At 46.0% G+C, this 57,671-nt stretch carries 51 protein-coding genes and 1 other RNA gene (2 of these 52 running past the window's edge); 6 read left to right on the forward strand and 46 right to left on the reverse strand.

The annotated features are described in order from the left end of the window. The 23 genes from V6668_RS21060 to V6668_RS21170 form a co-directional block, all read right to left on the reverse strand. Window positions 1–481 carry the 5' portion of a cell division protein FtsQ/DivIB gene (locus tag V6668_RS21060; protein WP_036614865.1) on the reverse strand. Its footprint begins 287 nt before the window's first position, so 481 of the gene's 768 nt are visible here — the first part of the coding sequence; it begins with the start codon at window positions 479–481; the stop codon falls past the left edge of the window. Window positions 482–539: 58 nt separating this feature from the next. Next, a complete protein-coding gene (gene murA, locus V6668_RS21065; RefSeq protein ID WP_036614867.1) occupies window positions 540–1,823 on the reverse strand; it encodes a UDP-N-acetylglucosamine 1-carboxyvinyltransferase in 1,284 nt (427 codons plus the stop codon). A gap of 17 nt (window positions 1,824–1,840) precedes the next feature. After that, window positions 1,841–2,746: a UDP-N-acetylmuramate dehydrogenase gene (murB, locus tag V6668_RS21070; protein WP_338706580.1), complete on the reverse strand. Its 906-nt coding sequence runs from the start codon at window positions 2,744–2,746 to the stop codon at window positions 1,841–1,843. Between the two features lie 149 nt (window positions 2,747–2,895). After that, the gene (gene murG, locus V6668_RS21075; protein WP_036614872.1) at window positions 2,896–4,005 is read right to left on the reverse strand and encodes an undecaprenyldiphospho-muramoylpentapeptide beta-N-acetylglucosaminyltransferase; all 1,110 of its coding nucleotides are present in this window, start codon (window positions 4,003–4,005) and stop codon (window positions 2,896–2,898) included. Between the two features lie 7 nt (window positions 4,006–4,012). Beyond that, complete coding sequence (gene spoVE, locus V6668_RS21080; protein WP_338706581.1) at window positions 4,013–5,110, reverse strand: stage V sporulation protein E; 1,098 nt, start codon at window positions 5,108–5,110, stop codon at window positions 4,013–4,015. A 48-nt stretch (window positions 5,111–5,158) separates the two neighbouring features. Beyond that, a complete protein-coding gene (gene murD, locus V6668_RS21085; protein WP_338706582.1) occupies window positions 5,159–6,580 on the reverse strand; it encodes a UDP-N-acetylmuramoyl-L-alanine--D-glutamate ligase in 1,422 nt (473 codons plus the stop codon). A gap of 3 nt (window positions 6,581–6,583) precedes the next feature. Beyond that, window positions 6,584–7,552 carry a phospho-N-acetylmuramoyl-pentapeptide-transferase gene (gene mraY / locus V6668_RS21090; RefSeq protein ID WP_047843751.1) on the reverse strand — a complete coding sequence of 323 codons (969 nt, stop codon included), beginning with the start codon at window positions 7,550–7,552 and terminating at the stop codon, window positions 6,584–6,586. Window positions 7,553–7,564: 12 nt separating this feature from the next. Beyond that, entirely contained in the window at window positions 7,565–8,977 is a 1,413-nt protein-coding gene (locus tag V6668_RS21095; RefSeq protein WP_338708982.1) for a UDP-N-acetylmuramoyl-tripeptide--D-alanyl-D-alanine ligase, read from the reverse strand. Then, window positions 8,977–10,464 carry a UDP-N-acetylmuramoyl-L-alanyl-D-glutamate--2,6-diaminopimelate ligase gene (locus V6668_RS21100; protein ID WP_036614878.1) on the reverse strand — a complete coding sequence of 496 codons (1,488 nt, stop codon included), beginning with the start codon at window positions 10,462–10,464 and terminating at the stop codon, window positions 8,977–8,979. Before V6668_RS21100 ends, V6668_RS21095 begins: the two co-directional genes overlap by 1 nt. Before the next feature lie 140 nt (window positions 10,465–10,604). Further along, the gene (locus tag V6668_RS21105; RefSeq protein ID WP_036614879.1) at window positions 10,605–12,557 is read right to left on the reverse strand and encodes a stage V sporulation protein D; all 1,953 of its coding nucleotides are present in this window, start codon (window positions 12,555–12,557) and stop codon (window positions 10,605–10,607) included. 94 nt (window positions 12,558–12,651) lie between these two features. Beyond that, entirely contained in the window at window positions 12,652–14,985 is a 2,334-nt protein-coding gene (locus V6668_RS21110; RefSeq protein ID WP_338706583.1) for a penicillin-binding transpeptidase domain-containing protein, read from the reverse strand. Between the two features lie 12 nt (window positions 14,986–14,997). After that, window positions 14,998–15,426 (reverse strand): hypothetical protein, encoded by a 429-nt coding sequence (locus V6668_RS21115; protein WP_036674831.1) that lies wholly within the window; start codon window positions 15,424–15,426, stop codon window positions 14,998–15,000. A gap of 27 nt (window positions 15,427–15,453) precedes the next feature. After that, a complete protein-coding gene (rsmH, locus tag V6668_RS21120) occupies window positions 15,454–16,404 on the reverse strand; it encodes a 16S rRNA (cytosine(1402)-N(4))-methyltransferase RsmH (RefSeq protein WP_036674830.1) in 951 nt (316 codons plus the stop codon). Between the two features lie 18 nt (window positions 16,405–16,422). After that, entirely contained in the window at window positions 16,423–16,860 is a 438-nt protein-coding gene (mraZ, locus tag V6668_RS21125; protein WP_017687291.1) for a division/cell wall cluster transcriptional repressor MraZ, read from the reverse strand. 273 nt (window positions 16,861–17,133) lie between these two features. Then, a complete protein-coding gene (locus tag V6668_RS21130) occupies window positions 17,134–18,399 on the reverse strand; it encodes an adenosylhomocysteinase (protein WP_338706584.1) in 1,266 nt (421 codons plus the stop codon). A gap of 44 nt (window positions 18,400–18,443) precedes the next feature. Next, entirely contained in the window at window positions 18,444–20,075 is a 1,632-nt protein-coding gene (bshC, locus tag V6668_RS21135) for a bacillithiol biosynthesis cysteine-adding enzyme BshC (protein ID WP_036674828.1), read from the reverse strand. A gap of 157 nt (window positions 20,076–20,232) precedes the next feature. Then, window positions 20,233–22,002 (reverse strand): ABC transporter ATP-binding protein, encoded by a 1,770-nt coding sequence (locus tag V6668_RS21140; protein WP_338706585.1) that lies wholly within the window; start codon window positions 22,000–22,002, stop codon window positions 20,233–20,235. Between the two features lie 17 nt (window positions 22,003–22,019). Further along, complete coding sequence (locus V6668_RS21145; protein ID WP_370511422.1) at window positions 22,020–22,901, reverse strand: ABC transporter permease; 882 nt, start codon at window positions 22,899–22,901, stop codon at window positions 22,020–22,022. Between the two features lie 47 nt (window positions 22,902–22,948). Continuing rightward, complete coding sequence (locus tag V6668_RS21150) at window positions 22,949–23,881, reverse strand: ABC transporter permease (protein WP_036614893.1); 933 nt, start codon at window positions 23,879–23,881, stop codon at window positions 22,949–22,951. A 189-nt stretch (window positions 23,882–24,070) separates the two neighbouring features. Continuing rightward, the gene (locus V6668_RS21155; RefSeq protein WP_076328093.1) at window positions 24,071–25,768 is read right to left on the reverse strand and encodes a peptide ABC transporter substrate-binding protein; all 1,698 of its coding nucleotides are present in this window, start codon (window positions 25,766–25,768) and stop codon (window positions 24,071–24,073) included. Between the two features lie 153 nt (window positions 25,769–25,921). Continuing rightward, window positions 25,922–26,296 (reverse strand): DUF3397 domain-containing protein, encoded by a 375-nt coding sequence (locus tag V6668_RS21160; RefSeq protein WP_036674826.1) that lies wholly within the window; start codon window positions 26,294–26,296, stop codon window positions 25,922–25,924. Then, window positions 26,296–27,255: a 2-dehydropantoate 2-reductase gene (locus V6668_RS21165; protein ID WP_338706586.1), complete on the reverse strand. Its 960-nt coding sequence runs from the start codon at window positions 27,253–27,255 to the stop codon at window positions 26,296–26,298. Before V6668_RS21165 ends, V6668_RS21160 begins: the two co-directional genes overlap by 1 nt. 151 nt (window positions 27,256–27,406) lie before the next feature. Beyond that, entirely contained in the window at window positions 27,407–28,057 is a 651-nt protein-coding gene (locus tag V6668_RS21170; protein WP_036674824.1) for an RsfA family transcriptional regulator, read from the reverse strand. A 314-nt stretch (window positions 28,058–28,371) separates the two neighbouring features. On the opposite strand from V6668_RS21170, the gene V6668_RS21175 reads away from it, so the two are divergent. Then, window positions 28,372–28,608: a DUF2626 domain-containing protein gene (locus V6668_RS21175; RefSeq protein WP_017687281.1), complete on the forward strand. Its 237-nt coding sequence runs from the start codon at window positions 28,372–28,374 to the stop codon at window positions 28,606–28,608. A 184-nt stretch (window positions 28,609–28,792) separates the two neighbouring features. Further along, a complete protein-coding gene (locus tag V6668_RS21180; RefSeq protein WP_338706587.1) occupies window positions 28,793–29,872 on the forward strand; it encodes a hypothetical protein in 1,080 nt (359 codons plus the stop codon). A 100-nt stretch (window positions 29,873–29,972) separates the two neighbouring features. Here the strand turns inward: V6668_RS21180 and V6668_RS21185 are convergent, their stop codons facing one another. After that, a complete protein-coding gene (locus V6668_RS21185) occupies window positions 29,973–31,244 on the reverse strand; it encodes an ABC transporter substrate-binding protein (protein WP_338706588.1) in 1,272 nt (423 codons plus the stop codon). 221 nt (window positions 31,245–31,465) lie between these two features. Continuing rightward, window positions 31,466–32,800 (reverse strand): PhoH family protein, encoded by a 1,335-nt coding sequence (locus tag V6668_RS21190; protein WP_024628438.1) that lies wholly within the window; start codon window positions 32,798–32,800, stop codon window positions 31,466–31,468. A 152-nt stretch (window positions 32,801–32,952) separates the two neighbouring features. On the opposite strand from V6668_RS21190, the gene V6668_RS21195 reads away from it, so the two are divergent. Then, window positions 32,953–33,648, forward strand: a complete 696-nt coding sequence (locus V6668_RS21195; protein WP_253501970.1) for a YhcN/YlaJ family sporulation lipoprotein — start codon at window positions 32,953–32,955, stop codon at window positions 33,646–33,648. Window positions 33,649–33,655: 7 nt separating this feature from the next. Here V6668_RS21195 and V6668_RS21200 read toward each other — a convergent pair whose 3' ends face one another. The 6 genes from V6668_RS21200 to V6668_RS21225 form a co-directional block, all read right to left on the reverse strand. Next, window positions 33,656–34,108, reverse strand: coding sequence for a pyridoxamine 5'-phosphate oxidase family protein (locus V6668_RS21200; protein WP_076318866.1), 453 nt, complete (start codon window positions 34,106–34,108; stop codon window positions 33,656–33,658). 98 nt (window positions 34,109–34,206) lie between these two features. Next, the gene (locus V6668_RS21205; RefSeq protein ID WP_036614987.1) at window positions 34,207–35,268 is read right to left on the reverse strand and encodes an LCP family protein; all 1,062 of its coding nucleotides are present in this window, start codon (window positions 35,266–35,268) and stop codon (window positions 34,207–34,209) included. A gap of 90 nt (window positions 35,269–35,358) precedes the next feature. Next, a complete protein-coding gene (locus V6668_RS21210) occupies window positions 35,359–35,655 on the reverse strand; it encodes a YlaH-like family protein (protein WP_036614990.1) in 297 nt (98 codons plus the stop codon). A 298-nt stretch (window positions 35,656–35,953) separates the two neighbouring features. Further along, on the reverse strand, window positions 35,954–37,798 hold the full coding sequence (gene typA, locus V6668_RS21215) for a translational GTPase TypA (RefSeq protein WP_036674819.1): 1,845 nt from the start codon (window positions 37,796–37,798) through the stop codon (window positions 35,954–35,956). A 177-nt stretch (window positions 37,799–37,975) separates the two neighbouring features. Continuing rightward, entirely contained in the window at window positions 37,976–38,470 is a 495-nt protein-coding gene (locus V6668_RS21220) for a hypothetical protein (protein WP_338706589.1), read from the reverse strand. 297 nt (window positions 38,471–38,767) lie between these two features. After that, window positions 38,768–39,427, reverse strand: a complete 660-nt coding sequence (locus tag V6668_RS21225; RefSeq protein ID WP_036615000.1) for a TerC family protein — start codon at window positions 39,425–39,427, stop codon at window positions 38,768–38,770. Window positions 39,428–39,514: 87 nt separating this feature from the next. Here V6668_RS21225 and V6668_RS21230 point away from each other — a divergent pair, with 87 nt between their 5' ends. Then, window positions 39,515–40,225, forward strand: a complete 711-nt coding sequence (locus tag V6668_RS21230; protein ID WP_047843768.1) for a TerC family protein — start codon at window positions 39,515–39,517, stop codon at window positions 40,223–40,225. Window positions 40,226–40,351: 126 nt separating this feature from the next. Here the strand turns inward: V6668_RS21230 and thiI are convergent, their stop codons facing one another. From thiI to V6668_RS21260, 6 genes are all read right to left on the reverse strand, one after another. Then, on the reverse strand, window positions 40,352–41,593 hold the full coding sequence (gene thiI, locus V6668_RS21235; RefSeq protein WP_036615288.1) for a tRNA uracil 4-sulfurtransferase ThiI: 1,242 nt from the start codon (window positions 41,591–41,593) through the stop codon (window positions 40,352–40,354). Between the two features lie 5 nt (window positions 41,594–41,598). Continuing rightward, window positions 41,599–42,747, reverse strand: a complete 1,149-nt coding sequence (locus V6668_RS21240; RefSeq protein ID WP_338706590.1) for a cysteine desulfurase family protein — start codon at window positions 42,745–42,747, stop codon at window positions 41,599–41,601. Window positions 42,748–42,919: 172 nt separating this feature from the next. Continuing rightward, window positions 42,920–43,672 (reverse strand): lytic transglycosylase domain-containing protein, encoded by a 753-nt coding sequence (locus tag V6668_RS21245; RefSeq protein WP_036674814.1) that lies wholly within the window; start codon window positions 43,670–43,672, stop codon window positions 42,920–42,922. 190 nt (window positions 43,673–43,862) lie between these two features. Continuing rightward, window positions 43,863–44,276, reverse strand: coding sequence for a hypothetical protein (locus tag V6668_RS21250; RefSeq protein ID WP_422395223.1), 414 nt, complete (start codon window positions 44,274–44,276; stop codon window positions 43,863–43,865). Window positions 44,277–44,311: 35 nt separating this feature from the next. Then, a complete protein-coding gene (locus V6668_RS21255; RefSeq protein WP_074095869.1) occupies window positions 44,312–44,530 on the reverse strand; it encodes a DUF1540 domain-containing protein in 219 nt (72 codons plus the stop codon). A gap of 165 nt (window positions 44,531–44,695) precedes the next feature. Then, entirely contained in the window at window positions 44,696–45,202 is a 507-nt protein-coding gene (locus tag V6668_RS21260; RefSeq protein WP_017687263.1) for a YpuI family protein, read from the reverse strand. Window positions 45,203–45,485: 283 nt separating this feature from the next. Between V6668_RS21260 and V6668_RS21265 the strand changes: the two genes are divergently transcribed. Further along, window positions 45,486–47,360 (forward strand): S8 family peptidase, encoded by a 1,875-nt coding sequence (locus V6668_RS21265; RefSeq protein ID WP_338706591.1) that lies wholly within the window; start codon window positions 45,486–45,488, stop codon window positions 47,358–47,360. A gap of 101 nt (window positions 47,361–47,461) precedes the next feature. Here the strand turns inward: V6668_RS21265 and V6668_RS21270 are convergent, their stop codons facing one another. Together V6668_RS21270 and V6668_RS21275 are read right to left on the reverse strand one after the other, a co-directional pair. Beyond that, window positions 47,462–47,719, reverse strand: coding sequence for a hypothetical protein (locus V6668_RS21270; protein ID WP_036615016.1), 258 nt, complete (start codon window positions 47,717–47,719; stop codon window positions 47,462–47,464). Between the two features lie 86 nt (window positions 47,720–47,805). Beyond that, a complete protein-coding gene (locus V6668_RS21275; RefSeq protein WP_338706592.1) occupies window positions 47,806–49,326 on the reverse strand; it encodes a PLP-dependent aminotransferase family protein in 1,521 nt (506 codons plus the stop codon). Between the two features lie 107 nt (window positions 49,327–49,433). Between V6668_RS21275 and V6668_RS21280 the strand changes: the two genes are divergently transcribed. After that, entirely contained in the window at window positions 49,434–50,663 is a 1,230-nt protein-coding gene (locus tag V6668_RS21280) for a PLP-dependent aminotransferase family protein (protein WP_338706593.1), read from the forward strand. A gap of 257 nt (window positions 50,664–50,920) precedes the next feature. Here the strand turns inward: V6668_RS21280 and rnpB are convergent. The 7 genes from rnpB to glyS all read right to left on the reverse strand — a co-directional run. Next, window positions 50,921–51,330: RNase P RNA component class A (rnpB, locus tag V6668_RS21285), an RNA gene on the reverse strand. 82 nt (window positions 51,331–51,412) lie between these two features. Continuing rightward, a complete protein-coding gene (locus V6668_RS21290; RefSeq protein WP_338706594.1) occupies window positions 51,413–52,528 on the reverse strand; it encodes a Nif3-like dinuclear metal center hexameric protein in 1,116 nt (371 codons plus the stop codon). Further along, a complete protein-coding gene (locus V6668_RS21295) occupies window positions 52,504–53,262 on the reverse strand; it encodes a class I SAM-dependent methyltransferase (protein WP_338706595.1) in 759 nt (252 codons plus the stop codon). Before V6668_RS21295 ends, V6668_RS21290 begins: the two co-directional genes overlap by 25 nt. Window positions 53,263–53,446: 184 nt before the next feature. Further along, window positions 53,447–54,586 (reverse strand): RNA polymerase sigma factor RpoD, encoded by a 1,140-nt coding sequence (gene rpoD, locus V6668_RS21300; protein WP_017687256.1) that lies wholly within the window; start codon window positions 54,584–54,586, stop codon window positions 53,447–53,449. Between the two features lie 43 nt (window positions 54,587–54,629). After that, window positions 54,630–56,450: a DNA primase gene (gene dnaG / locus V6668_RS21305; RefSeq protein ID WP_036615029.1), complete on the reverse strand. Its 1,821-nt coding sequence runs from the start codon at window positions 56,448–56,450 to the stop codon at window positions 54,630–54,632. A 47-nt stretch (window positions 56,451–56,497) separates the two neighbouring features. Beyond that, the gene (locus V6668_RS21310; protein WP_017687254.1) at window positions 56,498–56,965 is read right to left on the reverse strand and encodes a YaiI/YqxD family protein; all 468 of its coding nucleotides are present in this window, start codon (window positions 56,963–56,965) and stop codon (window positions 56,498–56,500) included. A gap of 229 nt (window positions 56,966–57,194) precedes the next feature. After that, window positions 57,195–57,671 carry the 3' portion of a glycine--tRNA ligase subunit beta gene (gene glyS, locus V6668_RS21315; protein ID WP_338706596.1) on the reverse strand. The gene runs 1,599 nt beyond the window's last position, so only the last 477 of its 2,076 coding nucleotides appear in the window; its start codon lies off the right edge, out of view; the stop codon is at window positions 57,195–57,197.

Here is a 57,671-nt window from a genome sequence, read left to right on the forward strand (position 1 = left end):
CTTTGAGTGGATCATCAGCCTTCCATTGGGTCAATATAGGCTTCTCCACAGCAACACCAATTGTTGCCGGAACTGTCAAGCTTGTCCCGCTGGCTAATATCGCTTTTAGCGTACCATCAGAACCAAGCTCATAAGCAACCGTGGCATATTCCTGAACCTTGATATGGATAATCCCCGGAAACTTTTTGTCCACGGTAACGGTGGAAATCGCCTTGATGGTCTTGAGACGCTCAATAACCTCGGCAGTACTTGTCCCAAAAAATTGTTCGCCTTCTTTCAGTCCGCTTTTCTCCAGCAGTTCTGAAGTTGCTGTATATACGTTACCCGTAATTTCAATTGCCGAAATCCGACTCATGGAAGAACGAAAGAATAATACAGCCAGCAATACAATAAATAATAATAAGAGAATAATTACAATTTTGCGGCTTGTGTTTCCTTTTGGCCGATTCTTCTTCAGAACCGGAATTTGACTTTTAGGCATAAGTAGCGCTCCACAAAGCCTCAGGTCCCCTCCCTTCAAGAAGGGGACGCCAAGGACGTTAATTGGCAAAATCCAACTGTTTCGAAACGGGCGACTGTCGCTCAACCGATGCTCCAAGACTTTGGAATAACTTCTCGATCTGATCGTAGCCCCGGTCAATATGATGCACTTGCTCCACAACCGTTTTGCCTTGAGCAGCCAGACCAGCAATGACCAGGGCTGCACCTGCACGAAGATCGGTTGCTTCTACTGTAGCCCCGTACAGACGGGGAACACCACGGATAAATGCTGCGTTCAGATCGACTGAAATATCAGCCCCCATCACATTCAGTTCATCCACATGTTTGAACCGGCCCTCGAATACCGTTTCCTTCATCACACTGAATCCGTCTGCCAAACTGAGCAGCACCATGATTTGCGATTGCAAATCTGTCGGAAACGAAGGATACGGAGAAGTCACAATACGGTCTACTGATTTGGGACGGCTCATACAGCTCACCGTCATTATATCATTGCAGACTGTGATTTGAACACCAGTGCGCTTCAATACATGTATAAGTGAAGTAAGATGAGCAGGATTGCAGTGTGTAAGCGTAACATTGCCTCGTGTTGCTGCTGCTGCAATCATTACGGTTCCGGCCACGATTCGATCCGGTATAATCTCATACGAACAAGGTTTCAGTTTCTCAACGCCATTGATCGTGATTGTATCCGTTCCTGCACCAATAATGCTTGCACCCATAGCATTCAAAAAGTGTTGCAGGTCCTGGATTTCAGGTTCTCTTGCGGCGTTGCAGATGGTTGTCGTCCCTTTAGCCATAACGGCTGCCATCATGATATTCTCGGTCGCTCCCACACTTGGAAAGTCCAAATGAATATCTGTACCCACCAGATTGTGCCCATGACAGATAATCTGTTGGTCCTGCTCTTCAATCAAAGCTCCGAGCGCTTCCAGGCCCCGGAGGTGAAGATCAATTTTGCGTTCTCCAATGGCACAGCCGCCTGGCTGATACACTGACACTTGCCCAAACTTAGCCAGCAATGGTCCCATCAAAAAAATGGAAGAGCGCATCTGCTTCATTAGATCTTCTGGCACATCATATGACCGGATAGACGAGGTATTAATCGTCACTGTTCCCTGTTCATGCCGACACGTGCATCCAAGCCGTTCCAGGATATACAGCATCACTTCAATGTCCAGCAAGTGTGGAACGTTATGCAGTGTAACTTCTCCATCTGCCAACAAACTTGCGGCCATAATCGGTAAAGCGGCATTTTTTGCTCCATGGATGCGTATGGATCCTGAGAGGGGTTTCCCGCCTTCAATCACCAATTTGTCCAATGTATCACCTCCGGGGTTTACCGCTCACCCACTACGAAGACTTCCGGTACCAGGTTAATACCGTTTTGAGATGATATAGTGCTCTGTATCTGCTGCATTAGGGTGATAACGTCCTCTGCTGTTGCTTGGCCTGTATTAACAATGAAATTGGCATGCATGGTGGATACCTGTGCGCCTCCCTGGGTCATTCCTTTCAGCCCTGCTGCTTCAATCAGGCGGGCCGCATGATCACCCGGTGGATTTCGGAATACACTACCTGCACATGCCATCTGCAGTGGCTGTGTGCGGCGCCGGCGGTCTTTGTAAGCCGCCATCGTTTCCGAAATGACGTTGCGCTCTCCATGCTGGAGTTCAAATGTAGCTTCCAGCACGATGCCTCTCCGATCATGCAGAACAGAGTGGCGATAGGCAAAATCCATGTCCTCCTTGCTGTAACGTACCAATTCCCCTGTCTCCAGTACAATCTCAGCGAATTTGAATATCCGTGACACATCCGATCCATGCGCGCCTGCATTCATGTATACGGCTCCACCGACAGTGCCGGGGATACCGCTGCCGAATTCCAGACCGGTCCATTCCTTTTTGGCAGCAACCACACTGAGTTTAACAAAAGAATGCGCCGCTCCGGCGGTTACACCGCCTTCGTGAAATTCGGCATAATCAAAGCCCTCGCCTGGTTTCACCACAACACCACGTATTCCTTTGTCTGACACCAGCATGTTTGAGCCCCGTCCAAGTTGCATCCACGGAATCTGAAATGTGTGAAGCAATTGAACGAGATTCATCATCTGCTCTTTATTCTCCGGAATGACCAGTGCATCCGCAGGACCGCCGATCTTCCATGTGGTGTATTTGGCTAGCCATTCGTTTTCAAGAACTCTGCCAACATTATTCTGGGATAGTAACGATATCCACTGATGCATGTTTGCTTCCTCCTTTGCTTCAAAACCGATGAGCACGGTATGTTCTGTTGTTACAGACCGTGTTCTGGCGCCATGGAACGATGGTCACGATTTATACGGTATCTTATGTCAGCCCCGTCTCGTGTGTGACAATCGCCCACAATCACACTTTATCGGTGTGCAGCAAGACGCTGAATTTCATGAACAAGCACTTCAGCTGCATCGGGTTTCCCCAGTTTCCGGGAGGCTTCAGCCATTCGTTTACGTCCCGATTCATCATTCATAATCTTGGCGATGGCTTCATACAGGACTTTGCCTGTAAGATCCTTCTCCAGCATCGTGAGTGATGCTCCTCCACCTTCAAGCGTGCGTGCATTGGCTTCCTGATGATTATTAGTCACGTTAGGTGACGGAATCAGGATCGAAGGAATACCCAGTGATGTAATCTCCGCAAGGAATGATGCACCTGCGCGGTTTACAATCAAGGATGTGCAGGCAAGCACCTCAGGCATATTATGCACGTAAGGTAGGACATGCAGGTGGTTTGGCATCGTACCCAATGAGCTGCGAATGGCTTCACGCGTTTCATCAAAATAGGTATCCCCTGTAACGTAAACTACATGTACATCATCCAGTTGTTCCAGCAATGGAGCCATGTCCACCATGGCCTGATTGATTGCTTTTGCCCCGCGACTGCCACCAACCACAAGAACAACACGGCTGTTCATCGGTACACCTAACGTGGCAAAACCACGATCACGGCTAGCCTGGGCTACCGTAGTCGCTCGCGGATTACCGGTGTAAATCACCTTTTTTGCGCCGGAAAATGATTTTTCAGAACCTTCAAAGCTAACGGCAACCGTGTCCACATAACGCATCAAAAATTTGTTCGTCAGACCAGGGATGGCGTTCTGTTCATGAATTATACTCGGAATTCCCAGTTTTGTTGCTGCATATACCACAGGCCCACATACATATCCACCTGTACCAATCACAACATCCGGTTTAAACTCCTTCAGCATTTTTTTGGACTTGCGTACTCCTTGAATGAAACGCATGACCGTTTTCAGGTTTTCGATGGACAATTTCCGTCGAAAACCCGTAATATCAATGGATTTAAAAGGAATATTTTCTTGGGGAACCAGTTTACTTTCCAGCCCTCTGGTTCCTCCGATGTATAGAAATGTCGAGTCCGGATTCTCCGCCTCGCATTGTCTTGCTATGGCAACGGCCGGATAGATATGTCCACCCGTACCGCCACCGCTTAGAACGACTCGCATCGCATAGTCACCTCGCATAACGGGATAAATTCACTAAAATGCCCAGTGCTGTGAGCATGAGGGTCAGTGATGATCCGCCGTAACTGATCAGAGGCAATGTAATGCCCGTAACAGGCATCATGCCAATGACAACACCAATGTTAATAATGACCTGTACGGCGACCATACCTACGATACCAACACCAAGCAGACTGCCGAAGGCATCCGGAATGGTCATGGCTACACGCATCCCTCTCCACACCAGCACCAGAAACAACAATAATACAATCATTCCACCTATAAAGCCGAGTTCTTCGGCCAAAATACTAAAAATAAAGTCCGTTTGCGGTTCAGGTACATAACTGTACTTCTGCCGGCTCATACCCAGTCCCAATCCCGCCAGTCCACCAGGACCAATTGCGTATAAGGATTGAATGATCTGATATCCGGCACCCAGCGGATCGGACCACGGGTCCAAAAACGCTGTGATACGCTGCAACCGATAGGGTGCTGCTGCAATCAAAGCTGCAAACCCCGCTACGCCGCCAAGAGCAAGCAAGCTCAGATGTTTCATTCGCGCTCCGGCCGTGAAAATAATAAGCATCGATGCGCCCATCATCACGGTGCCAGTCCCCAAATCAGGTTGCAGCATAATAATCCCAAAAGCCAAACCAATCAATCCCAGCGGTGGCAGAAGCCCCGTTGTGAAGGTTTTGATTTTGCCCGGTTCCTTGCTCAGCCAGTGAGCGAGAAACAGAATCATGCCCAACTTCATGAATTCTGAGGGCTGAATACCGAACGAACCAATGCCCAGCCAACTTCGTGCACCACCGCGAACTACACCAATTCCAGGAATGAGCACCCCAATGAGCATAATAAAACAGGCAATCAATATAGGCTTGGCATATTTCCTCCACACCCGGTAGTCTACATTAGCAGTTACGAACATGGCCACAAGCCCAAGCACCGCAAACAGGGCCTGTCTTTTTACAAAATAAAATGAATCGCCATAGTCATGAAAGGCAAGCACCGAGCCCGCACTATATACCATAATAATGCCGATGGCAAGCAATGCCAAAATACAAATCAGCAACCAAATATCTGGTGCCGGTCGCGTCTGTTTCATCAGGAGGCCACCCCTTGCATGGAAGTAGGGGCTTTTCCACCCCCCTACTTACAAGTTATGCGCCGCCTCTTTAAAAATGCGTCCCCGCTCTTCATAGGAAGCAAACATGTCCCAACTTGCACATGCCGGGGATAACAAAACGACATCACCGGCACTGGCAAACTTCGATGCTTCCTGCACAGCAACGGTTAACGTCCGGGCAGCGTCCTCCTCATTATCGACGACCTTAATTTGCTTTAATCCGGCAAGTTCCGCGACCTTGGCAATTTTTGTCCGTGTCTCTCCAATTGCAACGACAGCTTTTACCCGTTCCTGGAACAAGGGTAACAACTCCATCATGTCTGACCCACGATCCAACCCTCCAGCAATTAATACGACCGGTTCCTTGAACGAATTCAGAGCCATAACCGTAGCTTTCGAATTGGTCGCTTTGGAGTTGTTGTAGTATGCAGAGCCGTTATGTTCCAGGACATATTCAAGTCGGTGTTCAACTCCCTTGAAGTCTGCAAGCGGAGCAGCCAGCACCGCAGGATCAGCTCCTGCCGCTACGGCAATAGCCACAGCAGCCAGTGCATTTTCCACATTAAATCGCCCAGGAAGGCCAATGTCCTCAACGTCGATAATGATGTGGTGATCTCCGTTTTCATCCGCGTAGATTACCTGACGCTTCACATCATCCTCTTCTCCATCCACATAAGGAGGATCTGCATACACACCTGTATCCAATTTCTCTGTCACGGAGAAGGGGATCAATCTGCCTTTGATGTAAGGAACCAGACCACGACATACCGCATCATCCCAATTCAGGATGGCTACGTCGTCAGGCTGCTGATTGGCGAACAGTTTGGCTTTGGAAGCCACATAATCATCCATGTTCCCATGATAATCCAGATGCGTCTCTGCAACGTTAAGCAAGCTGGCAATCCGAGGACGGAAATCAACCGTTCCTTTGAGCTGGAAACTGCTAAGCTCAACAACCATCCAGTTATCTGGAGAAGCTTGCTCTGCCGCTTCACAGAGAGGTGTTCCGATATTACCGGCAACGATCGGCTTGAGGCCGGCATGCTCCAACATTTTACCCACCCAAGTGGTGGTTGTTGTTTTGCCGTTGGATCCCGTAATTCCGATCATGGGTGCAGCACATAGATGATAAGCAACCTCTACTTCGGTCACCACTTCAATGCCCAATGCCAAAGCTTGCTGCACAGGAGCAGCATGGTATGGGATACCCGGGTTTTTGACAACCAGCTTCACACCACTGTGAATCAGATCATCCGGATGCCCTCCGCATACAACAGAAATTCCCAAAGCCTCCAATTCGGAAGCTTCGGGACATTGATCTCTCTCTTTTTTATCATTTACTGTAACCTTCGCTCCGGCGCGATCCAGCACTTTGGCGACCTGTACGCCGCTTTTAGCCAATCCGAGCACAACGACTTGTTGTCCTCGATATGATTCAGGATGGTTCATGATCTACAACCCCTTGTTGAGATAAAGTCCAAGAGCGGCCAAAATTGCGCCTACCGCCCAAAAGGTAATAACAACTCGCCATTCTGACCAACCACTTAATTCAAAGTGATGGTGAATGGGGCTCATTTTGAATACACGCTTGCCACGAGTCTTGAAAGATACCACTTGAATGATGACAGACAGGATCTCGATAACAAAAATACCGCCAATGATGACAAATAGAAGCTCTGTTTTGGTTACAATGGCTACCGCACCAATCGCACCGCCAATCCCCAGAGAACCGGTGTCTCCCATAAACACTTTGGCCGGATGTGCATTGTATACCAGAAAACCGAGTACGGCCCCGATCATCGCTGCTGCACACACTGCTGCCGGCATCGACGTCGCTTGCATCGCCACAATGGCAAACGCGCCAAAGGCAATCGCACTTACCCCTGATAGTAAACCATCCAGACCATCGGTAAAGTTAACCGCATTGGTAATGGCAAGCATCATGAATACAACAAACGGATAATAGAACCATCCGGTCCAGTCAAACGAGAATGACGTTCCCGGAATAGAGATGGCTGTGCTGTGTCCATTCTGGATCAGCAAGAAACACATCACTGCACTGAAGAACAATTGGCCCAGCATTTTTTGTCTGGCCGTCAGTCCCAGCGAACGTTTGAACACAATTTTGATGTAATCATCCAGGAAGCCAATCAGCCCGAATCCCAGGGTAGCCACGAGCAAGACATAAAAGTCTGTATTCTTGACTGCCGAAAATTTCAAAAAGGCCAATGTGAACGCAACTAAAATGACGACTCCACCCATTGTAGGTGTTCCGCTTTTTTTCAAATGGCTCTGAGGCCCATCTTCCCTAACTTGCTGTCCGAATTTCATTCGACGTAACAGCGGAATCAGGAGCGGTGCGGCAATCACCGCCAGAATAAATGAAACGCCGATTGTTAACAGTAATACCTGAAAATCCATGGGTTCACCCCTCTAGTCTACTCGATTCTGTAATGGTGCTATTTGTAGTGCTTCGACCACGTCCTCCAGCTTCATGCCTCTTGAAGCTTTGAACAAAACAACGTCTCTGGGATGTAGTTTCTCCAGTAGATAACGGGTCATTTCTTCTTTATCTATAAAAGCATGCACAGCCTCTGTAGGCATATGCTTGCTTGCTCCTTCAGCAATCTTGGCTGATAGCGGACCATATACCAGCACCATGTCCATTTTGGCCGATGTGATATACTCTCCGATTCCGTAATGCAGATCCTGCTCTTGGGGACCGAGTTCAAGCATATCACCAAGCACAGCCACTTTCATGCGGTATCCTTTCAGACCTTCTAGTACATCGATTGCGGCCTTCATGGAGGTTGGACTTGCATTGTATGCATCATTCAGCAGGGTGAGACCACTAACGCCTTGAGTAACCTCAATACGCATACCTGTCAGTTTCAAGCGGGACAATCCCGCGGCAATCTGCTCCGTCGTCACTTTGAAATGACGGGCTACAGCCAAAGCAGCCAGACAGTTAACGACATTATGCGTTCCTAGCAGAGGTAGCGTAAATGCATGTTCTCCGGACTGTTTGGTGGTGAAAACTACCCCGTTCTGCGCATTCATAAGTCCGGTAGGATAGTCATCATTATCGGTTTGTAGACCAAATGTAAACCGCTGCAATCCATCGGGTTGTTTCGTTACGGGTTCTTCAAGAACTTGTGCAATTAAAGGCTCGTCTCCGTTGTAGATCAGTAACCCGCCAGGCTTCAACCCCGCGGCAATCTCAGCTTTGGCTCTGGCAATCTCCAGTCTGGACCCCAGCTGAAGCAGATGTGATTCACCAATATTGGTAATGACCGCTACATCAGGCTGCGCAATAACCGACAAATCGTTAATTTCCCCGCGACCACTCATACCCATCTCCAAAATGATAATCTCGGTATCCGGGTCCATGCTTAGTACAGTCAGTGGTAAACCAATGTGATTATTGAAGTTGCCTTGCGTCTTATGCACTTTGAACGTTGTCGAGAGAATGGCATCCACGATGTCCTTTGTTGTTGTCTTGCCGTTGCTGCCTGTAATGCCGACTACAGCCGCTTTATTCTCCGTGAGATAAGCAGATGCGAGTGCTTGCAGTGCGACAAGTGTGTCGTCAACAACAATGACAGCTCCTTGTGGCGGAATACCATGATCCTTTTGCCAGATCGCGCCTGCAGCCCCCTTCTCTAGACAGGCTTGCACAAATTCGTGTCCGTCAAACCTTTCACCCACTAGCGGGATAAACAAACTGCCTTCCAGAGGTTTACGCGAATCGGTAAACACCCCTTCGACCATTACATTGCCATGAGCGGCAACGTCACTTAATGTTCCTCCACACATCTCGGCCAATTGTGCCAATGTTCTTTTTATCAATTGGATTTGCCCCTTATCGCTTCTTTGGCTATGATTCGGTCATCAAAATCGGTTTTGGTTGTGCCGATAATCTGATAGGTCTCGTGACCCTTACCCGCAATCAATACTACATCGGCTGGGCTTGCCATTTCAATAGCTTCATGAATGGCCTGGCGTCGATCCACAATCATCGTATAACGTTCAGCAGGAACGGATTCTTCAATCAGGCCCTGTTCAATGTCTTTGAGAATGAGATCCGGATCTTCTGTCCGTGGATTATCGGAAGTAACCAGTACAAAATCACTATAATTCGCAGCAATTTTCCCCATGAGAGGGCGTTTTGTACGGTCCCTGTCACCACCACAGCCAAACACGCAGATTACACGCCCTTCGGCAAATTCTTTCACCGTCCGCAACACATTCTCCAGTCCATCCGGTGTATGGGCATAATCGACAATAACAGCAAATGGCTGTCCTTCGTCCACTCCTTCAACACGTCCATCCACGCCCGGAACCGTCTCCAGACTGCGCTTGATCTCTTCCAGCGGAATACCTTCCACCAGCGCTGCAGATATTGCTGCCATTGCATTGTACACATTGAATTTGCCTACCATGCGCAAGCGAATATCTGTGCTACCTGCAAATGTATCCACATGGAAAGAAGTTCCCTGAGACGTGATTGAGATTTGGGATGCGCGTACATCCGCCTTTTCACCCATGCCATATGTAATCACTTCAGCCGCAGTCACAGAGATGAAATAAGCCGCAGCCGGATCATCTGCATTGATGACAGCATATTTACGCTGTGTAACATCTTCCGTATAACCGTTACCCAGACGTGCAAAGAACAATCCTTTGGCCCCGCGATATTCCTCCATGGAATGGTGGTAGTCCAGATGATCTTGCGTCAGGTTAGTAAATACCGCAGTACGGAAATTCGTTCCCTTTACTCGCCCTTGTTCCAATGCGTGAGAAGAAACTTCCATAACACAGCAGTCCGTACCCTTCTGAACCATATCATGCAGACTACGCTGCAGATCAAGCGCCTCTGGTGTTGTTCCTGACATCGGGTAGGTGCGACCGTCATACCGCATTTGAATAGTACCGATCAATCCCGTCTTGCGTCCGTAATCACTCATGATTTTTTCAATCAAATAGGTGGTCGTTGTTTTTCCGTTCGTTCCCGTTACACCAATCATATTCATTTTCTGGCTTGGCGAGTCAAAAAAGAAATCTGCCAGAACAGCCATCGCAAATCGGCTGTCCTTCACCAGCAATTGTGGTACAGGCAGATCCAGCTGCCGTTCAACCACCAATGCAACTGCACCGGCATTTACAGCTTTTTCTGCATAATCATGACCATCTACCGTATGTCCCGGAAGACAGATAAACAGATCACCCGGTTTTACCTGCCGGGAATCTGTCTGAAGGTTTTGGCATTCTGTATTTGATTCGCCCACGAGGCGGGCGGTGGTCAGCATCGATGCAAATTGTTTTAAAAGCACATGAATAACCTCACTTTTCCAATTATACTTCTGTTTTAACATATGTCTGTATTTATTAATATCGTCAATACAACCCAATAATGAAACGCACTTGGATGAATTTTGTTGCGCTAGAAGCCTCAAACTACCCCTAAGCCCCGTTATTCATCCTTTGTGTGATCATGTGCATCGTTCAGTACATTCCCCATATAAATGCGGATGGTTGATCCCTGATCTACCCTCGCCCCAGGTTTGGGTGCCTGATTAATCACGTATTTACCACTGCCAGACTTCGCCAGCATAAAATTCATGTTCAGGTCTTCGTACAGATCTTCAACAGTAGCTCCTGTCAGGTCTGGGACTGTCACGATTTTGGTTTCACCATACTTGTATTCTTTGGCGACCTGATCCTTCCGAACAGGAACATTCATGTAATGCAGCGCATCTTCAAGGATGTTCTGTACAATCGGGGCGGCAACTACACCTCCGAACTGTATTCCTTTGGGATTATCCACTGCGGTATAGACTACAATCTGTGGATCATCTGCCGGTGCAAATCCGATAAAGGATACGATATGCTCGGTCGAGGAATAACGTCCGTTGATAACCTTCTGGGCTGTACCTGTTTTGCCACCGACCCGGTATCCATCAATGAATGCCGGACGCCCGGTACCTTTGGCGACAACACTCTCGAGTGCTTCACGTACTTGTTTGGATGTATTCTCCGAGATCACCTGACGAACCAATTCCGGCTTGGCTTCTTCCATGACTTCTCCTGTGACCGGATGGACCCACGCTTTCGTAACATAAGGCTTGTAAAGTTTACCCCCATTGATGGCCGCTGACACAGCTGCTACTTGCTGGATGGGCGTTACGGATACACCTTGACCAAAAGCTGTCGTTGCAAGCTCGACAGGTCCCACTCTGGACAGTTTGAACAGAATTCCACTGGCTTCTCCGCTGAGGTCGATCCCTGTCTTGGTACCGAAACCAAAGTCTTTAATATAGGAGAAGAGCGATTCTTTGCCCAGCCTCTGCCCCAAAGCCACAAAGCCCGGGTTACATGAGTTCTCCACAACTTGTAAGAAGGTCTGACTTCCGTGGCCGCCCTTTTTCCAGCAACGCAGACGGGCTCCACCCACCTCAACATATCCGGGATCAAAAAATTGATCCTGTTGCAGATTGACCTTTTTCTCTTCAAGCGCTGCTGCCAAAGTAATGATCTTAAATGTTGAGCCCGGCTCGTAGGTCATCCAGATCGGTAAATTGCGATTGTATATCTCCGCTGGATATTGCTGATAATCGGCAGGTTCGTATCCCGGCCTGCTGGACATCCCCAAAATTTCACCCGTTTTGGGATTCATCGCTATGGCCAATGCTGAGTTCGCCTGGAACTTCACCATGGCCTGATCTAGTTCTCTCTCCATGATGGACTGAATGGATTTATCAATGGTCAGCTTGAGGTTAAGGCCGTCCTTCGGTTCCACATACTTCTCGGATGAGCCCGGCATTAGCCTTCCGGCCGCATCGGACAAGTAGGACACACTGCCATTCAAACCATTCAGCTTATCATCATACTTCTTCTCGACACCCGTTAAGCCCTGATTATCAATGCCCGTAAAACCAAGAATATGGGCAGCCAAATCATCATAAGGATAAAAACGTTTATTGTCCTCAGCAACAACGATACCCGGGAGCTTCAAATCACGGATGCGCTGAGCTTTCTCCATCGTAATTTTGCGGCCGCCGGGTTGTAGTCGTACAATGAGTTCTCGTTTCTTGATGGTTGCGAGCACTTTTTCTTCCGTCATCCCAAGCAATGGGGCCAGCGCTTTAGCCGTCGTTTCAGCTTCTTTCACCTGAGCCGGAATGGCCATAATGGTTGGTGTTGTCACATTATAGGCCAGAGAGGTTCCATTTCGATCCAGGATCTCCCCTCGCTTGGCTGAGTAAGGAATATTACGCCGCCAGGATTCTTCTGCTTTTGCTGACAATTCAGGACCTTCCCCGAGCTGTACATAAGCAAGCCTGATCATCAGGGCTGAAAATAACAAAACTAAAATCATTAAACTCCATAGCAACCTGCGTCGCAGATTTACGCTTGATCCCTTCACGAAAAGATCCCCCCACTCGTCCCAAAATCATGACATTCGTTCCATTCATGAATATTCAGGACAACCGGGGGTTAGAACAAGCTGTCAGAGCTCTCTAAGGAAGCGAAGCTCCGTTTGTGGTTGGATCGCCAGAGGATTCGGATTCATTGGCAGGAGCCTTGTTGTTATCTGTTTCGTCTGTTCCGTCGGTTTTAGCTTCTCCGGTCGAAGCCTCTTGTTCCTTCACTTCAGCTTCTGACGACGGATCAGAAGAGATTGGAGCCTCATCGGCTATACCTGTCACTGCAGCTTTGGCAGTTTGCAAGTTCAACTGTACAGTTCTCTGCTCACCTGCGACCTGCTCGGTTTGCTTCACGACATAGCCCTCACCCTTGACTGTAACCCCCACCTTCATGAGAGAAAGTACTTCTAGGGCATCCCGGAGAGATTCACCTGTTAGATCGGGAATCTTCATCTTGCTGCTTTCTTCCGTTAGCAGATAGATTCGTTGGCCTGGATTCATAGAGGCGCCAGCAACCGGATACTGCCGAATTACATTATCACCTTGACCAAGAGTCACATAAGCAATACCTGCGCTTAGAAGCTGGCTTCTGGCTTGTTTGGCTGTCTTGCCACTTAAGTCAGGCGCCTTGGCTTGCACAACAGAGACTTCTTTTGACTTTTTGTCAGGAGTTTTGGCTGTATCTTTGGGTATTCCCATGTATTGAAGAGTCTGGCTGACAATCTTTTTGAACACCGGGGCAGCTGCGGTTCCTCCCCCAATGTTGGTTCCATCCGGTTGGTCAATGACAACAAGTATAGCAATCTTCGGATTATTCACGGGCGCGAATCCAATAAACGATACAACGTCTTTTGACTTGCTGTATGCTCCGTTAACAACCTTTCTTGCTGTACCTGTCTTACCAGCTACACGGTAACCTTCAATATAGGCGTTACGACCGGTACCAATCGTCTGATCTGCAACCACTTGTTCCAGATAACCGCTCACCAGTTTGGAAGATTCCTTGGAAATCACCTGACGGACAACTTTAGGTTTGATGACTTCCGTTGTTCCATCATTCGGGTTCTTGATCTCCTTCACCAGATGTGGCTCCAGCAATTTGCCGCCGTTGGCAATCGCAGAGATGGCTGCGACCTGTTGAATTGGTGTTACCTGTACAAGACCGTGACCGTAAGCAGCAGTAGCAATCTCGGATTTGTAAACCAGTGGCTTGATCGGGGACGCTGCTTCATTTGGCAGATCAATACCCGTCTTTTTGCCGAAACCGAATTCGTCTATGTAATGACGCAGACGTTCGCCGCCAAGCATGTTGTAACCCAAGTTAACAAAAGCAATGTTACTTGACCGTTTGACACCTTCGAGATACGAGATCCAACCATAGGAATGACCATTATCACTAATCGGGAAACCACCGATATACATGCGTTTGGATTCAAAACTTGCATTGGGATCAAAGAGTTTTTCTTCCACAGCCCCTGCTAGCGTAACTATTTTGAATGTACTACCTGGCTCATAGATGGATTGCGTAGCATGGTTGATAAAATTCTTTTGATCAGGTGTACTCCCATACGTATTCGGGTTAAAGGTTGGCCAGTTCGCCATCCCTAGAATCTCCATCGTGTTTGGGTCTGCAGCAATGACCGTCATGCTAAGTGGATTATACTTCGCAACGGCTTCTTTCATTGCATCCTCAATGTAGAACTGGATCGTATCATCGATGGTCAGCGTAAGGTTCTTACCGTTCTGAGGTGGCAGATAGTTATCCTGTGAATCCGGAAGTTTAATGCCTTTGGCATCCTTCTGATAATTCAGATATCCATCTGTGCCTGTCAGTGCTTCATCATATGAGACTTCAAGTCCATTGACAGCTTTCCCATCACGGCTCATATATCCCAAGAGGTGAGAAGCAAGGGTTTCTTCAGGGTAAAAACGCTTCGACTCCTGAGCCATCACAATTGCATTACGCGCCTTATATTCATCTTGCAGTTCTTCACGCAATTCGTTGACTTGTGCCGCAAGTTCAGGACTTATTTTATAACCTTCACTGCGTACTTCACGTTGCTGAAAAAACTCACCATCTTTTTTCTTCGCTGTGACCAAAGCACGCATCTCACTCTCATTTTTCCCAAGAAGGTTAGAGAGTTTCTCCGTAACAACATCCTGAATTCCGAGTTCATTAATTAATAACGGATTAACAGAAACCGTATACGCAGGGGCATCGGTAGCCAAAATATTACCATTTCGATCCGTAATCGTTCCACGTGCAGCCTTAATCGTCTGTTCCCGCTCTACCAAACCGGCTGCCCGTTTCTGCCATTCACCGCCATTCACAACCTGAATGAAAAAGATTCGGGTTACGAGTACAAGAAAAAAGAGGGTAATACATCCCCCTATAAGCAACGTGCGCATCTTTATTCTTTTTATCATCGGAACACCTCTTTACTTACTGCTTGCTGTATTCGAGGACGACTCAGTGCCAGTTGATTTCGTACTTGTTGAGCGAGGTACATAAATGACATCCTTACCCGAAGCTTCAACGTAACCAAGTTGTTTTGCATTTTCGATGACCTGGTTGTTCAATGTTTCTTTTTCCACCTGCAGGTCTGCAATCGTCTTTTCATACCCCTTAATATCCGAAATAGTGGACTGCGCCTGCTTGTTCAGATCATAGATATGAGCATAACGAGACATCAAGGCTCCTCCAACAAGGATAACTGCAACCAGGGTAATCAGATACAAAATCTTCTCGCGTGCCGGAAGACCCGTACGACGGGTCACCACTTTGGTGGTTTCTTTGTATCGTTGCTGGGTCACACGTTCCTGGGACGCTTTTTCTTTTACAGCGAGATTACCACGTGTATATGCCATACTCCGATTCTCTCCTCCACTCTTGATCTACAATTTCTCGGCTACGCGCAGCTTGGCTGAACGAGCACGTGAATTTTCGGTCAATTCCGTTTCCGTTGGAATCAACGGTTTTCTGTTAACTAAACGCAGGGTCCCCTTGCCGCCGCATACACACAACGGAAAATCGGGTGGACATGTACATTTTTCCAGATAACTGCTGAAAATCTGTTTACATATCCGATCCTCAAGGGAGTGGAAGGTAATAACAGATACACGTCCTCCTGGTGCCAGACAACGAACAGCCTGATGTAAGCCTTCTTCAAACGCACCCAACTCATCGTTGACGGCAATGCGTAATGCCTGGAAGCTGCGTTTGGCAGGATGTCCACCTGTACGGCGAGCTGCCGCCGGGATGCCTTCCTTGATCAGTTCCACGAGTTCACCTGTCGTCTCAATGGTAGATTGCGCTCGTTTTCCCACGATAACACGGGCAATTCTTCTCGAAAACTTCTCTTCACCATAGCGATACAAAATTCGAGCAATCTCTTCTTCTGGCCACTCATTCACAATCTCTTTGGCCGTCAGCATTGCATCCTGGTCCATTCGCATATCGAGCGGAGCATCGTGATTGTAGCTGAATCCACGTTCTCCTTCATCAAATTGCGGGGATGACACACCCAAGTCGTACAAAATACCGTCGACCTGTGGTACACCATCCTTCATTGGTACATCCAGATCCTTGAGTACCTGTTCCAGATCCCGAAAATTGGTTTTCACCAATGTTACACGTTCTCCATAAGCTGCGAGCTTCTCGCGAGCATTATCCAAAGCCCAATCATCCTGATCAAGTGCGATCAGACGTCCCCCTGGACCGAGCTTGGAAGCAATCACGGAGCTATGTCCGCCACCGCCTAAAGTGCAGTCCACGTATATACCGTCCTGCTTGATGTTTAATCCCTCTGTTGCCTCTTCTTTGAGTACGGTTATGTGGTGAAACAACCTGCACCCCTCCTGACTTTATAAATCAAAATTAAAATCGACCAGCTTTTCGGCAATGTCGTTGAATGCTTCTTCGGATTGATTGAAATAACTCTCCCATATGCCTTTGCTCCAAATCTCCACCCGGTTCGACACGCCAAGAACAACACAATCCTTGTCCAGCTTGGCATACTCTCTTAAATTGCCCGGCAGATTTACCCTGCCCTGTTTGTCCAGTTCACATTCGGTTGCACCCGAGAAAAAAAATCGGGTAAACGCACGTGCATCAGATTTCATCAATGGCAGTGCTTTGAGCTTCTGTTCCATGACCCCCCACTCCTCCATGGGGTACACGAAAAGACACTGGTCCAAACCCCGTGTGACAACGAAAGACGGTCCCAGAGATTCGCGGAATTTAGCCGGAATGATCACCCGACCCTTATCATCAATGCTATGTTGGAACTCCCCCATAAACATTGGCCCACTCACTCCTCACCCGTTTCTCCCACTTTGCCCCACTTTCCACCACCTAAGCATAATAGATTCGCACAAAAAAATCAAAACCCTTCTTGCATGACTTGATTTTTTAATTTTTCAGCATAAAAAAACGTCCTTGATCCTGTCACTCAGGATCAAAGACGCTTCCCTTAAACGGGCAATCGTATGTCTACCCGCACATGAGCCATATCATCAATAAACCATTCTATACCTATTGAATCATTTCATCAGCTTGTAATTATTGGATAGTGCTTAAAATTTCCAGCTATCCAGGTATTTCACTTGCTCAGCTGACAAGGAGTCGATGCCAATATTCAGGCTTTCAAGTTTATAGCTGGCAACCTGCTGATCAATATCATAAGGTACATTAACAACGTTTTTACCCAAGTTTTCATAATTCTCACTTACATAACGCAGACCAAGCGCCTGCAGGGCAAACGTCGTATCCATGATTTCGGCAGGGTGACCATCTGCTGCACCCAGGTTCACAAGACGACCTTCTGCAAGAAGATACATTTTACGACCGTCTTTGAAACGATATTCCTCAATGTTGCGACGAACTGTGCGAATCGATTCCGAACGTTTAGCCAGTTCAGGTTTATTCACTTCAACATCAAAGTGACCCGCATTACTCAGGATCGCTCCGTCCTTCATCACATCGTAATGCTCACCTGTGATAACATCCTTATTGCCTGTAACTGCAATAAAGAAATCGCCCAATTTGGCGGCTTCCACCATCGTCATGACCCGGAACCCGTCCATGTGTGCTTCTACCGCTTTGATTGGATCGATCTCGGTTACGATCACATTGGCACCAAGACCTTTGGCGCGCATCGCTACACCTTTACCACACCAGCCATAACCTGCTACCACTACGTTTTTACCAGCGATAACCAAGTTAGTTGTACGAATGATCCCGTCGAATGCAGATTGTCCAGTACCGTAGCGATTGTCAAACAGATACTTGCAGTATGCGTCATTAACCGCAACCATCGGAAACTTCAATTGGCCTTCTTTCGCCAATGCTTTCAAACGGATAATACCCGTTGTCGTTTCTTCTGCTCCTCCGCGAATGGTTGCTGCGAGGTCAGGGCGCTCGGATGCTATAATGGTTGCAAAGTCTCCACCATCATCAATAATGAGATCAGGCTTCACCTCAAGCGCACGAAGTTGCAGTGATTTGAATTCCGCAGGCTCCGGATTGTACTTCGCATACACCGTAACACCGTCTTCCACCAATGCTGCGCAAACATCATCTTGTGTAGACAATGGATTGCTATGCGTAATGGTTACTTCTGCACCACCCGCTTGGATCACTTTTGCCAAGTAAGCTGTTTTCGCTTCCAGATGAAGACAAATGGCAACCTTCAAACCTTTGAAGGGCAGATCCTGTTCGAACTGGCGACGAATGCGGTTCAGTACCGGCATATGCGCTTCTACCCAATCAATTTTCAGGTGACCCTCTGGAGCGAGTCCCATATCTTTAACAATACTGTTTTGCAATGCAGGTGTAGTCATTTCACGTCCTCCTCGTTTATGTGTTTCTTCTATTATAAAGGGCTCTATAGTGCAATAACCTTATGCTCTCCAAGGAATTCGCTTGAGGCCTTAATCAGTTCATCGATCCACTCGGTGCCATAACGATTCAGGTAAAAGAGTGCATTATGTACTCGTTCCTGTGGTTTGCCCGTTGGGAATAAGGAGTTCTGAATGCCGTTCCAGTGCCTTAGACTCACATTATGTTTATCTTCGATAGCTTTGTGAGTCTGTTGCTTCAGATACTGCATTTGCTCGTTGATTTTACTCAAATTGGTATCGCCAATTCGTTCCAGCCCCGGATGAATCTCCGCGATCTCATCAAGCAACGGTCCATACAGATCAAGAAACGCTTCCTGAACCTTGTCAAACTGTTCATCTACCTGGAACGTCTCCTGCTGTGCGAGCCACTGCTCCTTCTTTTCTTCCATATGATATTGAACATCCTGAAAAGAAAGTCCATATTGTTTCATATGTTTGTGATGAATATCTTCCATGATGGTGAAAGACAACCGCGGCAACAAAATGGGCATTTGCAGGCCGAACTGACGGAATGCTTCCCGAGTCAAACCCCAATATGCAATTTCACCTTGCCCCAAAATAACAGCGGCTACAGGCAACACGGAATCTTGCATTAATGGTCGTGTCAATACGTTGTTACTGAAGCGCTCCGGATGTTCTCCCAGTTCCTGAAGCAAACGTTCCTCTGAGAAAGAAACCAAACCTTTGCGATCACTATATAAACCGTCCTTCAACAACAAGAGTAGACGCGTACCTTCATGAATGTAGAACAGATTGGCTCCATCCTCCGCCACTTCGGCAGGCATAGCATAACCAGCTTGTTGTACCAGCGAAGCACCTTGAGTGTATGCGCTGCGCAGCACTTCATTTTTTCGTATCAACCGCTCAAACACGGGCTGTTCCAACCTGCGTAAATCTGGATCCGATGCATCCATTAGAACAAGTCCACTGCTGGCAAACAAAGCAGATATCATGCGGGCAAATGCATCACTCAGATTTGAACTGGATTGATGGATCTCTGTGATGCATTTCATCAGTCCTGGTTTATGTATCGTATCAGGTAAAAGATGTTCCACCTGTTCGAGTACATTCATCCACTGCTGCGTATCCACATGAACATTACTCACAGAATCCCTTCCTGCGAATCGTCCTTGTAACTTAACCTTGTTCATGTCTCCCTGACGATCAGGTAGATATGTGTGGTTAACCTCATCCCAGTCATGGTCTTCACCGGCAATCCAAAATACTGGGACTACCGGGCGTTGAAGTCTTTCTTCCGCTTCACGCGCAGCTGCCACTACGCTGGCGGCTTTGTATATGACGAACAGTGGTCCGGTGAGCAGACCGCTCTGCTGTCCTCCTGTAACCACTAGTGCATCTTGTTCTGCAAGACGTGTGATGGACGCATGAACCTCTCCATGGTCGTTCACCCGCTTATTATATATACGTAAATACTCTGCCAGATCACGACGATCAATACGTGTGTTTTCCGATTGGTCCAGCCACTCGGCACGCGCCTGAAGTCCTGATTCCCAGCGAATGTCATACTCGTAAAGGCCACGCGCAGCATCTCTTGAACAGATATAATCTTCTGCAAGTCTTGATCCGCTGCGGAGTGCCTCGGTAATACCGTTCATGAGGTCTGCCTCCTATTCTGCTTCAAAGAGCCTTTCTTGATTGTACCGAATTCAGGGCCGCTTCGTCAAAAGAAAGTAATTAAAATACGAAAAAAACCGCCGAACGAGTCGGCGGCATTTAATACATCAATAATAGCATATCGCTTTAATATTCCTATTATACGTAAGGTTCTGCAACCCAGTGACCTTTGGAAACCTCAATCAATTGAGAATTTTCCAAGTTGTACGGGTCATTTGCAGGACCACCTGATCCATTTTGAATCGGGCTCATATGCTCTTCCGGCAGCAAGATACGACGTTTGTTCGCTTCCACTTCCGGATCAGGTACAGGGATTGCTGAGAGCAATGTTTTGGTATAAGGGTGGATAGGGTTCGCATACAGTTCTTCACTTTCTGCGAGCTCAACCACTTTACCCATGTACATTACAGCGACACGGTCACTGATATGTTTAACCATCGACAAGTCATGCGCGATAAACAGGTAAGTCAAGCCGAGACGTTGTTGAAGTTCTTCAAGCAATTTAACGACCTGTGCTTGAATGGATACATCCAGTGCAGACAATGGCTCATCACAGATGATGAATTTAGGGTCTACAGCAAGTGCACGCGCAATCCCGATCCGTTGTCTTTGACCACCGGAGAATTCATGTGGATAACGAAGAGCATGACTTGGATTCAAACCTACCAGATCAAGCAGTTCCTCCACTCGTCTCTTGCGCTCTTTAGAGCTGGAAGCCAGACCATGAATATCGAGTGACTCCCCGATAATATCCATAACATTGAAACGCGGGTTAAGAGATGCATATGGATCTTGGAAGATCATCTGCATATCTTTACGCATTTCTTTCATTTTGCGCGGGGACAACTTGTAGATATCCGTTCCGTTGAAGTTAACATTTCCGCCAGTTGGCTCATAAAGACGCAGAATGGTACGACCTGTTGTGGATTTACCACAGCCAGACTCGCCTACAACGCCAAGTGTTTCACCTTCAAAGATATCAAAGCTTACGTCATTGACCGCTTTGAGAATGTTACCTTTACCCAAATTAAAGTACTGTTTCAAGTTTTTCACTTGTACCAGAGGCTTATTGCTACCTTTGATAATACCAGCCGGAGCTGGTTTTTCCTTTTTGGGCTCGTCCAGACGAGGCAAGGCATTCAGCAATTTAATCGTGTATGGATGTTGAGGGTTACTAAAGATTTCAGCAGTTGTTCCTGTTTCAACAACTTCGCCTTCCTTCATAACAACAACACGGTCACACATACCCGCTACGACACCAAGGTCATGCGTAATCAGCATGATCGATGTTCCAAGCTTTTGCTGCATGTCTTTCATGACATCCAGAATTTGAGCCTGAATTGTAACGTCAAGTGCAGTTGTCGGTTCATCCGCAATCAGGAGGGATGGACGACATGCAAGCGCGATCGCAATCATAGCACGCTGACGCATACCACCAGAGAATTGGTGAGGATAATGATTCATGCGGATAGCCGCATTCTTGATACCTACAAGTTCCAGCATCTCCAAAGCCGCTTTATTCGCCGCTTGTTTGGACATGTTCTGATGCTTGCGCAATACTTCGGTAATTTGTTTACCAATTTTAATGGTAGGATTCAATGAAGTCATTGGATCTTGGAAGATCATACCGATATCTTTACCACGAATCGCTTCCATTTGTTTGTCTGTCTTATTCAGCAGGTCTTGCCCGTGAAAAGTAATTTCTCCGCTTTTGACCTTCGAAGGCGGGGAGGGAATCAATTTCATGATGGTTTGGGCGGTAACACTCTTACCACTACCCGATTCACCTACGATCCCCAGCGTCTCTCCTTTGCCAAGTTCAAAACTCACATGTTTAACGGCATCAAATTCACCAGAACGTGTTGAGAACGACACACTCAGGTCTTTGACAGTTAAAATCGGCTCCATAATCCCACCTCCTGTTTCTATTTACGTAATTTCGGATCGAGTGCGTCACGCAGACCGTCTCCGAGCAAGTTAAATGCAAGCATTGTAAGAACCATCAGACCTGCTGGGAACCACATCCGCCACGGGAATAGCGTCCAGCCTGTAAGTGCATCATTGATCATAGAACCAAGTGAAGATCTTGGTGCTGATACACCCAATCCAAGGAAGCTCAGGAACGCTTCAGCAAAGATTGCATTTGGAATGGACAACGTCAATGTTACAAGAATCGGTCCTATTGCATTGGGCAACAAATGACGGAACAATTGACGCCCTGTGCTTGCTCCCATGGACCTTGCAGCAAGAATAAAGTCTCTGTTTTTGAGTTGCATAATTTCACCACGCACAATCCATGACATGCTGATCCAGCCTGTGATGGTGAGGGCAATGATAATCGTTGTCAGACTTGGTTCCAGTACAACCAGCAACAAAATTACAACAAGCATGTACGGCAAGGAGTAGAGGATTTCGGAAAACTTGTTCATAATTCCATCTACACGTCCACCATAGAAACCCATGATCGCTCCATAAATAACCCCGATAACAAGGTCAATCAAGGCTGCGGCCAAACCTACAGTAAGGGATACACGTGCTCCTACCCAAGTTCTTACCCACACGTCGCGACCAAGCTCGTCCGTACCGAACCAGTGCTCCGCACTCGGTGCTGCATTGGCATTCAACAAATCATTGGAATAATAATTATAACTTGTAAACAAAGAAGTTGGACCAATCAAAGAGAAAATCACGACAAGAACCAACACGCTCAGACTGATCATTGCAGCCTTATTGGTTGCAAGTCTGTACATGGCATCTTTAAAAAGGGATACACTTTCTTGCGGTTTAACCGCTGCCTGACTAGTCAGGTTCGTGTTCGCCGTTTCATTCTTTTTATTATTCGTGCCAGACAACGTTATGCCCCCTTCCGGCTTTCCAGCTTAATTCTAGGATCAATCAGCACGTAAGCGATATCCGTAAAGAAACGAGCCAACATCAGGAGGATACCATAGAAAATCGTAATCCCCATGATCATAGTGTAATCACGGTTTGTGATACTCTCTACGAATACTTTACCAATTCCCCCGATGTTAAAGATCTGTTCAATTACAACGGAACCTGTGATGATATTCGCTGTCATTGGACCAACATAAGTTACTACTGGTAGAATACCGTTTCTTACAACGTGTTTAAACATGATTGCAGGCCATTTCAAACCTTTGGCTTTAGCTGTTTTGATATAATCTGCATGTAAAACTTCAAGCATGCTCGAACGCGTCAAACGAGCGATAAAAGCAATCGGAGATGCAGATAGCGCTGCAACCGGAAGAACATAATCCAATGGACCATCAAAGCCCATAACGTTAAACCAGCCTAATTTAGTAGCAAAGAGATACTGCAATAGTGACGCAAGCAAGAAGCTCGGAACAGCTATCCCTATGACAGCCAGGATCATCGTGATATCATCAATGAGTTTACGATGGTAAACTGCAGCAATAAGGCCCAGCAGAACACCCACGATAATGGAGATAACAATTGCAAACACTCCAAGCTTCAGCGAAGCGGTGAATGTTTCGCCGATCATTCCGGCTACATCTCGATTGAGATATTTCATTGAGACTCCGAAATCTCCCTTAATGATTCCACCCATATACTTCAGGTATTGTTCATACATCGGTTTGTCCAATCCATACTTCTGTTCCAGCAAGACCCGAATTTCAGGCGATACTTTTTTCTCAGATGTAAAAGGGTCACCCGGAATAGCCTTCATCAGGAAGAAGGTTGCAGATGCGAGTATGAAAAGCGATAGCAGCATAAATAATAGTTTTTTCAACACATACTTAACCAACCCTTGCACACCTCCACAAACAATATTTTGTATACAAATCGATTGTAGAATTAGACAGAAATAAAGTCCAATCCATTTATCGGAAATTTCAAGAATTATAAGGAAAATCGGTGCACATACAAAAAATCGGGATATATATGGAATTCCACATATATATCCCGAAGTATTCATATTAGACTTCAGAACAACTTATTTCTCTTCCAGATATGCACGAGTGTAGTCAATAGCTCCACTGAAATCAAGTTGTACACCTTTCAGGTAAGGCTTAGTCAAAGATACGTTAGTGTAATAATAGATTGGCATAACGCCCATTTCATCTTGAATCAGGATTTTCTCAGCGTCAGCAAATGCAGCCATACGTGCAGCTGGATCAGCAGATTTTACAGTTTCTTTAACATCTTTGTCATACTGTTCGTTGCTGAATTTGGAATCATTGTTTGTGTTTCCAGTAGTCCACATTTCCAAGAAGTTGTATGGATCGTTGTAGTCAGCAGACCAACCTGCACGAGCTACTTGGAAGTTTTGGTTTTGACGGTTCTCAAGGAATACGCCCCACTCTTGGTTTTCTGTTTTCACATCAACACCAAGATTTTGTTTCCACATGTCAGCAACCGCCAAAGCGATTTTCGCGTGACCATCACTAGTGTTGTAGATCAACGTAACAGCTGGCAATGTTGTGTAACCTTCTTCTTTCATACCTTCAGCAAGCAATGCTTTAGCTTCTTCAACATTTTCTGTGAAGTAATCGTCTTTGTGCTCATCACGGAATTCGCCGTTTTCGCCACGGATACCTGGAGGTACAAAGCCGAATGCTGGAATTTGTCCACCTTGTGTAACTTTGTCAACAATCAGCTGACGCTGAATTGCCATTGCAAATGCTTTACGGATTTTTACGTTGTTAAATGGTGCTTCGTTTACGTTGAACTGATAGTAGTACGTACTTGCAATACCAGTAGCTTTGAACTCGTCCGGCAATTCCGCTTTTACAGAAGGAATTTGGTCGGATGGAATTTCACCGTTAGGTGCACCAGTGTAGTCCAATTGTCCTGATTTGTAAGCTTGCAGTTCGGAAGCACTGCTGTTTGTCAGAGACATATCGATTTGAGCCAATTTAATATCGGCAGCTGCATGGTAACCATCGTTTTTCTTCACAACAATTTTTTGACCTTTAGAGTATTGATCCATTACAAATGGTCCGTTAACGATCATGTTTTTGTAGTCTGTGAAGAATTTGTCATTGGTGTCAGCAGATGCATGTACTGGGTAGTACGTGTAGAATGCTGTCAGACCCAAGAAGTAAGGTGTTGGGTTTTCCAACGTTACTTCCAATGTGTGCTCATCAGTAGCTTTAACGCCTACTTGTGAGAAATCTGTGACTTTAGTACCTTTGTATGTTTCATCTTTGCTGAGGTTGTAACCTTCAGCACCTTTAATGTAGTACAATTGGTATGCATATGGAGAAGCTGTTTCCGGTTTCAAAGCACGTTCCCAAGAACGAACAAAGTCTTCGGCAGTGATTGCATCACCGTTGCTCCATTTAGCTTCCGGGTTCAGGTTGAAAACATATTTCAAACCATCTTCGGAAATTTTCCAGTCTTTAGCTACGCCTGCTTGTTCTTTACCATCAGCATCAATGCGTACAAGACCTTCGTACAAGAATTTCAGAACTGTGTTGGTTTGGCTGTCTTTTGCTTGAGCCGGGTCCAACGTAGGAGGTTCAGCTGACAGGTTGATTTTCAGAATTTGATCTTTAGCAAGACCATTTCCTTCGTTTGCAGAACCAGTATCGGTGTTACCTGTGCCTTCGTTTTTCGATCCGCACGCTGCAAGTACGGTACCGAACGCCAAAATCAGCGTCAAAAGGACTAATAGACTTTTCCTTTTCATCTAACACGTTCCCCCTAAATTGATATGGTTTATATGTTTATAGATTATACAACCACCGGTCAAAAAAATCTACATTACTTTTTCAGAAAGTAATGTTTTTTTCAGTTTTCGACAAAATCGACACATTTTTTGCCTCTTTTGCGTTATGTAACCTTACATCAGTTGCATGAAGTATCTAAATAATCCAAATAAAGTAAACAAAACATACCCGAAACTCATGATAACGAAAGACATGCGCCATACGGCCCGGAACATTCTACCCCTATCGACCTTCCCTTTTAGTCGATTTTGCGCACCCCCGATGAATCCAAGTGCTACTAGTATGAGTATTAATGTCAGATAAAAACCAAAATTCGAATCAAATGTTAAGTTGAATAACGCTGAAACTGAAAATACAAGAAAAAAAGTGGTTACATCCATTGCCATTCGCAATGCTTTACGTTTGTCTTTTTTCCATACGTACATGCCCCAATAGACAAGAAAGAACGGAAAAAAGGGCAATATGCTCAACACAATAAAAAGTCCCATTAATTCACTCCTTCCGGTTGCATTCCTTCAATCAGATGAAGCAGTATTTCATGTGTAGGTGCAAAAAGGTCCAACTTCTGTGCCATCTTTACAATATGACCGTTAATTGACCTCACTTCTGTACCACGTCCAGCGAGAACATCTGCAAGCATGGAGGAAGTATTCGTGGCAGTAGAACGACAAACCGATATCAGTTGATCCCACATATCCTGATCCAAACATATTCCACTTGCAGAGTAGATTAACAATACTTCATCATATAACTGGCGCATTAGCCTCTTTCGTTCTTCCTTGACGATCAATTCTCCATTAGGGATTCGCCATAGTGCCGTGAGCGGGTTAATGACTGAATTAATCAATAGTTTCCTGTATATCAGCTTATCGATTTCATTCGACACTGTACAGTCAAATCCTGCCTGCTGCAACGATCCCGACAGAGTAAATGTTCTCTGCTCCTCTATAGAGGTAGAAGCTCCTATATGTATGTTGTACCTCCCCAGCCTAGTTTCACCTGTACCTGCACGAGTCACCTGACTTTGTGTTCGCTTCGCACCTTCTGTTGTAACCGCACTACACAGAAGCGACTTTGGCAAAGCTGCTTGAAGTTTTGTAAGATGGCCCATCCCATTCTGAAAACAAGCGACATTCAGCACATGATCTTGTAATGGACTAATCTCATCAATGAAATCATCAATGCTTGTCTGCTTAACCATGAGCAGTAACCATTCTCCTTGTGTGTTCTTCCATGTGTCAGTCAGCTTTCTTATTGGTTTCGCCTGTATTTGATCCGGTAGAATATGTATCTCCTCGTCTTGTTCCACAATGGTTACTCCATTATGGCTGAGGAGGTCTGCCTGAGCTGTTGTTCTGGTCCAAAATCTGACCTGGTTACCTGACGCCAGCAGTTTCCCGCCATACAAAAGACCAAGTGCCCCCGCTCCTACGATGTCAATGATCATATGATGCACTCCTCTCCGCTTCAGTAGTTTCTCCTTCTATTATCTATAATAGAACAAAAACACCAAACTAAAAACCCGTCATACCTGCCGTTGTGTAACGGAGGTGTGGCGGGTTCATACCTGACTTTCACAAATCAAACGTCTGAATTTGTTATTCAATTCGTTCCAGATTCCCGTTGGCATCCATCTTGAAACGTGTCTTAAGTTCCTCTTCTTCTTCGGACAAAAATGCGAGTCTGCGAGCCCGATCCATAATCTGAATCAAAGCTTTGTAGTCGTCATTCACCACACGGTAATCCGTCTGTACTTCATTCACTTCCTTGGAGAGACGGTCATTCTCAAGACGTAGTTCAAGCAATTCATCTTCTTTCTCCCGAAGCTCCTTCTCCAGCATCTTGAGTTGACGACTACTCTCCTGCACCGTTCCCTTCCATTGTCGCAGGAAGCGGATTACTGCATCCATCGATAATGAATCGTCTGAGATCCCATCTGATTTGTACAGATGTTCTTCAGTGTCCAGTGTAGACAGTGCTGCAACCTGCGGTCCGAGCATAGCTGGTTGCTTTCTGAGATAACTTCGTTTTTGTCGTTGTGCCTTGGCGTTACTGATGGCAGAATCATACTTTTTACGTACACAACTGTTCCAGCGAAAACCGCATGCGGCAGATGTTCTGCCTATTTTTTCGCCCACCTCTTCAAAAGCGGCCAATTGTGTACTGCCTTCCCGAATATGACGCAAAGTAACCTCAGCCAATATCAAATCGTCCTCTGTACTCCAAGCATCCTGTCTCACTGCAGTCATGCTATAATACCCTCCTAACAACATCCTAAAATAACCGTCCGCATTACCGGAAGCCCGGTATGTGAATTAGGTATAAAAGCTGCTTCATTCATTCTTATGCCTCTCATAGAGTTCATAGAATTGATTTCATACTAAAATGTATTTCCACATTCAGGCTTGCTCATACGTGACATATGTAAAACATATCCTTCTATACTTACTTTGAGCAAAAAAAGAATTCGCTTTCATATCCAAATTTGTTTACACGTTTTTCCTTTCCCGGTATAATGTTGTGTAGACAATCTATGAACGTACTTAGGAGAGGAGGATTTACCGTGGCACGCATGTTTCGGGTACTCGGGTTCTTCACGCTTGCAATTGGCCTGATGGCTTTTGCAGGAGATCTGGTCGAAATGGCTTTGCTTTTTTTCCTGCAGACTGCGTTTTTTGTCATTTTGGGATACTTGAAATTTACCGAGCGAACGTACATATTGCTCTTCTGGGGTTATATGATCGTAACATTCACGGGGTTCAGCTACTGGACCGTATTCGAAATGGGGTTGCCGCTCTAATCCACCTGCAGCATCAAAGTGATCCGATATCTGTCGGGTTGCTTTTTTGTTGTGTTCAGATTAAATGAATGCTCATGGTGTTATGTAACCACTAAGGATATTTCACGTATTTGTTTCATATATTGTCTGGAAGACAACAAGCCTGTACGATTGTCATTTAAGAAGTGGAAAGGAGAATGGATCGGTGAAACATCAACACGGCATTTCCGCCTTTATATTATGCATCATTTTATTCCTCCAGCTACCTTTAGCCTATGCCTATGGAGAGTCTTCACCTGAGGATACACGTGAGATATTACAAAAAAGTCTATCCATCGTTGAAATCGATCATGAAATCGAACGCATCACCGAAAGGCAGAAGCAGCTGGGTCAACAACACGAGACATTATCCGTCCAGCTGCAGGAACAGGAAGAGCAGATACATATTCAGCAAGATCGGGCCGGAGCTGTAGTGAGGTCCTACTACACAGGAGAACGCGACAGCCTCCTCATGACGGTCCTGGGAGCCAGGTCATTCAAAGACCTGTTTGTACTGTATGATTATTACCAGATTATTATCGGACGGGATCAGGCTGTGCTGGACAAGTATCAGGACCGTTATCGCAATCTGCAACAGACTTCCACTCAGATTCGTCAGACTACAACAGAATTAACCGAAATGAAGACTAATCTTCAAAACCAGCGGGAACGTGTAGTCGCCTTGCAAAAAGAAGTGGATGCCCAAATAGCCACCAGCGGAGATGCGGCAGCGATTCAGAAACTGATGGATGAATTAACCCTCTATTGGGAGAATATCGGCATCTATGAGGTGAAACGATATTTCAAAGCATTGGCATCTGCCATGCAGAACCTGCCCGATTTTATCCAAAAACAAAACGGAGGTATATCCACGACTGGAACAACGTATACGATTCGAATTGGGCAGGATGAGCTTAATGCATTTCTTCGTTCCCAAAATTCAATCTTTGAAGACTTTGCCTTTCAGTTTAATCAGGATAAGATTATAGCTTCCGGTCAGCGGGATCAGTTGCAATTAAGCATAGAAGGACATTATACGGTAGAAAATGAACCGCAAAACTCCATTCGTTTTCATGTGGACAAACTTGTATTCAACCAGCTTGAATTACCAGACACCACTCGCCGAATGCTTGAAAAAGAATTTGACCTTGGGTTCTATCCACAGAAAATCCTCTCGTTTGTGAAAGCAACCGATGTTTCAACAAGTGAAGGCATACTGGAAGTAAAACTAGCTATATCATTTTAAAGTGGTTGTCCAAAAAGTCCGCTTTTTGATTACGAAGGATGCCTTGTGGCATCATCAGCATCCAAGTTGAAATTCAGACTTTTTGAACACAAACTTAAAGTTAATTCGTCGTTCTAATACTGTCTACGTATTGATTCGCTGTAATTTCACCCTTTAAGAATTGTTGTACTTTTTTATGAAAACGAGTTATTAGAGCATGACTTTCGGTCGTTGCATCAGGGACATCTTGGGTGGTCGGGAACCAGGATTGTCCCTTTGTCATTTCATAACGTCCAATGAGTTTCTCAGACTCCATATCCAGTTCCTGTTGCTTTGCGGGCAACCGGTTAACCTGTTGGTACCATTTCAGCTGTGTCGTAGCGGACGTCATTCCTTCAATCCATCTACTGGCCTCCTCAGCCTCAACCGAACCCGCAGTAATGACAAGGCTTCTGGAGTTTACAGTTTCCAAGGTTTCGAAAGAAATCCGCTCCAAAGAATCTTTATCAACTTTACTCGCTTGATCCGCACTTAATAATTGAGATAACAATGATACAACCATCGGTGTGCCGTTCTGGTCAGCAGTTGGAGAGAACTCCGAATTGGTAGACTCAAGCCTAATAAGGGGCTGAATCTGATTCATCAACTGAATCCCCTGCTGAAGATCCCCCGTTTGCGAATCTAATTGTGTTCGTTGAACTTGATCTGGTGCCATCCTCGGTCCCAAATGATTCAGCCACGCATTTGTCCCGTACATATCATTGATGTTCATTGTAATCAAACGGATGCCTTCCGCAACGGCTTGTTGAGTAAGTTTGACCCACTGATCTTTATTGCGAGGTAATGACTCCAGACCAGCTCTCTTCAGAAATGAAGTTTGGGCAGCCAGAATGTACGGATCAAAATCAAAAGGCATTCCCCACTGATAACCATTCCACTCTGTCATTCCCCGTAACCCAACTACCGTATCTCCTAGCGACTTCGATAATGTGGTTCCGTTTAACGGATACAGGTACCCTTTTTGGGCATAGTATTGCACTTCCTCACTATCAAGCAGAACAACATCACCGTTCTCTCCTAGTGAAAATTCAAGATCCAAAACATGCTTATATGTATCCGGCTTCTCATTCCGAAGATTAATCTCTACCAGCTGGGAAGCAGCAACTTCTTTGGCTATTTTTTGAAAGGCTTGGAACTCTTCATCCGACATGGCCACTACAATCTCCAGCGGAGCTTGAGCATCTTCATTACGGGACGAAGACCCAGGAAAAGCATCCTTCTCCTGATCGCGTTCCTGATTGAGCTGCGAACCTCTAAAGTCAAAACTCGGTGACAAGATCGTTAACGAAAGCAGCAATACCGCGAATAAAACAACCTGATGTCTACGCTTCATTAACTTCCCTCCCTGTTCACCTAGTTTTTTCCTGCAGCAATTATTGTAACAAATAAGTAGTACTCTTGTCCTACCCTGCCGAAAAACACTTTTTCGGATTTTTGCATAATACGAGCATATCGAGTTCTGTGTAATAACGCTTACTTATTTTTTCAGCAAAAAGCCGGCTCCAGGAGCCGGCTTCAATAACAACATTTTCCGGGAAATAAATCCCCTAAATTTTACAATAAATCAGCTGCAAGCTGTGCCAGCTTGGACCGTTCTCCTTTTTCGAGCATGATGTGTCCGCTGATTCCCTCTTGTTTGAACCGTTCCACGATATACGTCAGACCATTACTGGCAGAATCAAGATACGGATGGTCTATCTGTTCGGGGTCTCCCATCAAAATAATCTTACTGCCTTCACCGACCCTTGATACAATGGTCTTCACTTCGTGGCGCGACAGGTTCTGGGCTTCATCAATAATGATAAACTGTCCAGGTATCGATCTTCCACGAATATATGTTAAGGCCTCCACCTGAATACTGCCAAGTCCCATTAGGATTTTATCGATATCTCCAGCTTTTTTGGTATCAAACAAAAACTCCAGATTATCATATATCGGCTGCATCCATGGACGAAGTTTTTCTTCCTTCTCACCAGGCAAATAACCGATATCTTTCCCCATTGGAACGACAGGGCGAGCGATCAACAGTTTTTTGTACTTATGATCATCCTCTACCTTAAGCAGACCTGCTGCAAGTGCCAGCAAGGTTTTCCCTGTTCCGGCTTTACCGGTGATGGTAACAAGCGGGATGTCATCATTCAAAAGCAATTCCAGTGCCATGCGTTGTTGTGCGTTACGTGCGCTAATGCCCCAGACATTGTCATTACTGAGGAAAAGCGGCTCCAGCTTTGTTCCCTCTGTGTTCACTTTAAGCAAAGCCGATTTATTGGTTCCCATCTCATCCTTGAGAATGACAAATTCATTCGGATACAACGAATAAGACAACTGTAACGGTTTGATTGGTAAAAAACGATATGTGTAAAACTCATCAATCACTGACGGATGAACTTTTAGGGCCGTATAACCTGGATATAACTCACTGAGTCCTGCCGTCCGATCTGATAAGTAATCCTGTGTGAACAGACCAAGTACATCCGCTTTGATACGCACAAGTACATCTTTACTGACAAGCACGACCTGACGTTCGACTACTTCCTTTTCATTCTCCTCAATCTGATAATTCAGTGCGACAGCCAAAATGCGATTATCGTTGGACACTTCACCAAACATTTCCTGAACTTTCACGAAACTCCGATGATTCAGCTCTACTTTCAGGTTACCTCCATTAGCCAAAGGTACCCCACTGTGCAAGTGACCCAGCTCTCGTAATCCATCTAACAGTCTAGATACATTACGGGCATTACGCCCAATTTCATCGGCATTTCTTTTTTTGGAGTCGATCTCCTCCAGTACAACCGCGGGAATGATTACCTCATGTTCCTCAAAGGCAAATATGGCATTGGGGTCATGCAGAAGCACGTTGGTATCCAATACAAAAATCTTTTTCATTCAATCCCCTCCAAAGCGGCGTCGTTAAAGGCATGAATAGTGTGATCTTTCAGCAGCGGCATGGACAATCATGATCCCATACATAAATGTATTCGACTAGGGCAAAATAATTGTCAACCATTCTGAAAAACTCCAAGAAAGGATGAACATTTATGAAAATATGGGTTTGCACGCTGCTTCTGATCTTTATACTTACAGGTTGCAACAGTTCCACACGCAGCGCTTCGCCGAATCAAGGTACACATGCGAAAGGTTACGGAGGAAATGTAACAACTCAGCAAGATCAAGGGAAAGGATCTCACATGCTCAATGCACAGGAAGATCGGATGAATCCTTCACGTTTGGACCGTCTCAATGAGAATACAGGTGAAGTCCATGATACCAACATTGCAGATGATGCAAAGAGTGGCCGGATGCCCAATGAAAAACGAATCAATCACCTTAAAGCCCTTGCCAAGCAAGTGGAAGGTGTTGAAGATGCGAACTGCGTCATACTCGGTAATACAGCCGTAGTTGGCATCGATGTTGATGGTGAACTGGAACGTGCTCGGGTGGGTACCATTAAGTACGCTGTTGCCGAAGCACTTCGCAAAGACCCCGAAGGTATAGATTCCATCGTTACTGCTGATGCAGATGTCACTGAACGAATTAAAGAGATTGGTGAACATATTCGTCAAGGGCACCCAATCTCCGGTTTTGCTTCAGAACTCGCTGACATGGTGGGACGAATTATCCCTCAACTCCCAAAAGACGTCAAAGTCCGTCAAAATCCGGATGAACACGTGAATCAAAAACAACAAATGCAGCAGCTGCATTCATCGGACAAAAGACAACAAAAAGCCCAGTGATCTCTCACTAGGCTTTTTTCATGGCAGCAAAAACCTGCTCATCTAATTTCTCAGCAGCACGCTGATCATATATTTTGACATATTGAGGCACAGAGGACAATTGAGCGCCGTAAAACAGAGCATTCCTCACCGCTTCAATTGTAATGTCGAAACAGCACATATTAAATGGAACGTCCAGCAGCGGATCTTGTCGTACTGCAGCACGTCCGTTCACTGCGTACACCGTCTCTTCTCCAAAGACAGTTACCGTAATGAGCGGATTAGTAATCATGTTTTTCACTAAACGTGAACGATGATCAATTGCTACACGAAAAGTAGAAGCATTCTCCGCATAAATCCAGGAGATGGCTGTTGAAGTCGGACCTCCGGATTCTACATCCACAGTGCTCAGAAGCACAAAGGTCTCATTCTTGAATTGCTGTAAAAGAGATTCAGTTAATTGTGTGACGGCTTCGGACATTCAACCAGCCCCCTAACCTTCTTTATGCAATTCTTGTACTTGGTTTATGTTATTATAGCATACCGATTAACGTGCTTCCAATCCCAAAAGAATGAAGGTTATTCGCCTGAAGGTGAAGCCGTTACTTTACCTGAAAGTGTATCTTGTAAAGCCTGCTTGGCATTGGCGAGTTCCGTCTCATTAATATACACATATGGACTTCTCCACTCTCCGGTAACCGGAGTATAATGCACATCCGAAGTGGAAATGTTCCAATACGTCGAGATAAAGTTTTTCATTTGTTCCGATTCCACATCTGTCGTCATATTCTTGTCAACTGCACCAATCACTTTGCTGATCTTTGTAATGCCCCCAAGAGATTTCATCTGATCCAGCATGGAGTTCAGCACTTGGTTTTGACGTTTGTTACGATCAAAGTCATTGGATTCATCAGTCTTCGGATTACAATTGGATTTGCGGTAACGAACAAAATCTAGTGCTGCTTTACCATCGAGATGTTGTGCGCCTGCGACCAGATTGATATCTGTACCATCGGCTGTATCTCTATAACACATATTTTTATCCACAGTCACATCCACGCCACCCACGGCATTGACAGCATCACGGAATGCCTGGAAATTCAGGACGGTTGTATAATTAATATCTACATCCAAATACTTGCCCATCATTTCTTTCATCTGATCCTCTGCATTTTTGCCAGTGGTTTTTTCCTGTGCTTTGAATCTTGGATAATAGGAATTCAGCTTGTTGGATTTGTACCCATCCAATTGAATACGCGTGTCTCGAGGCAAAGATACAATGGTTGCCGTCTTGGTCTCCGGATTCAACGAAGCCACCATAACAACATCCGAGAGATATGTGCCAGTTTCAGGACGGTTATCTGTGCCTAATAACAGCATCGTGATCGGTTTGGTTGTGGCTGACATCCCGGGAGGTACCGGTTTATCGATGCCTGTATCCACGACTTGATTGTATACCCAGTACGCATATCCACCGCCTACCACAATGGCAATAACCAATAGACTTAAAAGGATTCTGCCAAAAGCATTCATTCTCTTTTTCTTCTTAGGCTGCTTGCCCTTGCCATTCTTCGATCCAGAAGCACCGGATTGCGTTGGTGCCTGTCTCCGTGGAGGCAGTCCGTTCGAATTTGAGTTCATATCTTCAACACCTTTATCACATCTGTTTTTGTCTAAATAAAAGACAACCGCTTTCCCTAAGGAAAACGGATGGTCTGTACAAGACAGGAATTATGAGTTTCGAGCGGCAGCTTCCGCTTTTTTCTTTTGACGACCTTCAATAAAATAACGCACTCTCACTAATAACATCAAACCAACCGCGACCAACAAACATTGAATGATGGGTAGCTTGTCGATCTGAAAAATAAGAAGCATGAATGTGCCCATCGCCATCAAAATATAGAGAACGATTTCCTTACCAAGTGGCAATTTCTGACGTACCCGAAACACCTTATTATATACGTAAGTAATCAATACAAAGATGACGATGTAGGCTACGATCGGGTGTGATGCGAACCATGCTTGCATGCACAGCCAGCTCCTTTCGTGTTCATGCTAGGATAAGTTAACTGATTGATGGAATTCCCTTTAGCAACTTAGAGAGCCAGTACTTGCATCGTGACCGTTTCGGTCTCAGCTCGTTCTTCTGATCGCTGTTATCCCCAGATTTTTTTGATCCATTTTTCAATGGTAAAATCCGGGGATAAAGGCGAGCGCTTCGCTTCTTCAGAATCGATTCTGATCCCTACACTACTTTAGCTGTACAACCCTCTCGTTACTTGCCGGGCCCATCAAATGCTAACTTATATAGTTTATTTTGTTGTTATTAGGCTTTAGAAGCCATTTTGCGTTGTTTTTCTGCACGCTCACGCTCGGATTTGTTCAGGATCTTTTTACGAAGACGAATAGATTTTGGTGTAATCTCACAATATTCATCTTCATTCAGATATTCAAGCGCCTGTTCCAACGAGAAGATAATTGGAGTTTTAATTTTAACCGTATCATCTTTACCGGAAGAACGAACGTTAGTCAGTTGTTTTTCTTTGCAGATGTTAACAACGATATCATTGTCACGTGTATGTTCACCAACGATCATACCTTCGTAGATTTCAGTACCCGGCTCCAAGAAGAGCGTACCGCGATCCTCAACGCCCATCATGCCATAGAACGTAGATGTACCCGTTTCAGTTGAGATCAACACGCCTTGGTGACGTCCACCCACTTGACCGGATACTACTGGAGCGTAGCTGTCAAATGCATGGTTCATTACACCGTAACCACGAGTCAATGTCAGGAAGTTTGTGCTATATCCGATCAAACCACGTGCTGGAATCAGGAACTCCAGACGTACTTGACCACTACCTGTGTTAACCATGTTAACCATCTCTGCTTTACGTGCGCCCAGGCTCTCCATTACGGAACCCATGCTCTCTTCAGGGATATCAATCAACAAGCGCTCAACAGGTTCCATTTTCTTACCGTCAACTTCTCTTACGATAACTTCTGGTTTGGATACTTGAAGCTCATATCCTTCACGACGCATATTTTCAATCAGGATACCCAAGTGAAGCTCACCACGTCCGGAAACGATAAATGCATCAGGGCTATCCGTTTCGTCAACACGAAGGGAAACGTCTGTTTCCAACTCTTTGAACAAACGCTCACGAAGTTTACGGGAAGTTACCCATTTACCTTCACGACCTGCGAATGGACTGTTGTTCACGAGGAACGTCATTTGCAGTGTTGGCTCATCAATTTTCAGAACTGGCAAAGCTTCCGGGTTGTTAGGGTCGGCAATGGTTTCACCAATGTTGATGTCCTTGATCCCTGCAATGGCAACGATGTCGCCTGCTCCTGCTTCTTCCGTCTCAATACGTTTGAGACCTTGGAAACCAAACAGTTTCTCGATACGTGCAGTTTTACTCTTACCATCACGCATAATAACCGTTACCGATTGTCCTTGACGGATCACACCGCGGTTAACACGACCAATGGCAATACGGCCAAGGTATTCATTGTAGTCCATCAAAGTAACGAGGAATTGAAGTGGTTCTTCAACATTTTCGGTAGGGTGTGGGATATGACTAACGATGGTATTGTAGATCGCCATCATGTTGTCATCTTGTTTGGCAGGATCATTATCCATGCTGGATGTTCCGTTCAATGCGGAAGCATATACAACAGGGAATTCGAGTTGTTGATCGTTGGCACCCAGTTCAATGAACAGGTCCAATACTTCATCAATAACCTCAGTCGGACGAGCCGCTGGACGGTCAATTTTGTTTACAACAACAATTGGTGTCAGGTTATGCTCGAGTGCTTTACGAAGTACAAACTTCGTTTGTGGCATACAGCCTTCATAAGCATCAACAACGAGCAATACACCGTCAACCATTTTCATGATACGTTCAACTTCACCACCGAAGTCGGCGTGTCCTGGTGTATCCACAATATTAATCAGGTAATCTTTATAAGTTATAGCCGTGTTTTTGGCCAAAATCGTAATACCGCGTTCACGCTCCAAATCGTTGGAGTCCATTACGCGCTCCTGTACCGTTTCGTGATCTCGGTAAGTACCGGATTGCTGGAGCAACTTGTCAACGAGTGTTGTTTTTCCGTGGTCGACGTGGGCAATAATCGCAATATTGCGAATGTGTTCTCTTGAATGCATGTTTTGTATCCATATCCTTTCCAATTTCAAATCATATCTACTTAAACTTCCCGCAATTTCGCAGGTTACTCACAAAATAAGCGTCGGTGATATCCCGACGCATGTCTATATCCCTTATATTATAGTTTATTATAGGTAAAAATCAAGATATTTCGCACGAAAAGACCACTGGGAATGTTACCAGCCTCTCCCTTGACGTCCTCGTCCAAGTAATAACCAGACTCCACCCAAGATCAAAAGGACAGCAAGTACATAGATTATTCCCGTTTGCAGCAAGGTAAATCCGAATAATATGATGGACACCGCACCAAGGATCAAAGCTGCAGGTAACACATATTCCGGTCTTCGTCGTTCAGCCATTCCATATTCGAGTAACCCTATGGCGATCCCTAGCAAGAATGCTGGCCACAACCTGCTCATAAGTCCAGCGCCCCATGTATTCATTATACTGAATAAAACACCATACACCGTTAGTATGCCGGCAGGAACGAGTGACCACGATGGTGAAATACGCGCATAATATAACGCATGAAGGGCGATGCCTGGCAGCAGGATCAGCAAAGGCCAGAAATTACGACCAATAAATCCAAACACGCCAAACTTGCCAAGCAGAATAATAATTCCCGCAGCTACAATAAATAGTCCAATCGCTTTTTCATTTCTCATCCTCATTTACAATCACCTCTTATACTGTGGCTATGTACTTTATTTCTTCATAAACGATAGACATTCCATGCTGACTGTTGATATTTAAACCTGTAATCATGCTTCTAGTGTATCCGATGTTTCGGCAAAAAACTATACTTGATGTCGCACTTTGCGTGCGTCCTTTACCTGTATTACCCTAAAATGTGCAACTTATGACTACCCCAATGGTTGTTGTATTGACAAGCGTATTCTCTCAACACAAAACCGCCTAAACCGGACGGTTCAGACGGTCATCTGTTTAAGCTTTTATCCAAAATTAAACTATGCGTTCTTCCGCACAAATTTATGTGCGCCTCCAATCGCAACCACAAGACAAGCCATGGCTACGGGTAGCAGCGTATGTACCTCTGATGCCATACCTCCCAGCCATTCTCCTAACTTGGGGTCTTTCATTACCATCTCACCTGCTGTGAAGGCTAAGATGCCTGATCCAACGAATACAAGAATCGGAAATCGCTTCAACAAACCAACAATTAACCCACTCCCCCATACGACGATGGGGATACTGATTGCAATCCCAATGACGATCAGAGCCAAATCTCCATCTGCCAAAGCCGCTATGGCCAAAACATTATCCAAACTCATTACAAAATCGGCAATCAGAATGGTTTGAATGGCTTTCCAGGTCGTAGAAGCTTCTCGAATATGTACTTCATCCTCATTTTGAAGCAGCAGCTTTATTGCAATCCAGAGTAGTAACAGCCCACCTGCCGCTTGGATAAAGGGAATTCCCAGCAATAATACCGCTACAAAGGTTAACACACAACGCAGCAGTACCGCACCAAAAGCTCCCCACCATACCGCTTTTTTGCGTTGTATTGGTGGCAGATCCTTGCTGGCAAGCGCAATAACAACCGCATTATCTCCACTTAATACCAGATTGATCATTAAAATTTCAGTTAACAGCCATAGTGTATCCATGTCCTCATCCCCCCACATTAACTTGTATGTCGGAGTTGTCCATGCTATTCTTAATGATTGAACCGTATATAAGGAGTGACATATATCATGGAGCTATTTAGTCCCACATTCTGGCTGGCTTTGCTGAACGTTGTCTTTATTGATCTAATTCTGGCTGGGGATAATGCCATCGTCATTGGTCTCGCAGCTCGAAATTTGCACCCTTCCGTGCAGAAAAAGGCGATTCTATATGGAACTGGCGGCGCACTTTTGATTCGAATTTTAGCAACAGTTGTTGTTTTATGGTTGCTTAAAGTTCCGTGGCTCTTGCTTGTGGGAGGCATACTTCTGATCTGGATTGCCTATAAATTATTGGCGGATCAGGGAGATGAACACAATGATGTCCAAGCGGGAACTTCCTTGTGGACCGCTATTCGTACCATTGTGATCGCGGATGCAGCCATGGGATTAGATAACGTGATTGCAGTTGCTGGAGCAGCACAGCAGCATCTCGTGCTTGTCATCCTTGGACTCCTGATTAGTGTACCTATTATCGTCTGGGGCAGTACCCTGTTTATCAAGCTAATTAATCACTTTCCTTGGATCATCTATGTCGGAGCCATTGTTCTCGGGTATACGGCTTCCAATATGATCACTGAGGAACAGCGACTCTTGCCTTACTTTACGGAACATCCGGCATTGCGCATTCTCTTCATCGTTGTGGTTATTGCAGGCGTAGTCTTTGCAGGTTATCGCAAACGCTCCAGCAGTTCCAGTCACAAGGGATCTGGCGGGGAACAGCAGCGCTCCTATTCGTAGGCTAATTTAAACTAACAATTTCATCTGAATACAGCAAAGGACTGAACGATATTTCATCGGACAGTCCTTTTTTGCAGTTAGTTAACATAGCCCTTATTATGTCAGCCATGCTAATTTTTGTTGAGTTTAGAACCAGTCATCCTTCATGCCATTGTCGCCTGTCGGATTCGTTACCACAGAAGTTTCACCGGCGTGCAGTGTGATCGTTTCAGTTTGTTCCACCGCCTGATCCACCCATTCTGACAGATGGCTCATTGTTGATTCTATTTTATCCACAATTCGAAGATTTGGATTGGTTGAAGGTGACTTTGGCACAAAGAGAGTGCAGCAATCCTCATATGGCAAAATAGAAATGTCATACGTTCCGATCTGTTTGGACAAGGTAATGATCTCCTGTTTATCCATCATAACCAGTGGTCGCAACAGTGGCAGATCCGTCGCACGACCAATGACATTCATACTCGGAAGAGTCTGACTCGCTACTTGGCCCAGGCTATCCCCGGTGATCAGTGCGAGTGCCCGCTCACGCTCGGCAAGTTTGGATGCAATTCGCAGCATTGAACGTCGCATCAGCGTAATAATAAGGTTATCCTGACCCAGTTGAGTAAAGGCCGTTTGAATCTCTGTAAATGGAACCAGATGCAGCTTGATTGTTCCTGCATGATCAGCAAGGGCACGTGCCAAATCAATGACTTTCTCTTTGGCGCGCTCGCTTGTGAACGGGTAACTGTAAAAATGTACACATTCCACTTCAAGTCCACGGCGCATGGAAGACCAGGCTGCCACCGGGCTGTCTATTCCACCTGATAACAGTACCATTGCTTTGCCATTCGTGCCCAGTGGAAAGCCGCCTACTGCCGGAATGGTTTCGTTGAAAATATAGGTACCCTGATCCCGAATTTCCACTCGCAGTTCAATATCAGGTTGACGAACATCAACACTTAATTGCTGGAACTTCCGAAGGATCGGGGAACCGACCAAATGGTTCATTTCATGGGAAGAGTTCGGGAACTCCTTCCATACCCGCCTTACATTTACCTTGAATGTGGTGCCTTCCTTGAATTCGTCTTCCCTTTCGTCCATAAACGCAACTGCTGTTTTCACAATCTCATCAAGCTCGGATGGAGTAACTTTAACCGGACTAATCGACATCACACCAAATACCCGCTTCAGCACCTTAATCAGTTCAGTATGTGATTCACCGCCAAGATCCACATAGACACGGCCATATTCTTTGCGAAGGCTCGCTCCTGGATAAGGTTTAAGCAAAGCTTTCACCTGTGTAATGATCGTTTTCTCAAATCGGGCACGATTTTTCCCTTTTAACATAAACTCTCCGAAACGGAGAAGCAGCATATCATATTTCATATCCATTACATCCGCCTTTCGAGGGGCCGCAACTGCGCCACCATTTGATGTAAAGCCTGTTCAAGCAAGGCTACATCTTCTTCTGTATGTTCATCTCCAAGACTAATACGCAATCCGCCAATAGCACAAGCTGCATCTCTGCCCATCGCAAGTAGAGCCCGACTCGGTTCAGCCGAACGCGAAGAACAGGCAGATTGGGTCGATATGGTTACGCCAAGTTGCTCCAAGGTGTGCAGCGCTACTTCTGCCTTCATCCCGGGATAGGAGAAGTGCACAATATGAGGTGCACCCTCTGGGCTACTGTTCAATTTAAATTCAGGAATAACACGTATCGTTTCCATCAATCGATCACGGAGCACCGTTGTACGCCGGGCAAAATCAACCTGATCTTCTGCTGCCATTCGCATGGCCTTTGCCATACCTACCAGCAACGCCACGTTTTCTGTGCCTGCTCTTAGGCCTTGCTCCTGTGATCCTCCTGACAATAGTGGCGTAAGCTCCACTCCACTTCGCACATACAGGAGACCTGCTCCCTTCGGTCCACGAATCTTGTGAGCAGACAGACTGTACAGATCTGCACCCCAAGCAGCAGGTGTAGCCTCCATTTTCCCAAAACCCTGAACACCATCTACATGGAAAAGCACGCGTGGTGCTTTCTTTTTGAGCTGTTTGCCGATTTCTGCAATCGGATGGATGGCTCCTGTTTCATTATTTACATGCATCAGACTCACAAGCACCGTGTCGGGCCTGATCGCGTCTACAACCTGCTGAGCATTCACCACACCAGCGGAATTGACAGAAATTAACGTCACATTCCATCCCCACTGCTGCAATTGCATAACACTTTCATACACCGAGGCATGCTCGGTAGCCGTAGTGATGATATGTCCGCCTCGTGACTGATAACGTAATGCCGCACCTTTTATCGCGAGATTATTGCTCTCGGTCGCACCAGAAGTAAATACAATCTCTTCAGGCTTAACGCCGATTGCCGCAGCACAGCCGGATCGAGCACGACGCAGCAACTGATTGGCACGCTCTCCATACCCATGGATAGAGGACGGATTACCGAATTGTGTCTCCATAATCTCGGCCATCGTACGAATCACATCAGGATGGGGAGGTGTGGTTGCAGCATAATCAAAATATTTCAAATGAGGTTAGACCTCCCTTATCTCTTCGTTCTTGAACCTACAGTGAGCATTGTAACACGATACCCATACAACACAAAAAGACCAACCGGGAACAGGCGTTTCAAGCGCTTCTGCTCCCACATTTGATCTCATCCTGCCTATCATGTGTTTTCACAACTGTCTATATGTGAGTTTAGATCACATATTTCGACTGTGCCTTCTCCACCTTGGAGATATAATTCTGTGTTTCGGAAGGCAGACGGTTAAGTACACTCATCAGTTCGCTATCACTCGACACGCCAAGACGTGAAACACGACCTGGTCCTGCATTATATGCAGCAAGTGCCATCTTCACTTCTCCACCAAAACGCTGGAGCTGAAGGGAAAGATACTTCGTACCCGCATCAATGTTCTGGGCAGGATCAAATGAATTACTCACACCCAGCCCTGCAGCCGTGCCATCCATTAATTGCATGAGCCCTTTGGCACCAGCAGAGGACACGACATTTGGGTTGAAATTGGACTCTGTGTCAATGACGGCCTTGATCAATGATTCAGGAACACCGTACTTCGCACTTGCCTCAGCAATCAAAGATTCATAATCCGTAGGTACAGATGCACCGGAATCCACGATTCCTGTATTGGATGAAGATAATAAAGACTCAACGATGTTATTGGAGACAGAGGACGATCCTGCCGTATTTATATCCGGATTGTACGTGCTTCCGAGTTGCAGCCACAACAAACCATCACTGGATCTTTTGGAGACCGTAGCGGTGGAATCTGTATTGCTCGTCGAATTGGCACCCGTACCTAACAGCCCGTCCATCACATTGGCGAAATCCACTGTTGAACCAGCATCCGATTGTGATCCACTGGTTTGGTTATTCACATTGGACAATTGCAGTTCCAACAACTGCCGCGATCCGCTTGGATCAATCTGCATGAGTTATACCCACTCCCGTATAATTAAGCGTATTATGACCTTATTCTACATCGTTTTACAGCAAGGTTCCATTGTTTTCATAAAAATATATGAATCTACCCACCTAGCCTGCGCATATACGAAAAAAACCTTCTGTAATTCACCGTATTTGGGTGAGAACAGAAGGCTTTTGAATAAATCATTTTACACGTTAACGAGCGAATGGAATCATGAAAAAATAACTCAGCGTAGCTACAACACCCAGTCCAATGGACCAGGCTCCCGCTGTCTTACGACCATTCACATATGCATAGTAACCCAGTACGGCTGCGGCCGGTCCAAGTACGATTGACCACATGAACAAAGACGCGATCCCAAAGGCAAGTCCCATGTAACCCGCAACCTTGCCTGTTGATTCCATGACCCGGTCTGCCTCATGCTTCTCAGGTACAGGCTCTGCCCGTTCGCTACCTCCAGTTCTTACGACAGTCGGAGGAGCGACCTCTGCCCCGTATTCTTCCCGATGTGCTTTTCTGGGATAATCGACGCGCATACGCTGTTTTTCACCGTCAACATTGATTTTAGGGCGATCCTGCAAATTAAACTTATTATCGTCATTTTTCATTGGGAAGCACCTCCGTTATGAATAGGGATGACTGCTCACTTGGGTTTGAACGTGTGACAGCATGTTGCAGAGGATGTGCGTGCATGATCATGGTGATCGGAGTCAAATGTCTCACCGGCAAATTCCTCATGCAGACGACGGGTGGCATGTTGGTCGATGTCAATCATGATGGCATCAGCATGGCAGAAGTTGTTCTCTCCCCAAAAGTTGCAGTTGGAGACGCTGCATTTGACAATTGGTTTGTCTTGGCTCATTTTTTATCACCTCGACTACTATTGTCTCCCCGCCACAAACCTGATATTCCCCGTCAAAATGCCAGATGATGACATGATTACACCTCGTCCGATTCACACTAATAACACAAAAAAACCGCCACAAGGGCGGTTTCGTCCAATTTCATATTCAAGTTTAAACGTTAATTAGGCGTGATTCCGTTGATTTTGCATACGGCGCTGAGTCAGGTAATCACTTTCATAATATGCCAGATCATCGCGCAATTCTTCGTACGTTTTGGAAACCTCAAGAATGACATCCCGTACTGCACGGATTGGCTTGTCACGGAAACGAATGGCATCTTGTCCTGTGTAAGCGTATCTTCCGTCTTCGGAATAACATTCATTTTTGGGATAGAAAAAGCTGTTTACGCATTGGTGATACGTATTATAAAGAGCCTTTTCGGCAAAATCGACATCAAAGTTGGCACGACGCAGCACAACGCCAAGTTTTTCGTAAGAAACTTCAGAAAAAACGAGCAAATGACGGAGATCTGAAAGAAATCCTTTGTAGAAGGCTGTTGATTCTTCCGTCTGATTCTGATCCAGTTCAGGCAAAGCATTCTCATTCAAAAAATTTTCAATCCGATCGATAGCCGGTTTTAACTTTTCCCTAGTTGACTCACATGTTTTCTGTACATTGGCTGCTGACATAAAGGTAGCTCCCCCTTAAATAAGTCCTTACATATAGGTCGGCCAACGGTGGTTTTCCCCTGACCTTTGAATTCTCAGCTATAATCCTACCATAAAAAGATGACGAGCGGTATCCCTTAATCATGCTTTCCGCTTCTGCCGTTAAACATGCCTATTATACGCAGTTAGACTCGAACCCGCCTGCATAAAAATATCCGCTTTTTCTAACGATAGATATAACCAGTGACAACGACGAAGCACTGTTAATGATTGTCCAAAATGAACGAAGGAGGTTCCATCCACCATGTCCAGACCGAAATGGATTAACTGGGCCCTTGCAGCTGGTGCAGGAGCACTCGCTCTGACGCTCCTGCTTCCAACATCCAATCGTCCCGAACCTAAGCCAGGTGCCCTGTCTGACTCTGCTCATGAGGAGCACACGAGTAAGCATCGTCTGAAAGTGCAGGATGTCAAAGCAACCGATCTTCTGACCCGTATGGATGCCAAGCAACATCTCAGTATCATGCTGGAGAAAACCGCCACAATGAATGCTGCGCAGGTTAGCCGATATGTGAATGATCTCCAAAGTTCACATGAACATATCAGATCCATTCATCTCATGAATACCAATGGCTCTTTTAACAAGCCCTTTGATCACGCCTCCACACAAGGAAGCAAGTTGGAACAACAGAAGCTTCAACATTCGCTCAACCTTGCCAAAAAAGCGGTAAACAAACGTCAAAGTTTTGAATCCTCTTCTTTTCCTTTGGGAAAAGAAAAATACTTTGTTATGGGGCAACCCTCCAAAGATGGCAAAAGAGCTGTAATTGCCTTGTTCAGTCAGAACGTATTAAATGCTGTTGAACAACATCAGCGCAAAAATCTGCGCATGATCCCTTATCCGCGTGAGGGTAAATTCAAAATTGAGTCTGTTCACCCGGATACGCTTAACGAAATCACAGTGAAAACTGGACATGATAATGCCAATGCCAGTCATTTTTATGAAAATGAAATCGTCATCCGTTTTCGCCAAGATCCCGGTGAACGGGATATGCGTATCATTAAATCCGATCTGAGAGCGCAATCTGCGCGCAAGCTGGGATACACGTATGTTTTTCGGTCAGAACACATGAGTTACAAACAATTGCATAGTTATTTCGAAAGCAAATGGAATCCACTTTATATGGAGCCCCACTATATGTATTTAACCAATGATAATGTAACTGAACAAACAGATGTAACGATACCCAATGACATTTTGTTCTCCGATTATCAGTGGAACCTGCCTGCGATTGAGACAAACAGAGGTTGGAATATTACCAAGGGAAACAAAGATGTCATCGTAGCAGTAGTTGATACGGGGGTTGATATGAATCATCCTGACCTGAAGGGCAAGCTCCTTGAGGGTTATAATGTGGTCGAGCCGGGAAGCCAACCGATGGATGATGTGGGACATGGGACACACGTCGCAGGCATTATCGGCGCTATTGTCAACAATAATGAAGGCGTGGCAGGCATGAGCTGGTATAACAAGGTACTACCGGTTAAAGTACTCGACAACTCGGGTTCTGGTACCACATATGCCGTTGCCGAAGGCATCATCTGGGCAGCCGATCATGGAGCCAAGGTTATCAACATGAGTCTCGGCAATTATGCTGATGCGCAATTTCTTCATGATGCCATTAAATACGCTTTTGACCGGGATATCGTCCTGATTGCAGCCACGGGGAATGATAATACAGAGCGTCCAGGATACCCTGCTGCTTATCCGGAAGTATTTGCCGTATCTGCTACGGACCCGGATATGAGCAAAGCTTCCTATTCCAACTACGGGGACTATGTTGATGTGATGGCTCCGGGGTCCAGTATCGCCAGTACCTATCCAAACAATCAGTATGCAGCCTTGTCTGGAACGTCCATGGCTAGCCCTCATGTAGCCGCACTTGCAGGTTTGATTCGTTCGTTGAACCCGGACTTGACCAACACGGAAGTGATGGATTTGATGCGCCAAAGTGTTATTGACCTCGGTGATCCGGGTCACGATAAGTATTTCGGCTATGGTCAAATCGATGTCTATAAGGCACTGCAAGCCGCATCAGGCAACAGCGCTCCTTTGCAGTTCTGGCCGCAACATGTCAGACAACAAATGGATAATACGATGAAAAAGTATACGCAGTAAGCGTAATGAGGATAATCTGTAAAAAATACAAAAGCAGCTGCGCCCCGGGGCGTACGCTGCTCTTTTGGTTTATATCCAATTCCCCGGGGCACCCGCTGCGATTAGCGTTTGCGAGAAGTTGTGCGGGCTTTGCTTGATTTTTTCACGGATTTTTTCTTCGGATTATGGCTGGATACATAGCAAGGGTCTTCTTCTTTAACAACAACAGGATACATGTGGTGATGAATCGGAACACAGTGATGTTTTTTGATCACTTCAATCGGGTGGATTACAGGCACGATTTGTGGGATGTAATAATCCTCAACAACCTGGATCGGGTCACAGACAATCGGGCAAAGCGGTGGACAGTAATGGTTCATTTCAAAACCAACTCCCTTTCTGGTGATACTATAACCTATTGCAACAGAGCGAAAGTGGATTGGATGTATGTCCATAGTCCGAAAAATTATATGAGCGGTAGCCTGTCCGCCACTGTCCCACCCTGCCCAGGTGTTACTCTGTCAATGACTTGGCACAGTACACGAAGTCCTTCACACAAAAGCTCAACGTTTGTTACCGTGAAGCAGATACGCAGACTTGGTGTATCCATCTCCCCTACATAACAGGCTGAACCGGGGAGGAAAGAGACCCCTGCAGCAAGTGACTGATGATGCAACTCACGCATATCCAAGTTACTCGGAAGTTGGAGCCACAGATTGAGTCCTCCCTCTGGCAAGCGCCATTGCATGCCCATAGTACAATGCTCTTCCAGCACTTCAGATGCTGCGCACAAGCGAGAATACAATTCATCCCTTAATCGGGATACATAAGCACCGTACTGATTCTGAATGAAAGATTGCAGTGCCTTTTGTGTAAGCAGTGGACTCCCCAGATCGGCCGTAGATTTCGCGGCCACAAGCCGGGTCAATACACTTCCGTCTGCGATGGCGCAGGCTATACGGCAACCGGGAGACAACACCTTGCTGAAGCTTTTGATATATACGACATGACCTGTCACATCCATCGATTTAATTGAGGCCGGGGGAGGGTCCCGAAAATAAAGATCTGCAAACGGATCATCCTCCAGAATGAGGCAGTGGTAACTTTGCGCGAGATTAAGAAGTTGTGCTCGTCTTCTTGCGCTCATCGTGATACCTGTTGGATTGTGATAGGTCGGGATCGTATAGATCAGCTTGGGCGGATAGGTATCACATAATCGGGTCAACAGATCAATACGCATGCCTTCGTCATCCATTGGGACCGTAATGATCTTCGCGCCTCTACTCGTAAATACATCAATGGCTCCGGTATAGCTTGGTGCCTCCATGTATACAACATCCCCAGGTCCGACAAAAGTTCGTGCCACAAGATCGATTCCCTGCTGAGCACCACTTGTAATTAACATGCGTTCAGGTGCAGCCTGTAGTCCACGCTCGGCAAAGTGTTCGGCCAAGATCTGTCTAAGCTCACGATCCCCCTGAAAAGATCCGTAAGCTGCCATACGCTCTGTATGATCAGAGGAGAGTCGGTAGGCGCTGTCGATAATCTCTCGTGTAGGCAACAGTTCAGGCTGAATCGCTGACATATGAAGTTCATACCGCACTTGAGGTGACGTATCAAAATGTCTCCAGAGCTGGGCTCGCGGTAAATAATCCACCAGTGCCATCTGCCAATTCCATGACGTACTGGATTCACTGTTGGCATTGTTTCGCTGCGTTCGGTCCACATCCTCCATCTGATCCACGTTCAATGTACCTCTCACATAACAACCTTTCCCCTGGGAGCAGGTGATCAATTGAATCGCTTCAAGTTCAGCATACGCTTTGGATACAGTGACCAGGCTGACACCCAAATCCGCGGTCATTTTGCGAACAGAAGGAAGTCGGGTTCCGGGTTCAATGAGTCCTGATCTGATGCGATCGGCAATCGTTAGCGCAATCTGCACGTACAATTTGGTACTGCTTCCCCGCTTTAATTCAATATGCATATGTGCTCCCCCAACTGTTATGATCTTCATTTTACTGTTATAGTGTAGTCCGTCTATTATAGTTTATAATATCAGTATAACAGTGAATAACAGGAGATGAGAATAACATGAGTATCCCTTGGTCCAAAATGGCACAAAACACCCCGTCCTCTGTCGTTCGCGACATGCTCCAGGCCGCTCAGGCACCTGGAATGATCTCACTAGCCGGTGGATTACCCGCCCAGACTTCATTCCCCCTGGAAGCCATCCGCGTTGCATATGAAAAAGTATTTATGAGCGGAGCAGCCGCTCTTCAATATGCGGAGACTGAGGGTTACCATCCTCTTCGCGCCAAAATCGCCGAACGTCTTGAATCCAAGGGCATTCCCGCTTCACCCGATCACATGCTTCTCACTACGGGTTCACAGCAATCCATTGACTTGGTTTGCCGCATCCTTCTCGACCCGGGTGACCGCGTATTGGTTGAATCACCAACCTACCTCGCTGCTCTGCAAGTCATTCATTCCTATCAGGCTGAATCTCACGGCGTAGCCTGTGATGATCACGGTATGTTGCCTGAATCTCTGGAGGAACAACTCCAGTTGCATCGTCCAAAACTTGTCTACATTAACCCCACGTTCTCCAATCCTACGGGAAAAGTATGGTCACGAGAAAGAAGACAGCAGGCTGTGGATCTGTGCCGCAAGTATGGTGTAGTCATTCTGGAGGATGATCCCTATGGTGAAATTCGGTTTAATCCGGAGCAATTGGATGTCCCTGCTCTCGCAGAACTGGATGCAGTATCCTATGACGGCCCTTCCAACGTTATCTACACCAGTACATTCTCCAAAACGGTAGCACCTGGCCTTCGTACGGGCTGGATACTGGCTGCTCCCGATATTGTCAAAATGGCAGCACGAGCCAAACAAGGTGCTGACTTGCACTCCAGCAGCATTGACCAAAGAGCGCTTCATGCACTACTTGAATCTTTCGATCTGGATGCGCATATCCGCCATATTTCAGAGGATTACGAACAACGCATGAAAACACTGACTACTCTTATGGCAGCCAAAGCATGGGAAGGTATCTCGTGGAATTCACCTCAAGGTGGCATGTTCTTGTGGCTGCAATTGCCTGAAGGCATGCTTGCAAGCAATCTGTTCACTTATGGTATCCAGGAGAAAGTGTGCATTGTCCCTGGTGATTCCTTCTATGCAGGCACACCAGAGTTAAACCGCATGCGGATCAACTTTACTCATACAGACCCTGAGCTCCTTCCGGAAGCCGTGGAAAGAATGGATCGCGCCATCCAACGTTGGCATGCTTCCTTAACATCGGACAGTGTTGTTACACTGTAATGAACTGTCATAAACGTTTGACTATTCCATTAGCGTATGAAGATTAATAACTTGATATGAGAAACAAAAATAAGGCGGCAGGCCCGAGAATCTCGGAACTGCCGCCTTATTTTTATAGAACCTGTTATCAACAGGAGTTAAGTTTTTTTAGATGTTCATGGGTCCTTCTGATCAGTCAAGCCATCGGTTAATTCATACGAGTTGTCCTCGACTGATAGGTGGACTACATTGTGTTGCAATAGTGTTGTTGTTGCAGTTAGGAAAGCTTACCGTAAGCCGGGTTCTGTGCTCTTCGTGGTTCATACGGGAACTACCCTCCCACCAGAAGCGACAATCATCTATCTAGGCCATACATTGCTGCACAGCTCAAGCGACCAACCTAGACACACCTCGGGCTAAGGTTGCCTCCTCCGAAGAGGCGGCTGTGTCCCATTAGGTCTTGCTCCAGATGGGGTTTACCAGGAACGAAGTCACCAGCGTTCCTCGGGGTCTCTTACACCTCGGTTCCATCCTTGCCTGTGCCGGAAAATCCGGCCATCGGCGGTCCATTTCTGTGGCACTATCCTTCAACTCGCGCTGACTGGACGTTATCCAGCATCCTGCCCTGTGGAGCCCGGACTTTCCTCTCGTGGCAACAAAGGCCACCAGCGATTGTCTGTCAAGCTTTCCGAACAACATTACATAGTATACAGGCATTTAGGTTCCCAGACAAGCTTAATATTACTGGGAGCTGCACATCAACGATCTTTTTAGATAAACTGGAATACTTCCGTATTTACCTCTGAAGCTGTAACTTGCGTATCATATCGTTTTTCTTCCAAACGGGAACGAAGCCAATCCGCTGTTTTTGGTTTCATAATCTTCTCGGAATTATGTCCCGGGTCGATGATACACATACCTGCCATTAACGCATCATGAGCCGTGTGATAATCAATATCTCCGGTCACAATAACATCCGCACCTTTGAAGCGGGCAGTCAGCGCGTAACGGCTGCCAGAGCCGCCAAGAACCGCTGCTTTTTTGATCTGCTTGTTCAGATCTCCTACTACCCGCACATGAGACACATTGAATTGGGTCTTCACGACCTCCACTAGCTCACCTAATGTCTTAGGATCCCTAAGGGGTCCCAAGCGTCCCAGACCGAGCGTACGGCCCTTTAAATCCATTGCATAGAGGTCATAGGCCACTTCCTCATACGGATGAGCCTTAAGCATCGCCTGAACGACCTTACTTCTCAGACTTTGGGGTACGATGGTCTCAATACGCATTTCTTCCACACGTTCCATCTGCCCTTGGGTACCGATAAACGGTTGAGTCCCTTCACCAGGTACAAATGTTCCTGTACCTTCCGTGTTAAAGCTGCACTTGTTGTATTGACCGATACTCCCCGCTCCGGCTTCCAGAATGGCCTGAAGAACCTGTTCATGATGGGTACGAGGCACAAAGACAGCCAGCTTGTACAGATGATCTGTGTGTACATCTTCCAGCGATTCTTTACTCTCGATGCCAAGTGCATCGGCCATCCAGTCATTCATCCCACCCTCGGCCACATCCAGGTTTGTATGACTGATATAGACAGCAATATCATGCTTAATCAGCTTTTCATACAATTTACCCATAGGTGTATCTGTACTCAGTGACTTAACCGGACGGAAAATGATGGCGTGATGAGCGATAATCAGGTTGGCTCCAATGCGAATCGCTTCGTCCACCACTTCATCCGTCACATCCAAAGCTACTAACACGTGACGGATTTCTTTTTGCAAACTGCCGAGCTGGAGACCAATGCGGTCATCCGGTACAGCCAGATGTTTGGGAGCGAGTTGCTCCATCAGTTGAATTACAGTTTGACCTTTGGCAAACATGCCAAAACCTCCTTCAAGTTTGCGATAAGACGCTCTACCTCAGCCGCCTTGTCCCGGGAAGAATCCTGATCGGATTTGGAGATCGAGTTTACAACCCCTTGCAGTTTGATGATCTCACTTTCCCATTTGGCAAAAAATACATCCGTTGGACGATCAACCAAATAAGGTCCCATCCGCAGCAGCAAATCTTCCGTTAATTCTGCCCCGCCTTGAAGCGGACGTGCACGATACACCTCTACATTGGCAATCGGGCTTACGGATTGTGGCATCGCCGTTATAATCTCATAGATCTTGCCATCTTCTTCGAGCAACTGTTCTGCCACAACCACCCAGTGATGCTCCAGTAACCAGCGTCTGAGGATATCCTCACCCACATTTGGTTGCAAAATAAGTAACTGGACTCCTTCCAGTTTGGATAAACCTCTGTCCAAAATAGAAGCAATCAAGGCACCGCCCATGCCTGCAATGGTGATGACATCCACTTCACCCGCAGAGATCACATCAAGACCGTCTCCACGACGCACCGTGATTTTTTCTCTCAGGCCAGCATCGCTGACTTGTTTGCATGCAGCATCATAAGGGCCAGGATTGACTTCCCCGGCTACTGCACTTGCAGCTTTCCCACTGCGGATTGCGGCTACTGGCAGCAACGCGTGGTCTGAACCGATATCAGCCATGCGGCTGCCATCGGGAATTTGATCATGTATTCGCTGTAATCGATTCGAAAGTTTCATGAAGCACCTACACCATTCATTTAATTTATTGATTTGCATTGAACAAGGAAAAGCGATAAAATAAAATCCAATAAAACATTTCAAGGATGAATTTCCAAAACCAAGAAATCAAGACGTTTAAATTAAAAATAAAGGAGACCCCGCCGCCGCTAAAGCGTCTTGCGGAAAGTCTCCCATAGTTCGATTATTCGAGGAAATCCTTGAGTCGTTTACTACGACTCGGGTGACGCAACTTACGAAGAGCCTTGGCTTCGATCTGACGAATACGCTCACGCGTAACACCAAATACCTTGCCGACTTCCTCCAGCGTTCTCGTCCGTCCATCGTCCAGACCAAAACGTAGACGAAGCACGTTCTCTTCACGTTCAGTCAATGTATCCAATACATCTTCGAGCTGTTCTTTCAGCAACTCATACGCAGCAGCATCCGCCGGAGCAAGTGCTTCCTGATCCTCAATGAAGTCACCCAGATGGGAATCATCTTCCTCACCAATTGGTGTTTCCAGAGAAACCGGTTCCTGTGCAATCTTCGTAATTTCACGAACTTTCTCTACACTTAGATCCATCTCAGCAGCGATTTCTTCTGGTGTCGGTTCACGCCCAAGTTCCTGCAACAGCTGACGGGATACCCGGATCAGCTTATTAATCGTCTCCACCATGTGCACAGGGATACGAATTGTACGCGCCTGGTCAGCAATAGCACGAGTGATCGCTTGGCGGATCCACCATGTTGCATACGTACTGAACTTGTATCCTTTTTTGTGGTCGAACTTCTCAACCGCTTTGATCAGACCCATATTACCTTCCTGAATCAAATCAAGGAACAACATTCCACGTCCAACGTAACGCTTGGCGATACTGACAACGAGCCGTAAGTTAGCTTCAGCCAGACGACGCTTGGCTTCTTCATCCCCGTTCTCAATCCGTTTAGCCAGTTGTACTTCATCATCTGCCGACAACAGTGGCACACGACCAATTTCCTTGAGGTACATACGGACAGGGTCATTGATTTTGATACCTGGCGGCAAGCTCAGATCATCATCAAAGTGGAATTCGTCCTCTCCCTCTCTGGTGTTGTTCTCGGAATCTTCACTAGGACGAAGTGTAACCTCTTCATTATTTTCATTCACTACATCGATACCCAGATCGCTCAGTTGCTCATAGAACTCATCCATTTGCTCTGCATCCTGCTCAAAAGGAGAGAGTTTCTCTATAATTTCCTTGTAATTCAGCGAAGCTCTTTTCTTACCTGATTCAATCAATTGATCTTTAACCTGATCCAGTGTCAATTCTGTTTCTAGTTCAGTATGCTGATCATTCGCCATAATTCGACTCCCTCCTCCCTAGAAACATCTAATCATCAGACGTTCACTGTCTCTCTAGGGCAATCATTTCAATTGCAATCTGTGCCGCGCGTACAGAATCACCTGCCCGCTCTGCAGCAATCATTTCTTCTTTTTTCAAATCGTACTCTTTCTTACGCGGATGCTTCAGCACTTCCCTGATGCAATCATCGAGCATTTGAATACTCCATTCACCTGGACCATCCATCATCGAGATTGAACTAACCGTCTTTTCCAGGCGATCGTCATGCAGTGAAGACATAAAACGGCTTGTATCCGACGGTTTGCCTTGCGCATAGTAGGCATATAGATAAGCAGCAATAGCTGCATGATCATCCAAGTTAAAAGCTTCACCAAGATGCTCATTCACGTACTGGGCAGCCTCATCATCCTGCAACATCCAGGCAATCAGTTTGCGTTCGGCAGCGTGATAAGCCGGCAACAGATTGGGTGTAGGCACCTGCCTATTTTGTTGCCTACCATTATTCCACCTTTTCGGGTTATTATCCCCAAACTGGAGGTTATTTTTCATCGCCTCCCGTTCTTCATTACACTCCTGCTTCAATGTTTCGAACGATACGTCCACTTCTGCAGCCAGTTCACGAAGATACACTTCCCTTTCTGTTGGAGAAGGTAAGGGCGCAATCAACTTTACTGCTTCTTTCGAATAGGCGATTTGTCCGCCACCCTCTAGCAGTATATGGCTTTTTTTTAAGTTTATAAGTTTAAATTTTGTAGTTGTCACGGCACCGTCCACAATCTGGTTTCGGAACCGTTCACCACCATGCTTCCGGATAAAATCATCCGGGTCAAGTCCCTCGGGAATGAGAGCCACTTTGACCTGCAATCCAGCTTCCTCAAGAATAGGGAAGTTTTTGAGTGCAGCAGCCTGTCCTGCTCTGTCGCCGTCATAACATATGATGACTTCGTCGCACATCCCTTTGAGCATCAGTGCCTGATTCTCGGTTAACGCAGTGCCCATTGCCGCTACACCATTCTGGATATCCTGGTCCCATGCGGAGATGACATCACCATATCCCTCGAACAAAATGGCTTGTCTTTGTTTGCGAATTGCATTTTTGGCATGATGCAGATTATAGAGAACACGGCTTTTGTTAAATAACCGGGTTTCCGGTGAATTTAGATACTTCGGTTGCCCATCTCCCAATATGCGTCCTGCAAATGCAATCGGCTTACCGCTCCTGCCATTGATCGGGAACATAATCCGGTCTCGGAATCGATCCACATATCCCTGACCTTCATTTCGCGGTGACAGAAGTCCACCCTTTTCCATCTCTTCGAGCGGATAGTTACGTTTCTCAAGAAATTGTACCAGTGTGTCCCAACGATTTGGTGCAAAACCAATCTGGAACTGGTCAATCAACTTGTCGCCAAAACCTCTTGAGCGTAAATACTCCATGGCTGACTTGCCGTGCTCTGTATTTTTCAACAAAAAATGATACAGCTTCGCGGTAAGCTCATAAGCCTCCAACAGACGTTCCGTCTCCGGATTCACATGAGCAGATTCACGCCCTTGCCAGTCCCCCATAGAGATGTGACTTTCTTCCGCCATCGTTTTGACAGCCTCGGGAAAGGATAACCCTTCGATTTCCATCCTAAATTTGATGGCATTTCCACCCGTGCCGCAACCGTAGCAGTAGAAAATTTGTTTCTCAGGTGTAACGGTGAACGAAGGCGTCTTCTCGGAATGAAAAGGACAGAGGCCTTTCATATACTTCCCCTGTTTGGTCAGATGCACAAATCGGCTCACCGTATCGACAATATCATTCTGCTGTAACACCGATTCAATAATACTTTCGGGTATACCGCCTTGTCCGGTACTCATCTCTGGCCACCTTCATCTCTTCAACACGTAAATATAATTCGATAAACTTACACATTCTCCTGCAAATCTTTTAAAAGTTTTGTCAGTTTATGTTGAAACATTTCTCGATCCTGCTCTGTGAAAGGCTTTGGGCCTTTCCCGTAATGGCCTCTTTTTCGTGCTTTGGCCGCAGTATGACGAGAATCCAACATGAAATCAATGTCACGATCGTTGAACTCACGACCACGAAAGGACAAAACATAACAACGTTTGCCAAGCGCAAGTGCCGCAAGTCCATAGTCCTGAGTGATAACCACATCATATGGCTTAATATGATTAGCAATATACAGGTCTGCGCTCTGATCACTGCGATCCACTTGCACGGTTCGTACCCCTTCTCCTCCTTGAAGCAAATGATCAAATGAAGAGACTAACAATACGGGGATGTTGAAAAGGCGAGCGGTTTGCGCAATCTCGGTTTTGACCGGGCAAGCATCACCATCCACAACAATGTGGCGTATATTTAACTCACTCAAACCCAGACCACCCGGTTTCATAAAATAGCTGCATATTGTTATATACGACCCCGGCCAGGCAAAATCCTTCTGCCGGAACGAGGGAAATCAAAGGCTAAAATACGGAGCGGTTGTCAAAAATACATTTCACAACCCGTTCCGTATATTTATACCCTCATATATCCTTCTTTAATACTGAATTTTAGCTTTGCGCCAAGTCTGTGGAAAAGGATTCATGAAATACGCCCAATTACCAAACCAACTTGGAAAAATCAGCAAATCCTTTCAAGTCACGATCAATAGCCGCGAGCAAGGCAAGTCGATTCGCCCGAACAGCTTCATCCTCGGCCATAACCATGACCGAATCGAAGAATGAGGTAATACCATCCTTCCAGGCAGATGCAATAGCCAGTGCTTCAGCAGCATGATGCTGAGTCAACGCCTGACGATATTCTGCATTCGTTTTGCTCCATGCCTCATGTAACTGACGTTCTCCATCTTCTGTGAACAGTTCTGGATGTACGGAAGCATTGGATGCTTTGGCCGCCAGATTACCCACACGGTTGAACGATTCAACCGTTGTTTTGAATGCATCTCCTGTCATAACAGCCGCCATCAAAGCTTCACCTTTTGGAACCACAGCGCTGATATCATCGAATCCGGAAGAAATTACGGCATCCACTACGTCGTAGCGAACGGTTTCGGACAACAATTTTTTCACACGAAG

It is taken from the genome of Paenibacillus amylolyticus, from assembly GCF_036894225.1.
Lineage (GTDB): Bacteria > Bacillota > Bacilli > Paenibacillales > Paenibacillaceae > Paenibacillus > Paenibacillus amylolyticus.

Excerpts from the sequence above, each read along its gene's own strand:
- typA (WP_036674819.1), bottom strand. The coding sequence starts at position 37,798 with ATGCATTCAAGAGAACACATTCGCAATATTGCGATTATTGCCCACGTC.
- murD (WP_338706582.1), bottom strand. The coding sequence starts at position 6,580 with ATGAACCATCCTGAATCATATCGAGGACAACAAGTCGTTGTGCTCGGA.
- V6668_RS21160 (WP_036674826.1), bottom strand. The coding sequence starts at position 26,296 with ATGGGACTTTTTATTGTGTTGAGCATATTGCCCTTTTTTCCGTTCTTT.
- mraY (WP_047843751.1), bottom strand. The coding sequence starts at position 7,552 with ATGGATTTTCAGGTATTACTGTTAACAATCGGCGTTTCATTTATTCTG.
- V6668_RS21230 (WP_047843768.1), top strand. The coding sequence starts at position 39,515 with ATGGAGCTATTTAGTCCCACATTCTGGCTGGCTTTGCTGAACGTTGTC.
- V6668_RS21225 (WP_036615000.1), bottom strand. The coding sequence starts at position 39,427 with ATGGATACACTATGGCTGTTAACTGAAATTTTAATGATCAATCTGGTA.
- dnaG (WP_036615029.1), bottom strand. The coding sequence starts at position 56,450 with ATGAGTACCGGACAAGGCGGTATACCCGAAAGTATTATTGAATCGGTG.
- V6668_RS21295 (WP_338706595.1), bottom strand. The coding sequence starts at position 53,262 with ATGAAACTTTCGAATCGATTACAGCGAATACATGATCAAATTCCCGAT.
- V6668_RS21275 (WP_338706592.1), bottom strand. The coding sequence starts at position 49,326 with ATGCATATTGAATTAAAGCGGGGAAGCAGTACCAAATTGTACGTGCAG.
- V6668_RS21140 (WP_338706585.1), bottom strand. The coding sequence starts at position 22,002 with ATGGAGCCGATTTTAACTGTCAAAGACCTGAGTGTGTCGTTCTCAACA.
- murB (WP_338706580.1), bottom strand. The coding sequence starts at position 2,746 with ATGCATCAGTGGATATCGTTACTATCCCAGAATAATGTTGGCAGAGTT.
- V6668_RS21115 (WP_036674831.1), bottom strand. The coding sequence starts at position 15,426 with ATGGCATATACACGTGGTAATCTCGCTGTAAAAGAAAAAGCGTCCCAG.
- V6668_RS21185 (WP_338706588.1), bottom strand. The coding sequence starts at position 31,244 with ATGAAGCGTAGACATCAGGTTGTTTTATTCGCGGTATTGCTGCTTTCG.
- V6668_RS21170 (WP_036674824.1), bottom strand. The coding sequence starts at position 28,057 with ATGACTGCAGTGAGACAGGATGCTTGGAGTACAGAGGACGATTTGATA.
- rpoD (WP_017687256.1), bottom strand. The coding sequence starts at position 54,586 with ATGGCGAATGATCAGCATACTGAACTAGAAACAGAATTGACACTGGAT.
- mraZ (WP_017687291.1), bottom strand. The coding sequence starts at position 16,860 with ATGTTTATGGGGGAGTTCCAACATAGCATTGATGATAAGGGTCGGGTG.
- V6668_RS21110 (WP_338706583.1), bottom strand. The coding sequence starts at position 14,985 with ATGATAAAAAGAATAAAGATGCGCACGTTGCTTATAGGGGGATGTATT.
- V6668_RS21245 (WP_036674814.1), bottom strand. The coding sequence starts at position 43,672 with ATGCAGATTGATCCAAGCGGATCGCGGCAGTTGTTGGAACTGCAATTG.
- V6668_RS21265 (WP_338706591.1), top strand. The coding sequence starts at position 45,486 with ATGTCCAGACCGAAATGGATTAACTGGGCCCTTGCAGCTGGTGCAGGA.
- V6668_RS21255 (WP_074095869.1), bottom strand. The coding sequence starts at position 44,530 with ATGAGCCAAGACAAACCAATTGTCAAATGCAGCGTCTCCAACTGCAAC.
- spoVE (WP_338706581.1), bottom strand. The coding sequence starts at position 5,110 with ATGAAACAGACGCGACCGGCACCAGATATTTGGTTGCTGATTTGTATT.
- V6668_RS21200 (WP_076318866.1), bottom strand. The coding sequence starts at position 34,108 with ATGTCCGAAGCCGTCACACAATTAACTGAATCTCTTTTACAGCAATTC.
- bshC (WP_036674828.1), bottom strand. The coding sequence starts at position 20,075 with ATGAACGGTATTACCGAGGCACTCCGCAGCGGATCAAGACTTGCAGAA.
- V6668_RS21205 (WP_036614987.1), bottom strand. The coding sequence starts at position 35,268 with ATGAACTCAAATTCGAACGGACTGCCTCCACGGAGACAGGCACCAACG.
- V6668_RS21260 (WP_017687263.1), bottom strand. The coding sequence starts at position 45,202 with ATGTCAGCAGCCAATGTACAGAAAACATGTGAGTCAACTAGGGAAAAG.
- V6668_RS21165 (WP_338706586.1), bottom strand. The coding sequence starts at position 27,255 with ATGATCATTGACATCGTAGGAGCGGGGGCACTTGGTCTTTTGTATGGC.
- thiI (WP_036615288.1), bottom strand. The coding sequence starts at position 41,593 with ATGAAATATGATATGCTGCTTCTCCGTTTCGGAGAGTTTATGTTAAAA.
- V6668_RS21280 (WP_338706593.1), top strand. The coding sequence starts at position 49,434 with ATGAGTATCCCTTGGTCCAAAATGGCACAAAACACCCCGTCCTCTGTC.
- V6668_RS21250 (WP_422395223.1), bottom strand. The coding sequence starts at position 44,276 with ATGAAAAATGACGATAATAAGTTTAATTTGCAGGATCGCCCTAAAATC.
- V6668_RS21190 (WP_024628438.1), bottom strand. The coding sequence starts at position 32,800 with ATGAAAAAGATTTTTGTATTGGATACCAACGTGCTTCTGCATGACCCC.
- V6668_RS21130 (WP_338706584.1), bottom strand. The coding sequence starts at position 18,399 with ATGACTACACCTGCATTGCAAAACAGTATTGTTAAAGATATGGGACTC.
- V6668_RS21155 (WP_076328093.1), bottom strand. The coding sequence starts at position 25,768 with ATGAAAAGGAAAAGTCTATTAGTCCTTTTGACGCTGATTTTGGCGTTC.
- V6668_RS21290 (WP_338706594.1), bottom strand. The coding sequence starts at position 52,528 with ATGTTTGCCAAAGGTCAAACTGTAATTCAACTGATGGAGCAACTCGCT.
- V6668_RS21195 (WP_253501970.1), top strand. The coding sequence starts at position 32,953 with ATGAAAATATGGGTTTGCACGCTGCTTCTGATCTTTATACTTACAGGT.
- V6668_RS21220 (WP_338706589.1), bottom strand. The coding sequence starts at position 38,470 with ATGAGGATGAGAAATGAAAAAGCGATTGGACTATTTATTGTAGCTGCG.
- V6668_RS21270 (WP_036615016.1), bottom strand. The coding sequence starts at position 47,719 with ATGAACCATTACTGTCCACCGCTTTGCCCGATTGTCTGTGACCCGATC.
- V6668_RS21210 (WP_036614990.1), bottom strand. The coding sequence starts at position 35,655 with ATGCAAGCATGGTTCGCATCACACCCGATCGTAGCCTACATCGTCATC.
- murG (WP_036614872.1), bottom strand. The coding sequence starts at position 4,005 with ATGCGAGTCGTTCTAAGCGGTGGCGGTACGGGTGGACATATCTATCCG.